Source organism: Pseudomonas putida group bacterium ESBL64, assembly GCF_045277175.1.
GTDB classification, from domain to species: domain Bacteria; phylum Pseudomonadota; class Gammaproteobacteria; order Pseudomonadales; family Pseudomonadaceae; genus Aquipseudomonas; species Aquipseudomonas alloputida.
In genome coordinates this window covers 3,777,501-3,833,528 of the sequence record NZ_CP145799.1, presented here as the reverse complement: position 1 = coordinate 3,833,528, position 56,028 = coordinate 3,777,501, and the positions used below count along the sequence as shown (strand labels likewise).

Here is a 56,028-nt window from a genome sequence, read left to right as displayed (position 1 = left end):
GACCAGAAACACTAGGCCACTGAACAGGCTGGCAATCGTGGCCAACAGCATCAGGACAATCGCGGCCTTGAGCATGGCGTTACTCCGGGGGGATGCGGTGATGTGGATAAGTATAGCGAGGCGCCCGTGAGGCCGTTTCGCCCAGGCTGGGTACCGACGCTGGTGGTGCTTGCATTGCTGCCGGGGCTGATTGCGCTTGGTTGCTGGCAACTCGGCCGTGCCGAGGAAAAGCGCGTGCTGCTGGCCACCTATGCAGAACGGCGGGTTGAAGCGCCGATCGCCACCTCCCAGCTCCTCTCGAAAGAAGACAACGCCTTCCGCCGCGTGCACCTGTATGGCCGCTTCGACGCCGAGCACAGCGTGCTGCTGGACAACCGCATGCGCGACGGCAAAGCCGGTGTCGAGCTGCTGCAGCCCTTCCACGACCAAGCCAGCGGCCTGTGGTTGCTGATCAATCGTGGCTGGCTGCCATGGCTGGACCGCCGGGTGCCGGTGCACTTCGAAACCCCTGCCCAGGCCGTGGCGCTGGATGCCTCTGTGTATGTCGCGCCCGGTAGCACCTTCCAGCTGCACCCGGACCCCATCGGCGGGCAATGGCCGCATCTGTTGACCGCTATCGATGCCGCGCAGCTATGGCAACAGCTTGATCGCGAAGGCTTCGCCCAGGAATTGCGCCTTGAGGCGGGCCCTGCGAGCTATCGCCTGGACTGGCCGGTTGTGGCCATGAGCCCCGAAAAACACGTGGGCTACGCCGTGCAGTGGTTTGCCCTGGCTACCGCTCTGGTTCTGCTCTACCTCTACTTCGGCTGGCACCAAACAAAGGAGAAACGCCATGGCCACCGCCACTCCACTGGACGTGCCTGAACGTAGCAAGCCCAGAGCCCGCGGGCGTTTGCAGCTGTTGCTGATCCTGCTGGTGGTGCTTGGGCCGATGGTTCTGGCCACCAGCATGTACAAACTCAAATTCTGGGTACCGGAAGGCCGCAGCTACCATGGCGCCATGATTGGCAATGGGGAAAGCCGTGCCGATCTCGGCGTGGGGGGGCAGGACGATCGCTGGCAGTTGCTGGTCAGCGCACCCCAGGCCTGCACCGAAGACTGTCAGCGCCTGGTGTACCTGGCTCGGCAGATTCAGGTCGGGCTGGGGCGTGATGCCAGCCGCGCCAGCCATGCGCTGGCCGCCGCCCAGCCGCTGAGCGCCGACTATCAGGCACTGCTTGGCCGCGAGTACCCGCAGTTGCAGCGCTACCCGCTGGATGCGCAACGTTATCAGCAGAAGGTTGTCGAGCCCGGCCCGCAGCTGTGGATCGTCGACCCGCACGGCAACCTGGTGCTGCGCTACGACGGCAAGGTCAACGGCAAGCATGTGCTGGATGACCTGCGCCACCTGCTCAAGCTGTCCAATATCGGCTAGGAGCCTGCCATGGCCAGACCTGGATTTCGCCTTGCTGTGTTCGCCACCCTGCTGGCACTGCTGGTCGTCCTGCTCGGTGCCTATACCCGCCTGACCCACGCCGGCCTCGGTTGCCCCGACTGGCCCGGGTGCTATGGCTTTATCAGCGTGCCCAAGAGTGAAGCGCAGTTGGCCCATGCCGAGCTGCACTTTCCTGAGCACCCGGTGGAAGCTGCCAAGGGCTGGGCCGAGATGGTCCACCGCTACTTTGCCGGTAGCCTGGCCGTGGTGATCGCCCTGCTCGCGTTCCAGGCAATGCGCCGGCATGCACGCGATGGGCAGCCTTATCGCCTGCCGATGCTGCTACTGGGTGTGGTGTTGGCCCAGGCAGCCTTCGGAATGTGGACGGTCACCCTGAAGCTGTGGCCGCAGGTGGTCACGGCGCACTTGCTGGGAGGCTTTACCACGTTGAGCTTGCTGTTCCTGTTGTCTCTGCGTCTGTCCCGGGCTTTTGCGCCCTTGCCGAAACTGCCGCTGAGCCTGCGCCGGATCGCTGCACTGGCGCTGCTGGTGGTAATCGGCCAGATTGCCCTGGGCGGTTGGGTCAGCGCCAACTACGCAGCCGTGGCCTGCATCGACCTGCCGACCTGCCATGGCCAGTGGTGGCCAGCGGCGGATTTCAGCAACGGCTTCCACCTGACCCAGCACGTCGGCCCCAATTACCTTGGCGGGCAGTTGGACAGTGATGCGCGCACGGCCATCCACATCAGCCACAGGCTGGGCGCGCTGCTGGTGACCTGCGTGCTGTTGATGCTCAGCTGGAAGCTGCACCGCTGTGGTCTCCCCGGCCTGGCGCGGCTGGTGCTGCTGGCGCTGGCCTTGCAAGTGGGCCTGGGCATCAGCAACGTGGTGTTCCACCTGCCGCTGGCGGTGGCTGTTGCGCACAATGCCGGCGGGGCGATGCTGCTGCTGAGCATGGTGCTGGTGAACTACCGCATTCGAGTGGTCGACAAGGTTCGTATGGGTGTCGGCCATGGTTGGCGTCTGCGGCCGGTGGTCGGGGTGGGCATTTCCCATCACATGAGGAACGACTCGTGGCGACGCTTCTAAGCGTACGACGGGCCCGCTGGCGCGATTACCTTGAGCTGACCAAGCCCAAGGTGGTGGTGCTGATGCTGATCACTTCGCTGGCGGGCATGTTCCTGGCCACCCGAGCGGGCGTCAGCTGGAGCGTGCTGTTGTTCGGCAACCTGGGCATCGGCCTGTGCGCGGGTGGTGCAGCGGTGGTCAATCATGTGGTGGATCGGCGCATCGATGCGCTGATGGCACGCACCCACAAACGGCCTTTGGCCCAAGGCCGAGTCGAGCCCCTGCCGGCGCTGTTGTTCGCTTTGGCCCTGGCGCTGCTGGGCATGGTCCTGCTGCTGGTGTTCACCAACGCCCTCACCGCCTGGCTGACCCTGGCCTCATTACTCGGTTATGCGGTGCTCTACACCGGCTTTCTCAAGCGCGCCACGCCACAGAACATCGTCATCGGTGGCCTGGCCGGTGCCGCTCCGCCGTTGCTCGGCTGGGTGGCGGTAAGCGGCCATGTCAGCGCCGAACCCTTGCTGCTTGTGCTGATCATTTTCGCCTGGACCCCGCCGCATTTCTGGGCGCTGGCCATCCACCGCAAGGAGGAATACGCCAAGGCCGATATCCCGATGTTGCCGGTGACCCACGGCGAGCGCTACACCAAACTGCATATCCTGCTGTACACCCTGATCCTGCTGGCGGTGAGCCTGCTCCCGTATGCCATCCACATGAGTGGCCCGCTGTACCTGGCCTGTGCCCTGGGCTTGGGCCTGCGCTTCCTGCATTGGGCCTGGGTGTTGTACCGTAGCAGCCGGCCGCACGCGGCGATCGGCACCTTCAAGTACTCTATCGGCTACCTGTTCGCGCTGTTCATCGCGTTGCTCCTTGACCACTACCTGTTGCTGAGCCTATGACCCGAACCCAGAAAACCGTCTTCATCCTCGTTGCCCTGGTCGCGTTGATCCTGGGCCTGACCGTCAACAAGGTGCTTAATGGTCGTGACCAGCCCAACCCTGCCGAGCTGATTGATGCGGGCATCATCCTGCTGCCGCAGAGCCGCGCCGTGGCTGATGTCACCATGACCAATCAGGACGGCCAGCCGGTGCAGATGGATGACCTCAAGGGCAAATGGTCGCTGCTGTTCTTTGGCTACACCTACTGCCCGGACATCTGCCCGACCACCCTGGCCCAGCTGCGCCAGGTGAAGAGCGAGCTGCCCAAGGATGCCGTCGACCGGCTGCAGGTGGTGTTGGTGAGTGTGGACCCTAACCGCGATACGCCGAACCAGCTAAAGCAGTATCTGGGCTATTTCGACAAAGACTTTGTCGGTGTGGCGGGGTCGATCGAGGATACCCAGAAGCTGGCCAATGCCTTGAGCATTCCGTTCATTCCGGCGGATACCAGCAAGCCGGGGTATACCGTGGATCACAGCGGTAACCTGGCGATTGTCGGGCCGGATGGGCGACAGCGTGGGTTCATTCGGGCGCCGTTCAACAACCAGAAGCTGGGGGCGCAGCTGCCGGGGCTGGTCAAGCGGGATTGAGAGTGCTGGGCCTGCTGCGCAGGCCTTTCGCGACACAAGGCCACGGATCGGCGTACGCCTTACTTTGTGGGAGCGGCCTTGCGTCGCGAAAGGGCCGCAAAGCGGCCCCGGGGATGTTGGCTCAGAACGCCGGAACCACAGCGCCTTTGTACTTCTCGATGATGAACTGCTTCACCTCAGGCGAGTGCAGTGCAGCCGCCAGTTTCTTCATGTCGTCCGAGTCCTTGTTGTCCGGGCGGGCAACCAGGATGTTCACGTAAGGCGAGTCGCTGCCCTCGATGGCCAGCGCGTCTTTTTCCGGGTTCAGCTTGGCTTCCAGCGCGTAGTTGGTGTTGATCAGGGCAGCATCTACCTGGGTCAGCACGCGCGGGATGGTGGCGGCTTCCAGCTCGCGGAACTTCACGTTTTTCGGGTTTTCGGCAACATCCTTCACGGTCGACAGGATGTTCTTGTTGTCCTTGAGCTTGATTACGCCAGCCTTGTCCAGCAGCAGCAAGGCGCGGCCGCCGTTGGTGGCGTCGTTGGGGATGACCACGGTGGCGCCGGAGGACAGCTCGTCCAGCTTCTTGATCTTGGACGAATACACGCCCAGTGGCTCGATGTGCACGCCTGCCACGCTCACCAGCTGGGTACCCTTGGCCTTGTTGAACTCATCCAGGTAAGGCTGGTGCTGGAAGAAGTTGGCGTCCAGGCGCTTTTCGGCCACCTGCACGTTCGGCTGGATGTAGTCGGTGAATTCCTTGACCTTCAGCTCTACGCCTTCTTTCGCCAGTTGTGGTTTGACGAAGTTGAGGATCTCGGCGTGCGGCACCGGGGTGGCGGCGACGGTAAGGGTATCGGCCTGGGCCGAGAAGGCCGCGACAGCGGCAGCGACAGCAAGCAGCTTCTTCATTGATCACTCCTTGTGAGGGCCGCGACGGCCCCCGAACGGGTCGGCCTGGCCGACCCCATTGGGGTTATTTACGGGAAAAATGCACGACCAGTTTGTCGCCCACGCTCTGCAGTACTTGAACCAGTATCAGCAGCAGTACCACAGTCACTACCATCACATCGGTCTGGAAACGCTGGTAACCGAAGCGGATAGCCAGGTCACCAAGGCCACCGGCACCCACCACACCGGCCATGGCAGTGTAAGAAACCAGGGTGATGGCGGTTACGGTAATGGCCGCGAAGATGCCCGGACGGGCCTCCGGCAGCAGCGCACTGGTGATGATCTGGCGGGTGGTGGCGCCCATCGACTGGGTGGCTTCGATGATGCCGCGGTCCACTTCACGCAAGGCGGTTTCAACCAGGCGCGCAAAGAACGGCGTGGCACCCACTACCAGCGGCGGGATGGCGCCTGCAACGCCCAGCGAGGTACCGGTGATCAGCACGGTGAACGGGATCATCACGATCAGCAAAATGATGAATGGCAGCGAGCGCAGGATGTTGACCACCAGCGACAGCAGCGCATAGACGCCTTTCTGTTCGAACATCTGCTTTGGCCCGCAGAGGAACAGCAACACGCCCAGTGGCAGGCCCAGCAGCACGGTGAAGAACAGCGAGCCGAACAGCATGATCATGGTATCGACGGTGGCCAGCCAGATTTCGGCCCAGTCGACGTTGGCAAAGAAATTCAGGGCGTCCATCAACGCAGTACCTCCATATGTACGTCAGCTGCCTTGAAGCGGGCGAACGCCGCTTCCATGTCTCCGCCGATCAGGGCGAGAGTGAGCTGGCCATAGGGGACATCCTTGATGCGGTCGATACGCCCGGCGAGGATGCTGTAGTCGACACCGGTTTCGCGGGCCACGGTGCCCAGCAGCGGCGCGTAGGTGGCGTCGCCCTGGAAGGTCAGGCGTACGATGCGGCCTGGCACGTGGGCAAAGTCGTCGCGCTGCTCGCCTTCGTCGACCTGCTCGTCTTCCTGGACGAAGCGCTTGGTGGTGGGGTGCTGCGGGTGCAAAAACACCTCGGCCACCGAGCCTTGCTCGACGATCTGACCGGCGTCCATCACGGCCACGCGGTCGCAGACACGGCGGATCACGTCCATCTCGTGGGTAATCAGCACGATGGTCAGCTTCAGTTCACGGTTGATCTCGGCCAGCAGTTGCAGGACCGAGGCCGTGGTTTGCGGGTCGAGGGCACTGGTGGCCTCGTCGCATAGCAGAATCTTTGGGTTGGTGGACAGGGCGCGGGCGATGCCGACGCGCTGCTTCTGGCCGCCGGACAGCTGCGCCGGGTACTTCTTGGCGTGGTCCGACAGGCCAACGCGAGCCAGTAGCTCGGTGACACGCTTGTCGATTTCGCTGCGCGACAGCTCACCGGCCAGGGCCAGTGGCAGGGCGACGTTGTCGGCGACGGTCTTGGAAGCCAGCAGGTTGAAGTGCTGGAAAATCATCCCGACCTGCTGGCGGAAGCCGCGCAACTGGCTGGCATTGAACGCGGTGACGTCTTCGCCGTCGACGATGATCGTGCCGCCGGAGGGTTCCTCCAGGCGGTTGATCAGGCGCAGCATGGTGCTTTTGCCAGCGCCGGAATGGCCGATCAGGCCGAACACCTGGCCATCTTCGATGGTCAGGCTGGTCGGATTCAGTGCGGGGATTTCCCTACCGGCAACGCGGTAGGTTTTATGTACCTGTTGGAACTCGATCACGTAGCGAACCTTGTGGGGCGCATTGAAATTTGGGTCAGCGGTTAGCTGGGGTCGCGCATTTTAGCCTTTTCCCATAGCTGTTCTTAGCATTTATTTCGTCATGCACCAATCCATCGGGCATATCGCGACAACCGGTAATCCTGATTGAACGCTCGGCAACGCCCTCCAGTCACTACTTGCACAAGCCCTGAACGGGCACGCCTTAAGACTGATGAGGAGAGCCGATCATGCCCAGCAAGAAAACGGATGCGCCCAAGCACAGCGAGGCCGCCGGTACCCAGACCCCCGACAGGGCCAACACCAATGCCAAGCTGCAGAGCCTGGAGGCCGACCGTAGCGATGCGACCGGGCATGCGCTGCGAACCAACCAAGGCGTGCGCATTGCTGACAACCAGAACTCCCTCAAGGCGGGTGATCGCGGGCCTTCGCTGCTTGAAGACTTCATCATGCGCGAGAAAATCACCCACTTCGACCATGAGCGTATCCCCGAGCGCATCGTGCACGCACGCGGTACCGGGGCACACGGGTTCTTCCAGAGCTACGGCAACCACGCTGAGCTGACCAAGGCGGGCTTCCTGCAAGATCCGGAAAAGATCACCCCGGTTTTTGTCCGCTTCTCGACGGTTCAGGGCCCACGCGGGTCTGGTGACACGGTGCGAGATGTACGGGGCTTTGCCGTCAAGTTCTATACAGATGAAGGCAATTTCGACTTGGTCGGCAACAACATGCCGGTGTTTTTCATCCAGGATGCCATCAAGTTCCCCGATTTTGTCCACGCGGTGAAGCCAGAGCCACACAACGAGATACCGACCGGCGGTTCGGCTCATGACACCTTCTGGGATTTCGTCTCGCTGGTGCCGGAGTCGGCCCATATGGTCATGTGGGCCATGTCTGACCGCGCCATCCCGCGCAGCCTTCGAATGATGGAAGGCTTTGGCGTGCATACCTTCCGCCTGATCAATGCCGAGGGCGTGGCCAGCTTCGTCAAGTTTCATTGGAAACCACGCCAGGGCGTGCATTCCCTGCTGTGGGACGAAGCCCAGAAGCTGGCGGGCAAGGACACCGACTTCCAGCGCCGTGACCTATGGGAAGCCATCGAAACCGGTGACTACCCGGAATGGGAACTGGGCGTGCAGATTGTGCCTGAGGCTGACGAACACAAATTCGACTTCGACCTGTTGGACCCGACCAAGATCATCCCGGAGGAACTGGTACCCGTCACGCCGCTGGGCAAGATGGTGCTCAACCGCAACCCGGACAATTTCTTTGCCGAGGTCGAACAGGTGGCGTTCTGCCCAGGCCATATCGTGCCAGGTATCGACTTTACCAACGACCCGCTGCTGCAGGGCCGGCTGTTCTCGTACACCGATACCCAGATCAGCCGCCTGGGTGGGCCGAACTTCCACCAGATCCCGATCAACCGGCCGGTAGCGCCGAACCACAACAACCAGCGTGATGCGTTGCACCAGCACGTCGTGCACAAGGGCCGGGCTTCCTACGAGCCCAACTCGATTGATGGCGGCTGGCCAAAGGAAACCCCGCCTGCGGCGCAAGATGGCGGCTTCGAGAGCTATCAGGAGCGTATCGATGCGCACAAGATTCGCCAGCGCAGTGAGTCGTTCGGCGATCACTTCTCGCAGGCCCGGCTGTTCTTTCAGAGCATGAGCCCGACCGAGCAACAGCACATCATCAAGGCTTACAGCTTCGAGTTGGGCAAAGTGGAGCGTGAACATATCCGCGCCCGGGAAGTGAATGAAATTCTCGCCAACATCGACCTGAAGTTGGCGGCGGCGGTTGCGGCCAACCTGGGCCTCCCTGCGCCGAAAGCGGGTACGGTGAAGGTGAAGGGTAGCCAGCTGGCGCAATCGCCTGCGTTGAGCCAGATGAACCACCCAGGTTCGGTGGGTATCAAGGGGCGCAAGATTGCTGTGCTGGTGGCAGATGGCGTGGACGCTGCCAGCGTGGACAAACTGGTCAAGGCCCTGGAAGCGCACAGTGCCCGGCCGATGCTGCTGGGGCCGACTTCGGCGCCGGTGAAGGCGGCGGATGGCAAACAACTGTCGGTAGCGGCGTCGATGGAGGGGATGCCTTCGATCATGTTCGATGGGATTGTCGTGCCTGCGGGCAAGGCCTCTACGGATGCGCTGGCGGCTAGCGGATTGGCCAAGCACTTCGTGCTGGAGGGCTACAAGCACCTGAAGGCGCTGGTGCTGACCAAGGAATTGGCGAAAGCGTTGGGGCTCAAGGAGGACAAGGGGCTGCTGCTCGGGGATGAGCAGAAGGCAGTGGATGCCTTTGTCAAAGCGGTTGAAAGCCACCGGGTGTGGGAGCGGGAGGCGGCAGCTGAAGCTGTTCCTGCCTGATAAGGCCTTGTCGCGGGTAAACCCGCTCCTGATAGAGGAGCGGGTTTACCCGCGAAGCGTTTACTGCTGATGCGGGACCAGCACCACCTGTGCCGGCAGCGAGCGCTGGATCTGATGCTTCTGCTTCAGCTCAAACCCACTGTCAATCTTGCGCACGCGCTTTTCCAGCAAGGTCTTCAGCCAAGGTGCATCCTCGGTGCGCGGTACCTGGAATACCACTTCGCACTGGTAACTCACCACATCGGCGGCAATGTCGTCCAGTTGGCGGCGCAGCGCGCGGCTGTCAGTGGTCTTCAAGGCCACCACGGTACTGGGCGCTGTCGGGTCGATGATGCGTGCCTTGGGCTTGGCTTCGGCGGCTTTCAGCGCAGCTTCAGCCTTTTCCAGTTCGGCCTTGCGGGCCTGGGTCACGGCATCCCCGCCGGTCACCGCTGGCGCCTGCGGCATCAGTGCCCGGGCACGGGCCAGCGCGGTAGCTGCCGCGTTTACATCGCCCTTCTGCAGAACGATCTGGCTACGTTGCAGGTAAGCTTCGGCCAGTTGGCGCTGGTATTGCTCCAGGCGTGCATCATCCGGCGACTGGGCCTGCAGTGCAGCAAGCTGGTCTTCGGCGGTAGCCAGCTCATTGCTGGCGATGTTCTGTTGCAACTGCTGCCAGGCATCTGCTTGAGCAGGTGCGGTGGCCTGTTCGACCGGCGCATTGGAACAGGCAGCCAGGATCAGGGAAAACGCGGCAACAAGCAGATAACGGGAGGCGAACGGCTTCATTCCTGCGACTCTCTATTTGCGCAAAAAGCGAGCAAGTCTACACCCAGGTGCGCACGCTCGAAAATAGGCCTTACAGACCCTTTACGGGCCGAAGGTTGCAAGGCGTGCCTGCACACGCCTTGCTTTTCAGCGTTTTGGCAGAGCCAGGCTCAGCAAGAATAGCACCGCGGCGCAGACCACGATCGAGGGCCCGGCGGGGGTGTCCTTGAACCAGGACATGGCCAGGCCGCCGCACACTGCGGTGACACCCAGCAGGCTGGCACCCAAGGCCATCTGCTCTGGTGAGCGGGCGTGACGCTGTGCCGCAGCGGCAGGAATGATCAGCAGTGAGGTAATCAGCAACACGCCAACGATTTTCATGGCAACCGCAATCACCACCGCGATCAGCAGCATCAGCGCCATGCGCAAGCCGGCCACGGGCAGGCCTTCAACCATGGCCAGTTCTTCGTGCACGGTAACCGCCAGCAGCGGCCGCCACAGCGCAGCGAGCAGCAGCAGGACCAGTGCACTGCCACCGAGGATCCAGGCCAGGTCGGTGGTGCTGATGGCCAGCAGATCGCCGAACAGGTAAGCCATCAGGTCGATGCGCACATCGTGCATGAAGCTCAGCACCACCAAGCCCAGCGACAAGGTGCTGGGGGCCAGGATACCCAGGAGGGTGTCGGAGGCCAGCGGCTGGCGTTGCTGCAATGTCACCAGCAGGATCGCCAGCAACAGGCAGCCCACGGTTACCGCCAATGCCGGGCTGACATCCAGGGCAAAGCCCAAGGCCACACCGAGCAGCGCGGCGTGAGACAGGGTGTCGCCAAAATAGGCCATGCGCCGCCATACCACAAAGGAGCCCAGTGGGCCTGCAACCAGTGCCAGGGACAAGCCGGCAAGCAAGGCGTAGAGAAGAAAATCAGCCATGCTTGCAGTGCTCTCCGTGAACATGGGTGCCAGGGGCGACCACCGAGCCATGCAGGTCGTGGCTGTGGTCGTGATGGTGGTGGTAGATGGCCAGGCTCGGTGCGGTCTTGCCGAACAGCTCGACGAACGCCGGGTCACCGCTGACTTGCTCTGGGTGGCCCGAGCAGCACACGTGGCGGTTCAGGCACACCACCTGGTCGGTGGCGCTCATGACCAGGTGCAGGTCGTGGGACACCATCAGTACGCCGCAGCCGTGGCGGTCGCGCAGGCGGGTGATGAGGTTGTAAAGCTCGGTCTGGCCGACCACGTCCACACCTTGTACCGGTTCGTCGAGCACCAGCAACTGGGGTTCGCGCAGCAAGGCGCGGGCCAGCAGCACGCGTTGCATTTCGCCGCCGGAAATAGTCTGGATCGGGCTGTCGATGACCTGCTCGGCGCCCACTTCCTGCAGCGCCGACAAGGCTGCCGCGCGGTCTACGCCGGGCACCAGGCGCAGGAAGCGCAGCACCGACAGCGGCAGCGTGGCATCAACCTGAATCTTCTGCGGCATGTAGCCAATGCGCAGCTTGGGTTTGCGCCATACCTTGCCGCGATGTGGCTTGAGCAGGCCAAGTACGGCGCGCACCAGGGTCGTCTTGCCCGCCCCGTTGGGGCCAATCAGGGTGACGATCTGGCCTGGGGCGACCGACAGGTCGATGCTGTCGAGCACTGCCTCACCGCCAAAGGTGACGCCGACCTGCTCCAGGCGAATCAGGGCGTCGCTCATGCCGCGCTCCGGCAGTTACCGCACAGGCCGACCACTTCCACGGTCTGGGTCTCGACCGTGAAACCCACGCCTTTGGCGCTGTTGATGATGGCCTCGCTGATGCTGCTCTGCTCGAGCTCGATGGCCACATGGCAGGCCCGACAGATCAGGAACTGGCCTTGGTGCACGTGCTCGGGGTGGCTGCAGCCGATGAAGGCGTTGAGCGATGCGATGCGATGTACCAGGCCGTTTTCCAGCAGGAAGTCCAGCGCACGGTACACCGTGGGCGGCGCGGCGCGGCGGCCGTCCTGCTCACTGAGCACAGCGAGGATGTCGTAGGCGCCCAGTGGCTTGTGGCTCTGCCACACCAGCTCCAGCACACGGCGGCGCAGGGCTGTCAGGCGCAGGCCCTGGCGGGTGCACAAGGCGTCGGCTTCAGCCAGTGCGCTGTGTACGCAATGGGAGTGGTCGTGAGGACGGTTGGCCAGCGGTGTGATGGACATGGGCAGCGACGGTTCTGGACAGAGACGTTATTATGTTACCTGTTTCTGAAGATTCGAGTATCCACCGTGTCCCGATTCCTGGCTCTGTTTGTCGCTTTCATCGCATTATCCGCGCAGGCCGACGTGCGTGTGCTCACCAGTATCAAGCCCCTGCAGCAGATTGCCGCTGCCGTGCAGGAGGGTGTTGGCAGCCCTGACGTGCTGCTGCCGCCCGGCGCTTCACCCCACCACTATGCGCTGCGCCCCTCGGACGTGCGGCGGGTAGGCGATGCCGACCTGCTTTACTGGATCGGCCCTGACATGGAGAATTTCCTTCCGCGTGTGCTGGGAAGCCGCAGCAAGGCCACAGTGGCTGTGCAGTCGCTGCCGGGCATGAAGCTGCGCCACTTTGGCGAGGACAGCCATTCCCATGAGGAAGCAGACCATGACGATCATGACCACGATCACCGCCCAGGCAGCCTGGATGCGCATTTGTGGCTATCGTCGGTCAATGCGCGAGTAATCGCGGCAAAAATGGCAGCTGACCTGGCCCAGGTCGACCCGGCCAATGCGGCTCGCTATCAGAGCAACCTGAAGGCCTTCGATGAACGCCTGGATGCGTTGGATGGGCGTATCAAGGCGCGCGTGGCCGGTATTGCCGGCAAGCCGTACTTCGTCTTCCACGAAGCCTTCGACTATTTTGAAGCTGAATATGGCTTGAAGCACGCGGGCGTGTTCAGCGTGGCATCCGAGGTGCAGCCTGGGGCGCAACATGTGGCGGCCATGCGCAAGCGTCTTCAGGAAGTGGGCAAGACCTGCGTGTTCAGCGAGCCGCCACTGCGGCCGCGATTGGCCGAGACGCTGACTGCCGGGTTGCCGGTGCGCCTGGCCGAGCTGGATGCCTTGGGTGGCACCGATCCGGTGGATGGCAAAGGGTATGAACGCTTGCTGGAGAAGCTGGGCGGTGACCTGACAGGCTGCCTGGAACAGTTGTAAGCCTGTACCGGCCCCTTCGCGGGTGAATCCGTGCCCACAGGTACTGCGCAGGCCTCAAGGCTGTCGCTATCCCTGTGGGAGCGGGTTCACCCGCGAAGAAGCAGACGTGGTCTACAGAGCGAACGGCAGGTGCAAAGCCACCTGCTGGCGCTGCGCCAGACGTACTTCAAACTCACTCGGATCGTGGATCATCACATCCATCCCGGCAAACGATTCGGCGGCAATCAGGCGCGACAGCCAGAAACGCACGCAGCCTACCCTCAACATTTCCGGCCACAGCTCGGCTTCGGCTGCAGTGAACGGCCGCAGCGCCGCGTAGGCTGCCAGCAGTGCCTGGGCGCGTGGTACATCCACCGCTCCCTGCTCATCCAGGCACCAGTCGTTCACGGTGATGGCAATGTCATACAGCATCGGCCCGGAGCAGGCATTGTAGAAGTCGATCACACCGGTCAGGTGGGTGCCTTCGAACATCACGTTGTCGCGGAACAGGTCGGCATGCAGGTTGGCCCGCGGCAAGGCCAGGATCTGCGCCTTATGTGCGCTGATTTCGTCCAGCGCCGGCTGCAGCAATGCGGCTTGCTCCGCAGTCAGGCGTGGCAGTAGCTCGGCACCCGAGGCCAGCATCCAGTCCAGGCCGCGGTCGGTGCGGCGCTCGATGATGTGCTCTCGGGTGGCCAGGTGAATGTGTGCCAGTAGCTCGCCGACCTGGGCGCAGTGCTGGTTGTTGGGTGCCTTGATGTGTTTGCCCGACAGCCTGGGCTGCAGCAATGCCGGCTTGCCGCACAGCTCGCGCAGGCCGTTGCCGTCGCGATCACGAATGGCATAGGGCACCGGCATGTCGGCACCGTGCAGGGTATCGAGCAGCTCGATGAAGAACGGCATGTCCTCGCTGGGCCCACGCTCTATCAGCGTCAGGACGAACTCCCCCTGTTCGAGGCTGACGAAGAAATTGCTGTTCTCGGTACCGGCGGCAATGCCCTGGAAGTCGAGCAGACGGCCCAGCTCGTACGGCGCCAGAAAGGTTTCCAGCTCAGGCCGGGTCACGGGGGTGAAGACTGACATGATGAAAAATTGCCCATACGGGCACTTCCGCCGGGAAGTGCCGGGTTGATGTGAACGGTGCGCGTCAGCTTACCACTCGAAGATCTTCCAGGACGGAATCAGCATGTCCGGCTGGTCGGATCGAATGAAATTGGCATCAGTGCCATCAGCGCGTACCAGGAAGTAAGGCTTGCCGTTTTTCGGCGTGATCTTGATCGCATACAGGAAGCCGTTTTGCCGGTATTCCTGGATGGTTTTATCGCCTTCCGTGCGAATGGTCACCTCGGGATCGGCCGAGGGGGCGTCGTCCGCCGCCAGGGTGACGACAGGCGTGGTTGCCAACAGGCCGAGCAGTAACAGGCGATTGAGTGTGCGCATGATAACCTAGTCCCTTTGTCGTCAATGATTCTGGCTATTCTAGCGCCGGACCCGTCGAAAAGGTTGATTCTGCTCATGAGCCAAGCGCCCCTCGTCCTGGTGGACGGTTCCTCCTACCTTTATCGCGCCTTCCACGCGCTGCCACCGCTGACCACGTCCAAGGGCATGCCGACCGGTGCGGTGAAGGGTGTGCTGAACATGCTCAAGAGCCTGCGCAAGCAATATCCCGACAGCCTGTTTGCCGTGGTGTTCGACGCCAAGGGCGGCACTTTCCGCGATGCCATGTTCGCCGAGTACAAGGCTAACCGCCCCAGCATGCCGGATGACCTGCGGGTACAGATCGAGCCGCTGCACGCCAGCGTCAAGGCGTTGGGCTACCCGCTGCTGTGCGTGGAGGGTGTCGAGGCTGACGACGTGATCGGCACCTTGGCGCGCAGCAGCGCCGCCCTGGGTCGCCCGGTGATCATCTCGACCGGTGACAAGGACATGGCGCAGCTGGTGGACGGGCACATTACCTTGGTCAACACCATGACCGGAAGCGTGCTGGACGTGGCTGGCGTGCACGAGAAGTTCGGCGTCGGCCCGGAACACATCATCGACTTCTTGGCCCTGATGGGTGACAAGGTCGACAACATCCCGGGTGTGCCGGGCGTGGGCGAAAAAACGGCAGTGGGGCTGCTGACCGGCATCGGCGGCGGTCTCAGCGACCTTTACGCCAACCTGGACAAGGTGCCAACGCTGGCCATTCGCGGCGCCAAGACCTTGCCGGCCAAACTGGAGGAGCACCGCGACGCGGCTTTCCTGTCCTACGAGCTGGCAACCATCAAGGTTGACGTGCCGCTGGATGTGGAGGTCGAGGCGCTGGTGTGCGGTGAACCTGACCGCGAGGCGTTGCTGGCGTTGTATACCGAGATGGAGTTCAAGAGCTGGGTCGCCGAAGTGCAGCGCGATGCGGCCAAGGCTGGTGATGATGTTGCCCCGGCCGTGGAGCCTGCGGCCAAGGTCGAGCCCAAATACGAAACCATTCTCGACCAGGCCCGTTTCGACGCCTGGCTGGAGAAGCTGCGCCAGGCACCGCTGTTTGCCTTCGACACCGAGACCACCGGCCTGGACGCCCAGCAGGCGCAGTTGGTCGGCCTGTCCTTCGCTGTCGAGCCGCATGAAGCGGCCTATGTGCCGCTGGCCCACGATTATGAAGGCGCGCCGGCCCAGCTGGACCGCGAGGCCGTGCTGCTGGCGCTGAAGCCACTGCTGGAGGACCCGGCCAAGGCCAAGGTCGGGCAGAACGCCAAGTACGACATCAACATCCTCGCCAATGGCTCCCCCGCCATCGAGATGCGCGGCGTGGCCTATGACACCATGCTCGAGTCGTACGTGCTGAACTCCACGGCCACCCGTCATGACATGGACAGCCTGGCGCAGAAGTACCTCGACCACACCACGATCGCCTTCGAGGACATCGCCGGCAAGGGTGCCAAGCAGCTTACCTTCAACCAGATCACCCTGGACAAGGCCGGCCCGTACGCCGCCGAAGACGCCGACATCACGCTGCGCCTGCACCATGCATTGCAGGCCCGCCTGGCACAGACGCCGAGCGTGCAACCGGTGCTGATGGATATCGAGATGCCGCTGGTGCCGGTGCTGGCCAGGATCGAGCGCCAGGGTGCGCTGGTCGATGCCGAGCTGTTGAAGGTACAGAGCGGTGAGCTGGGCGTGAAGATGGCTGAGCTGGAGCTGCGTGCCTACGAGCTCGCCGGTGAGACGTTCAACCTCGGCTCGCCCAAGCAGCTGGGCACGATTCTTTACGACAAGCTGGGCATGCCGGTGCTGAGCAAGACCGCCAAGGGCCAGCCATCCACCGCCGAAGCAGTGCTCGACGAACTGGCCGAACAAGGCTACCCGCTGCCAGAGGTGCTGATGCAGTACCGCAGCCTGAGCAAGCTCAAGAGCACCTACACCGACAAGTTACCGGGGCAGATCAACCCGCGCACCGGGCGTATCCACACGTCCTACCAGCAGGCCGTGGCGGCCACCGGCCGGTTGTCGTCGAGCGACCCGAACCTGCAGAACATTCCGATCCGCACCGCTGAAGGGCGGCGTATTCGCCAGGCGTTCGTCGCCAGTCCGGGTTACAAGCTTCTGGCGGCGGACTATTCACAGATCGAGCTGCGCATCATGGCCCACCTGGCCAAGGACGAAGGCTTGCTGCATGCCTTCCGCAATGACCTGGACGTGCACCGCGCCACGGCAGCCGAAGTGTTCGGTGTGGCCCTGGAAGACGTGACCACCGACCAGCGCCGCAGCGCCAAGGCGATCAACTTCGGCCTGATTTACGGCATGAGCGCCTTTGGCCTGGCCAAGCAGATCGGCGTCGACCGCAAGCAGTCACAGGACTACATCGACCGTTATTTTGCCCGCTACCCGGGCGTGCTGGCCTATATGGAGCGCACCCGCGCCCAGGCGGCCGAGCAAGGCTTTGTCGAAACCCTGTTTGGCCGCCGGCTGTACTTGCCAGACATCAATGCCAAGAACCCTGCCCTGCGCAAGGGCGCCGAGCGCACGGCGATCAACGCCCCGATGCAGGGTACTGCGGCCGACATCATCAAGCGGGCCATGGTCAAAGTAGATAACTGGTTGAGCGAGAGCGGGCTGGATGCCCGGGTGATCCTTCAGGTGCACGACGAACTGGTGCTTGAGGTACGCGAGGACCTGGTGGAGCAGGTGAAAGATGAAATTCGCCAGCACATGAGCCAGGCCGCGCAGCTGGATGTGCCGCTGCTTGTCGAAGCAGGCGTTGGTGCGAATTGGGACGAAGCTCACTGATTGAGCAGGTAAAACTGTGTAGGATCTGCGGCGTAGTGACGCGGATCCGAGCACCGCTCAGTGCTGTGGGTGCTTAAGTTTCATGAAACTATCGCAAATAGTTTTGTGGGCTTCGGAACTAAACCGGTGAAGCGGAACTCAGAGTAACTGAATGGCTGGTGAAGCCCTTCGATGCTCCTATGTTGTGTTAAGTGTTGGCAGATATCTGGACCCCGCCCTAGCGGTCCGGACTTGGACCCCGAACTTCCCCCTCCCCATACGAAGTCCGGGGTTTTTTTTGCCCGGAATTTGCCGGATGGCTTGTACTGAGCCTCCGTAGGCGCGGGTTTACCCGCGAATGCGATGTCGAATTCACCGCTGCATTCGCGGGTAAACCCGCGCCTACAAGGGCCTGCGCCCAATCACCAAAGCGTGTCCAACCCCGATCAGGTGTAGGAGCGGGTTTACCCGCGAATACGGTAGTGGCGGCAACGGTGAACGGCGGGTGGAGAGCAGGCCCGGCCCTTTTGCGGGCAAACCCGCTCCTACGGGTCAGGCGCAAAGCATTAAATGACCGGCTTGTCTTCCAGTTCCATCCAGTCTGCCAGCACTCGGTAGGCGTCTTCCACGCCCAGGCGCTTGGGTGCCGAGAACAGCTGGATGGTCACGCCATCCCCCCAGCCCTTGCGGATTTCCGACTGTACTTTCAGCAGTGTGTTCTTGCCCGCGCCGTGGGTCAGCTTGTCGGCCTTGGTCAGCAGGATGTGCATCGGCATGCTGCTGGCCTTGGCCCAGTCGAGCATCATCTTGTCGAAGTCGGTCATCGGGTGACGCACGTCCATCATCAGGATCACGCCACGCAGGCACTCACGGCTGCCCAGGTAGGCTTCCAGGTGTTTCTGCCAGTGCTGCTTGAGCGGAATCGGGACTTTTGCATAACCATAGCCCGGCAGGTCGACCAAACGCCGTTCATCGTCCAGACTGAAGAAATTCAACAGCTGGGTGCGTCCGGGAGTTTTCGAGGTACGCGCCAGGCTGGCATGAGTCAGGGTATTGAGGGCGCTGGATTTGCCGGCGTTGGAACGGCCGGCAAAAGCCACCTCGTAGCCCTGGTCGTCCGGGCATTGTTCGACCTTGGCTGCGCTGAGGGCGAATTTGGCTTTCTGGCAGAGGCCGAGGATGGGGTTCTTGACTTGCATGGGATATCCGATGTGGGTGTTGCCTGACTTTGTAGAGCCAAGCCTGGCAAGCGGTGTCGTTTCCGTTTGGATGGCGGAAGTATATAATGCCCCAGTTTTTGTGTGCTCATTCTCCCAGCGAAGGAGAACGGGCATGGGGTGTCGAACAATAGCTCGCGCAACAGAACGCAGCGCGGCCCCCAACCCTGAAGGTCGTTCCGCATGGCGAAATGGCTGCTTGCTGTCGGTATGTTCCTGCCGTTTTTCAGCGCACAGGCTACACAGGATCCCGAGGTGTTGTACAACCGCACGTGTGCGGCCTGTCACACCGGGCAGTTGCCACAGGCACCCAGACGGGGTGACCGGGCAGCATGGGAGCCAAGGCTGGCGCAAGGCATGGATGTACTGGTGAAGCACGTGACCCAGGGTTTCAAGGCTATGCCGCCGCGTGGATTGTGCATGGACTGCAGTGCCGAGGACTACCGTTTGGTCATCCTTTGGATGAGCGGCAGTCCCGATACATAACATTTCACCCTTAGCCGTGTTGGATTAGCTGATGAACAAACTAGTCGTGAGTCTGCTGTTGACCTTGGGTGTCGCTGGTGCGGCCACTGCTGCGCAACCTATCAAAGGCGATGCCGCCGCTGGCCAGGCCAAGACCGCCGTCTGTGGCGCCTGCCACAATCCTGACGGCAACAGCCTGGCACCGAACTTCCCGAAACTGGCCGGCCAAGGCCAGCGCTATCTCGAAAAACAACTGCACGATATCAAGTCGGGCAAGCGTACCGTGCTGGAAATGACCGGCATGCTGGCCGCATTCAGCGACCAGGATCTGGCCGATATCGCCGCCTACTTCTCCAGCCAGAAAGGCAGCGTGGGTGCCGCCGATCCCAAACTGGTCGAGCGCGGCCGTGCGCTGTTCAATGGTGGCGACCTGGAAAAGGGCATGCCGGCCTGCACTGGCTGCCACTCGCCTAACGGCGCGGGCATCGCCCTGGCCGGCTTCCCGCACCTGGGCGGGCAGCACTCGCAGTACGTGGCCAAGCAGCTCACTGATTTCCGCGAAGGCAACCGCACCAACGATGGCGATGCCATGACCATGCGCACCATCGCTGGCAAGCTGAGCAACCATGACATCGAAGCGTTGGCCAGCTACATCCAGGGCCTGCATTAACTTTCGGTTAATGTTGTAGGTCAATGATGAAAGGGCGGCCGGGCTGCCCTTTTTTCCGTCCGCAGCCGTTACACTACAGAACTCGAGCCCTTCCCGGCCTGTCTCAGTGCAGGTCGCGTCGTGGCGACCCATGACTGCTCAGGAGTAAAGCATGCGTAAACTGATTCTCAGCGCTGCGCTGGTCGCCGCCAGCGTATTCGGTATGACTGCCGTTCAGGCCGCCGAGCCTGTCGCCGGCAAGGAATACATCGAGCTGAGCAACCCTGTTCCGGTTTCCGTGCCTGGCAAGATCGAAGTCGTCGAGCTGTTCTGGTACGGCTGCCCACATTGCTACCACTTCGAGCCGACCATCAACCCTTGGGCTGAAAAGCTGCCCAAGGACGTCAACTTCAAGCGCGTACCGGCCATGTTCGGTGGCCCGTGGGATGCACACGGCCAGATGTTCCTGACCCTCGAAGCCATGGGCGTCGAGCACAAGGTGCACGCGGCGGTGTTCGATGCCATTCAGAACCAGCACAAGCGCCTGACCGACAAGAACGACATGGCCGACTTCCTCGCCACTCAAGGTGTGGACAAGGACAAGTTCCTCGCCACCTTCGACTCGTTCGCCATCAAGGGCCAGGTCAAACAGGCCAAGGAATTGGCGAAGAAGTATGAAATCACCGGCGTACCGAGCATGGTCGTCAACGGCAAGTACCGCTTCGACCTGGGGACTGCCGGCGGACCGGAAGGCGTGCTGAATGTCGCCGACCAGCTGATCGACAAGGAGCGCGCTGCCAAGTAGGCGGCGTCACCCATGCCCCGCTTCAGAGCTACGCGTGGCATTGGCCTGCACGAGCCGCAGGTCAACGAGCATCACCTGCAGGCCCCGGGCCTGCCCGAGGATGGTCGTCTGCGGCTGCTCAGTTTCAACATCCAGGTGGGCATAAGCACCGAGCGCTACCGCCATTACCTGACGCGTAGCTGGCAGCACCTGCTGCCGCATAACGGCCGTGCCGGTAACCTGCAGAAGATCGGCAGGTTGCTGGGTGACTTCGACCTGGTGGCCCTGCAGGAAGCCGATGGTGGCAGCCTGCGCTCGGGCTACGTCAACCAGGTCGAACACCTGGCCCACTTGGGGGCCTTCCCCTATTGGTACCAGCAGCTCAACCGCAACCTTGGGCGTTTTGCCCAGCACAGCAACGGTGTGCTCAGCCGCCTGAAGCCGCAACTGCTCGAAGACCATCCGTTGCCTGGCCCGGCCGGGCGAGGTGCGATTCTGGTGCGGTTTGGCGAAGGCGAAGATGCGCTGATAGTGGTGATGATGCACCTGGCATTGGGGGCCAAGACCCGCGCCCTGCAGCTGGGTTATATCCGCGAGCTGATAGGCGGCTACCGTCACCAGGTGCTGATGGGTGACATGAACACCCATGCCACCGACCTGCTGGAGCATTCGCCACTGCGCGACCTGGGCCTGGTCGCCCCGCAAGTCGAGGCCACCTTCCCCAGTTGGCGACCGCAGCGTTGCCTTGATCATATTTTGCTCAGTTCAAGCCTCACGCTGGAGCGTGTCGAGGTGCTGGCGCAGCCAATTTCGGACCACCTTCCCGTTGCTGTCGAGATTCGATTGCCTGATGCATTGACTGTGGATACGCTGCCGGTTTTGAGCTAATTGCCATCACCGTTTGCGGACCCGGGCATGACTGAAGACGCTGAGCGCTGGAAAGAAAAATACCTTAAAAGCATCGAGCAGCAAGAAAAGCTCGAACGCCGTTGGGATGCCCGTCTTGACCTGCTGCGTCGAGGCCTGGTGCGCAGCACCCTGGCTGCTGAAGGCAGTGACAAGGTGGTAGACGCGTGCATGAAGGAAATGCGCGATGTCATTCGCAGCGACAACATGGACGCCGGCCTCGCCGGCTTGATTCCGCGCCTTGAGAAAGCGGTACTGGATTCCGAACAGCGTCGCGAAACCCGCATGAACCAAGTCAGCGATGCGCTGACCGCACTGGTTGGCCAACTGCAAGGCCTGCCCCTGCCCAGTGATATCTCGCGGCCATTGAAAAAACTGGCGAAGAAGCTCGACGGCGGGGTTGCCCAGTCACGCGAGCTGCCGCCGCTGTTGGGCGAGTTGAGCGGCTTGCAAGGGCGCGCGCTGTCGGCCCTTGGCAAGCCGGGTGAAGAAGCCCGACCCGGGTTTCTGCAGCGGTTGTTCGGAAGCCGCGAGGAAGATGCACAGGCAGGAGCAGAGCTTGCGCCGGTGGCGTTGCCTGCTGCCGAGGTTGTGCCCCAGGCAGCCGGCAGTGCCGAGCCCTCGCGGCCCGATGATGTCGATGCGCTACAACCGTTGTCGGCCCCTGCTGCTCCGACTGCCGAGGTGGCCGAAGCGCCCGAGCTTGAGCTGGAGGCATTTGGCCCAGCGCTGATCGAAACGGCCGAAATGGCGCCAGCCCCGTTGCCAAGGGACAAGGCGCTATTGCCGGAAGCTGCAGTTTCCGCCAGCGAGCCATTGGCTGAGGCAGAACCCTTACAAGCCCTTGAAGAAACCTTTGGTGAAGACGGCCCCTATGCCCTGCCCTACGCAGTGGAGCCGCCTTACAGCCAGGTTGCCGCGCACATCGAGCAGACCCTGATCGGTCTGCTCGATGACCTTAGCCTGCCCGAGCGCCACAAGGCTCAGGCGTTGGAAATGCGCGAGCGGGTTGCTCGCGGCTTGAACTGGTATGAGCTGATCCCGGTGCTGGATGACTTGGCAGTCCTCATGCTGGCGATCACCGACAGCGGCCAGCACGAATTCGAAACCTACCTGCAGCAGCTCAATGAACGCCTGGAAGGTTTCCAGAGCCACCTGCACGAGGCCAGTGCCGGTCACGCGGACAACAGCACCGCTGCCCGCGAGCTGGATAGCCAACTGCGTGAGCACGTCGACGGCCTGCAGAGCAGCGTGCAAGGTGCCGCCGATGTAGACAGCCTCAAGCACATTCTGGAAAACCGCCTGGAAGGCTTGCTGCTGACCATGGACGAGCACAAGCACGAGCGTGATCGCCGCGAGCAGGAACTGGCCGGTCGCCTGCAAGGCTTGTCGGAGCGGGTGGCGAGCATGGAGCATGAGGCGCTTGGCTATCGCGAACACCTGGAAGAACAGCGCCAGAAAGCGCTGCTGGACCCGCTCACCGGCCTGCCCAACCGTGCGGCCTGGAGCGAGCAAGTCGAACGCGAAATGCTTGACTGGCAGGAAAACGGCGGTCATCTGGCGATGGCGATTCTTGACCTGGACCATTTCAAACGCATCAACGACAACTATGGTCATCTGGCTGGGGACAAGGTCCTCAAGATCGTGGCCGACCAGTTGCGCAAGCGTCTGCGGGGCCGGGATTTCATCGCCCGTTTTGGCGGCGAGGAATTCGTCTTGCTGTTGCCGCAGACTACGCCCGCAGTCGCTGCGCAGATGGCCGAGGTGTTGCGCGCCACAGTCGAAGCCTGCCCATTCCACTTCAAGGGTGAGCGGGTAGTGATCACCACCTCCATCGGCCTGGGTGCATTCCGTTCTGGCGAACGCAGCGATCAGGTGCTCAAACGAGCCGATGCAGCGCTGTACCGGGCAAAGGAGCAGGGGCGTAATCGCGTCGAGCAAGGCTAGCCAGCCGCCGTTTCCTCGGCAGGCACAGCGCAGGTGAGCACGTTATACTGTAGCGCTCATACGCTGAGGCCACTGACGTGCTTTCCACGCTTAAAAAAACCTTGATTTCCTTTTTGCTATTGTCTGTCGCCGGTTGCTCGACGGGCCTGCGCATCGACCGCAGTCACCCTTCGGTCAATCAGGACAACCGCATCCAGTTCGTTGTCCTGCATTACACCAATGCTTCGCTGGAGCGCTCCCTGGCGCTGCTTACCCAGGGTGAAGTCAGCAGCCATTACCTGATCGGCGATGGCCCGGCAACGGTGTATCAGCTGGTGGATGAAAACCGTCGTGCCTGGCATGCCGGTGATAGCCAGTGGCAGGGGCGCACCTGGCTGAACTCCTCGTCCATTGGTATCGAGATCGTCAACCCGGGCTTTACCGACACCCCGAACGGCCGGGTCTGGCACCCTTACAGCGAGGCGCAGATCCAGTCGCTGATCGCGCTGCTCAAGGACATTGTCAAACGCAACAACATCGAACCACGCCATATCATCGGCCACAGTGACATCGCCCCGCTGCGCAAGCTGGACCCGGGGCCATTGTTCCCGTGGAAGCGCCTGGCCGATGCCGGGCTGGGTATCTGGCCGGATGCTAACGCCGTGGCACGGCAGCAAGCCTACTTCAGCGTCAACCCGCCAAGCGTTGGCTGGTACCAGCAGGAGCTGGCACGGTTTGGCTATCAGATCGAGCAGACCGGCGTGCTGGATGTCGCCACACGTCATGTGATTGCCGCCTTCCAGATGCGCTTCCGCCCGCAGCGCTTCGACGGCATGCCGGATGCACAGACAGCAGCGATGCTGCAGGTACTTAACCGCATGCGTTGAGTCGTGGCGGGCGAGGTACTTGTTGCAGCAGCCTTGCGCTATGAAGAGGCGGGTTTGGTCGACGCGGTTTATTAACGTTCTCATCGCAGCCACAAGGCTGCCTCTACAAAGAGCGTGGGTGGATTGCAGCGAAGCGCCAAACGGTGAGGGTGATTATTGATTCCGTTGCTATACCTTGGTTATCAACTGGATGCCTTCGATGTCAGCCTTCATTGCCTTGCTGCGCCAAATTTTTTACCGCCCCTGGATGCTGGCCACTTTGGCAGCGCTGGCCAGCGCCGCGGTGTTGCTCTCTGCCAGCATTGGCATTGCCCTGCAACAAATGAAGCAAAGCGAAAGCGAACAGATGAATGCCCAGGGCGAGCGTTTTCTGGACCGGCTCGAACAGGTGTTCGGCCAGTTGCGCGAAGGGGTAGACCTGCTGCAGGCCCAACCCTTGCGCGGCTGCAGCCCGGCGATGCTGGCAGCTCTGCAACAGGTTGGCCTGAGCTCGCGGTTCATCTATGAAGCGGCTTATGTAGATGGCAATGTTGCCTGCTCCAACCGCGGTGATGAGCGAGCGTTCGTTCCCTTGCGGGCGCCAGATATCCAGGGGCCGACGTACAGCTACTGGCTTAACACAACCACCGAGCCGAACGAGAACCTGGCAGCACTGATGCTGGGCCGGGGCAAGTTTCTGGTGTCCACCTCCCGTGGGCATTTGACCGATGTGGTGGACCTGCCCCCGGGCGGCAGCCTGGTCGTGGTGCTGGATAACGGCGCCCGGGCCATTCCGGTGCTTGGCCCGCCACAGGTATGGCCTCCGCCCTCGGCCTGGTCGACCAGCCACAAGTCGCTGCTGGAACTCAGTGATCGGCTGATCTACCGAATGCCGACCAAGTCGCCGGATTACCAGTTGGTGCTGATTGCCCCGAGGGCCAGTCTGCCGCTGAGGATGAACGGCATGCTCTGGTTGCTGTTCCCCGGCAGCGTGCTGGCGGCCTGCTGCATCGGTTGGTTGGTACTGCAGTTGATTCTGCAACGACGGTCGATGAGTTCAGAGTTGCAGAATGCCTTGCGTCGTGGAGAGCTGCAGGTGCTCTACCAACCCATCATCGAGCTCGACAGCCGGCGCTGTGTGGGCGCCGAGGCCTTGGTGCGCTGGCGCCGCCCGGACGGCACCCTGACCAGCCCGGACCTTTTCATTCCGCTGGCGGAGAATACCGGGCAGATTCGCCAGATCACCGACTTTGTCCTGCAGCGTGTGCTTGAACAGCTAGGTCAGCTACTGCGCTCGCACCCCAAGCTATACATATCGATAAACCTGGCGGCCTGCGATGTGATGGTGCCACGTATTGGCCGGGTGGCGGCGCGCTTGTTGGCCTTGCATCGAGTGGCGCCCAGCCAGATTGCCTTCGAGGTGACCGAGCGCGGCCTGATCGACGTGGTGGTCGCCCGTGACAATCTGCAGGCGCTACGCGCCGTGGGGCATCAGGTGCTGATCGACGACTTTGGTACCGGTTATTGCAGCCTGGCCTACCTGCAAACCCTGCCAGTGGACTGCCTGAAGATCGACAAGGCATTCATCGACGCTCTGGGCCACGATGCCGCCAGTAGCGGCGTGGCCCCGCATATCATCCGCATGGCCCATGACTTGCACTTGCGGGTAATTGCCGAAGGTATCGAGTTCGAGGACCAGGCAGTGCTGCTGAACAGCGAGGGGGTCAATTATGGCCAGGGCTGGTTGTTCGCCCGCCCGCTGAACGCCCGGCAGTTTGCCGAGTTGGTGACTCGCGGGCACCTGCCGCGGCGGGTGTAGGCGCGTTTAAGCAATCAGACCGGCAACGCCATGTAGAACTGTGTCCCCTGCCCCGGCCGGGAAAACACGCCCATACGCCCTCCGTGCAGCTGCACAATCTCCTTGCACAGCGCGAGCCCCAGCCCAGCACCGCCTTTCTTGCGACCTACCTGCACGAAAGGCTCGAAGATGCGCGCTTGCTGCCCATAGGAAATGCCCTCTCCATTGTCCTCGACGCTGATGATCACCCGTTCCGCATGCCGTCGGGCATGCAGGCGAATGCGCCCACCGTTGGCGGTATGGCGGATGGCGTTGTGCAGCAGGTTGTCCAGCACTCGATCCAACTGGGCGACGTCGGCCTGGATGCGCGGTAGCGGCGGGTCCAGTTCTTTGATCAACTCGATCTGCTTGTGCGCAGCGTGTTCGGCAAAGCGCAATTGCGCATGCTCCAGCAGGTCGTCGATGGCACAGGGGGCCAGCTCGAGCTTTTGCAAACCGCTCTGATAACGGGAGAAGTTGAGCAGGTCGTTGATCAGTTGGGTCAGACGCTGCATTTCTTCGCCGATGGTTTCCAGCAGGTCGTTCTCGCGGGCTTCGGGCGGGAACTTGACCCGCTCGCGCAGCAGGCCGAAGGCCATGTGCATGCCGGTCACCGGGGTGCGCAGTTCATGGGAGGCGCGCAGCACGAATTCGCTGCGCACTCGCTCGAAGGCCCTTTGCTCGGTTACATCGTGCAGCACCATCACTGCGCCGAGGATTGGCCCCTGCGGGTGGCTGACCGGGGTCAGGCTGTAGGTGAGCAGACGTGATTCGTCATCGACCTCCATGTTCAGGTCGTCCGGTGGGCGGTCGAGGCTGCCCCCGCGCAGAACCTGGCGCAGTTGTTGCTCAAGCTCGGGTCGCTGCAGGGCTTCGACCAGGCTGCTGCCCACGCGGCTATCGTTCCAGCCCAGCTGGCGCTGCGCCACCGGGTTGAGGTGCTCGAGGCGGCCCTGGCGGTCGATGATCAGCAGGCCGTCGTCGATGCTGTCGAGTACGGCCTGTAAACGCTGCTGGCCGGCCAGCAGCTCGTCAACGTTGGTGGCCTGGTGCTTGCGCAAGGCATCAGCCATCAGACCAAAACGGCGGGTCAGCTGGTTAAGCTCGGCGGCCTGGGTAACCGGCAACGTAACGTCGAAATTGCCCTTGCCTAGCTGGTCGGCCGCCTTGGCCAAGGCTTCGATCGGCTGGCCGAAACGCCGGGCGATGTTGTGCGCGGTGATAAAGCCCAGTACCAACACCACCAACCCCATCAGGCCGAGTACACCACTGACCAGCAAGGCGCGGTCACGGGTGCGCTCCTCGCTACGGGTAATCAGGTCCAATGCCTGCTTGTGAGAATCGATGAGGTCGGTGCGCACCTGATTGAACGCGGCCCCAAGCGGCTGATCGGCACCCATGCTGCGAGCGGGTGTGGCGCTGTCGCGATAGGTTTGGAGGAAGGCCTGGTAGTTGCTGCTGGCCTTGCTGAAACCGGTGCGCTCACCGCCTTGCTCCAGCCCTTGGTTGAGCAGGTCCTGGAAGTTTTCCTGCAGCAGCCGCAGGCTTTCCGGGGCGGTATCTTCATCGAGAATCAGCATCAGCTGTTCGCCCAGGTTCTGGCGCAACTTCAGCCCCACTTCCAGGACATGGGTGGTATCGCGCACCAGTTGCTGTTGCACTGTAGCCATCTGCAGCATGCTGACCAGACCCAGCAGCAGCCCCAGCAATGCCACCGTGACGAGCGTCGAGATGCTGAGGAAAAGCCGCGTACGCAGCTTCATGGGCGGCCATTTCATAGGTTGTACTGCTTGCGCTTGCGGTACAGGGTAGAAGCATCGATGCCCAAGGTCTTGGCGGCTTGATCAAGGGTATCGCTGGCGGCCAGTACGGCACCGATATGAGCACGCTCCAGCTCATCCAGGCTAAGCGCGGCACCTACGCGCGGGGCATTGCCGGCGGGTTGTTCACCCATGCCCAGGTGGCTGATTTCCACTCTTTCCTGCGGGCAGATGATGCTGGCCCGTTCCACTACGTTGCGCAGTTCGCGAATGTTGCCAGGCCAGCGGTAGTTGAGCAGGGCGGTGCGCGCCTCGTCACTGAAACCGCGGGCGGGGCGGGAGTATTCCTTGACGAAGCGGGCAAGGAAGCGGTCGGCCAGTATAAGGATGTCTTCACTGCGCTCGCGCAGCGGGGGCAGGTGCAGGGTAATCACGTTCAAGCGATACAGCAGGTCTTCGCGAAAGCGGCTTTCGCGCACCATCTCTTCAAGGTTGAGGTTGGTGGCAGCCAGGATACGTACATCGGCACGCCGGGTAACCGGGTCGCCGACGCGTTCATATTCCTTGTCCTGGATGAAACGCAACAGTTTGGGCTGCAAGGTCAGCGGGAAATCGCCGATCTCGTCGAGGAATAGCGTGCCCCCGTCAGCCTGGCTGACCCGCCCCAGGGTGCTTTCGCTGGCGCCGGTGAAGGCGCCGCGGGTGTGGCCGAATAGCTCGCTTTCCATCAGCTCGGCGTTAAGCGACGGGCAGTTGATGGTCACGCAGGCTTTGCGTGCACGCTTGCTCCAGCCATGGATGGCCCGTGCCAGTTCGCCCTTGCCGGTACCAGATTCGCCAAGGATGAGGATGTTGGCGTCCGTGATGGCGACTTGGCGGGCGGTTTCCAGCACCGCCATCATGGCCGGGCTATGGGAATCGAGGCCGTCCTTGGGTTTGCGTACTTCACCTTCCAGGGCTTCCAGGCGCGCAGAAAGCTGGCGCACCTCCAGTTGCTTGGCAGTGGCCAGGCGCAACTGGTCGGGGCTGCACGGCTTGACCAGGTAGTCGGCAGCGCCGGCCTGGATGGCATCCACTGCGGTGTCGATCGCTGAGTGCGCGGTGACGATCACCACCCGCATCCACGGGGCCTGGATACGCATCTGTGCCAGCACGTCGAGGCCGTTGTCTTCACCCAGGCGCAAATCGAGGAAGCATAGGTCGAACACCTGGCGCTGCAGTAGGGTTTCGGCCTGGGCGGCGCTGTTGGCCGTAGCCACGCTGTAGCCCTCGTCTTCCAGGCAGTAGCGGAACGTGCGCAGGATCGCGGACTCGTCATCCACCAGTAGAATGCGGCCTTGGTTGTCCTGGGCTGATTCCATTTCCTGTGCTCCTTAGGGAAAGATCTTTATTTAGTGTGGGAAAAATCGGGCAAGTTGCATGGTCAATTCTGAAGGATTCTGTCCTTTGCATGCTAGCCAGTGGCCGAACGATGTCTACAAGCCGTGATTCTTCAATGATTTGCTTAGAGACACGCGCTGGCACATTGGTTGCGATGTTTTTCAGATTTTGCCCACGAAGGAGGCACTGCCATGCCCTTTTCCCTGCGTACAGCCGTTTTGGCCGCCACCCTGCTACCCATGTTTACCCCGGCATTCGCCGACCCTGTGCAGGACGCGCGCCTGGAAGGCGCCCTGCAAACCGCTTTGTCACTGAACCGCATGCTTGATTCATTTCGTATCAAGGTTGAAGTGGACGGCAAGCAGGCGCGGCTTTCCGGTGAGGTGGAGAACGAGGTCGAGCGGCAGCTGGCCGAGGACGTGGCCCGCGCTACCCGGGGCATCGAACAGGTGGAGAACCTGCTGCAGGTCAATACCCAACTGGTGGAGCGTCCACTGGAGTTGCGTGCCTACGCCCAGCGCCTGGAGGATGTGACCCTGGCGGCGGTGATCCGTGCTCGGCTGTTGTGGAGCCGTACCACCGAAAAGGCCCCTATAGAAGTACAAAGCAGTGAAGGTGTGGTGACGTTGCGTGGCAAGGTCGACAGTGCCGAAGCCAAGGAGTTGGCGGGCGTGGTAGCGCGTACTACCGACGGCGTGTACCTGGTCAACAACCTGGTCAGCCTCGATACCGCTGCCATGGCCAAAGCGCGGGAAACACCAGCGGGTGCGCCAACCGGGCTGCAGCCAAGCGACAGCTGGATCGTCGACAAGATCCAGAGCAGCTATCGCTTCAGTCGCAACCTCGATGGCCTGAACCTGAAGGTGGCCAGCGAAGCAGGCATGGTGCGGCTCTCGGGCGAAGTGGTTAGCGCGGAGCAGAAAACCATCGCCGTGGAGATCGCCCGGCAGATCATCGGCGTACGGGGCGTGGATGCTGACCTGCTGAAGGTGGCGACCAAGGTTGAAGGCTGATCGTGCAATTCGCACGACCGTACAGGCGCCATCGTGCAGGATACGTCCTCACGATGCATTCGTGTATTGGTTAAGTCATTGATTTATAAAGATTTTATTTAAAACAAAAGGCTGGCATGCAGGCTGCAATTACCTGTTCAGGTTGAACAAAAAATTACAGCAGGAGAGCCAGCATGAACCGCCAATCCGTCAACCGCTCGCAGAGCGCCGCACTGCCTTTGCGCCAGATGCTGACACTCGGCATGGCGATGCTGCTGACCTTGGCCGCTGGCCTCTTCTACTACAGCTTGCAGACGGCGCGTCTGGCTGAGCAGGTGGCGGCTCAGACTGCCCTGTTGACGCAGATTCAGGCCACTCGTGCCAACACCTTGGTCAAGGCCGCCGACTGGCAGCCCGCTGGCCAGGCCATTGCCTCACCGGCCACTGTGGAAAAAGTTGTTCCCCAGGAACGCTGGGTTTTCTGACCAGGCGGCCGGATCGATTCCGCAAAAAGAAAGGAGAACTACCATGCTGAGTTGGGCTATCACTTTCCTCATCATCGCCATTGTCGCCGCCGTATTGGGCTTCGGTGGTATCGCGGGCGCTGCTACAGGTATCGCCAAGATCCTGTTCATTGTCTTCCTGGTGTTGTTTGTAGCCTCCTTCTTCTTTGGACGCGGACGAGGTTGAAGATGAGCAGGAAGCTTCGTTCAGCCGTGGTCGCCGCCCTGTTGCTGGGCGGCAGCGCGGCGGCCATGGCGGCCAATGACGGCCAGGTTCGGATCGACCAGCTGCTCGGCTCGGACCCGGAGTACCGGGAAACCTGGCAGGACACCCTCGAAGGCGAGGAACGCCTGCCCGATTGGGTGGTCAATCTGACCGGCAGTGCCCAGCAGCAGATGTCTGCCGTTACGGAAGACGGCGACAAGTACCTGGTCGGCCCGCTGTGCGAAAAACAGGACAATTGCACCTACAAGCGGCTGATCGTGGCGTTCAGTTGGGACAAGGATGATGCCTACGGGATGCTCGTGGAGGTACCCGAAGGTTTGCCGAGCGACAAGTCGCCCACCCGTCATGCGCAGTACCGTTGGCTGGGCAAACCTGACGACGGCATGAAGGCAATGCTGCAGGAGCAGCTCAAACGTGACCCGAACTGGTACTGAGCATTATTGCCGGCACGGAAGAAAGGTCACTCACTGTCACGTAATAGAAGCTGAAGCTTTCTATAGTTCAGCCTTCTATGATGCGCCGCCCCGAGGAGGGGTAGCACATGACCAAGGGGTCGGGCTGCTCTGATTGTTTCAGGATCGGAGTGGCCTAGGGGTACAGGGAGTGCCTCCAGTAATGGGCCGGGTCAGGAAAGGCGGAATCGGAAGTCTCAGGTCGGCGGCGTCACAGGGATGCCTTGCCAGACCTGACTTCCGAGGAGCCATGTAGGAAACGTCGCTTCCCTTGCGCGTTTTTTCCCCTGGGACACATTTTGTCTCGACCGTACATCAAATTTTTTTCGACCTTCTTGGTGCTGCTACAAGTGGCATTTACGCCATTCGGATTGTCGAACAGGCCATCTTTCATGTCCTACCTGTCCCGCCAAATCTGCCGAAATATGGCGGTTTGGTCTTGTTCGGGATTCCGAATGTTATAAATCAAGCACTTGCGAAGCTGCCGGCTAGGTCGAAAACAGTATGCATAAACGGCATGGGCTATGCGTTTCAGGCATTAGCTTTCGCCCCTTGCCGTCGCAATAGTTGCCGCCTTTTTCGCTGGCCAGAGCGCCCGGTCGCTCGCCTGCGGTGTCCTTACATGACGTCGCCTGACGGAACCCTTACTGCCCGTGACCTTGCCTATGGCGCTGTTACGCGTGTTTCCGCCAGGTGCCATGACCACTAAAACAAAGGGTAAAGACATGAAGAAGGCAAAACTGAGCCTCGCCTGGCAGATCGTCATCGGTCTGGTCCTGGGTGTTGCAATCGGCGCGCTACTGAATCATTTCAGTGCAGAAAAGGCATGGTGGATCAGCAACGTCCTTCAGCCCGCTGGTGACATCTTCATCCGCCTGATCAAGATGATCGTCGTCCCGATCGTGATTTCGTCGCTGATCGTGGGTATCGCCGGTGTTGGCGACGCGAAGAAACTGGGCAGCATCGGCCTGAAGACCATCATCTACTTCGAAGTGGTGACCACGATCGCCATCGTCGTAGGCCTGGTGCTGGCCAACCTGTTCCATCCAGGTGCCGGCATCGACATGAGCACCCTGGGCACGGTGGACATCTCCAAGTACCAGGCGACAGCGGCCGAAGTGCAGCATGAGCACGCGTTCATCGAAACCCTGCTCAACCTGATTCCGTCGAACATCTTCGCAGCGCTGATGCGTGGCGAAATGCTGCCGATCATCTTCTTCTCGGTGATGTTCGGCCTGGGTCTGTCGAGCCTGCAGTCAGAGCTGCGTGACCCGTTGGTTCGTACCTTCCAGGCTGTTTCGGAAACCATGTTCAAGGTCACTCACATGATCATGAACTATGCCCCGATCGGCGTGTTCGCCCTGATTGCCGTGACCGTGGCCAACTTCGGTTTCAGCTCGCTGCTGCCGCTGGCCAAGCTGGTGCTGCTGGTGTACTTCGCCATCGCTTTCTTCGCCTTCATGGTACTGGGCCTGGTTGCCCGCCTGTTCGGCTTCTCGGTGATCAAGATCATGCGCATCATGAAAGATGAGCTGATCCTGGCCTACTCCACCTCCAGCTCGGAAACCGTGCTGCCGCGGGTGATCGAGAAGATGGAGAAGTACGGTGCGCCAAAGTCGATCTGCTCGTTCGTGGTACCGACCGGCTACTCGTTCAACCTCGACGGTTCGACCCTGTACCAGAGCATCGCGGCGATCTTCATTGCCCAGTTGTACGGTATCGACCTGTCGTGGAGCCAGCAGCTGCTGCTGGTACTGACCCTGATGGTCACTTCCAAAGGTATCGCGGGTGTGCCGGGCGTATCGTTCGTGGTACTGCTGGCCACCTTGGGCAGCGTGGGCATTCCGCTGGAAGGCCTGGCCTTCATCGCTGGCGTGGACCGCATCATGGACATGGCCCGAACTGCGCTGAACGTTGTGGGCAACGCCTTGGCTGCATTGGTCATTGCTCGCTGGGAAGGCATGTACGACGCGGTCAAGGGCGAGCAGTACTACGCCTCGCTGCTGGCCGAGAAGCAGGAAGCTGCAGTGGTTGGAGAAACCGCCAAGCGCTGAGCCTGATGGCTGTTTGACCAAGAGCCCCGACTTGTCGGGGCTTTTTGTTATCTGCGAGATCTTGAGCCGCGCCTACAAAGGCTCGCGATCGCCAGTCACAGGCTGCGATACGCTATTATTCGGGCACTTTTCAGGGGGAACATACGGATGCTCAACGGCCTTTGGCTCGGCTTTTTCCTGGTGGCGGCGGTGTCCGCCATGGCCCAATGGCTGGTGGGTGGCAACGCAGGCATCTTCGCGGCAATGGTCGAAAGCATCTTCGCCATGGCCAAGCTGTCGGTCGAGGTGATGGTGCTGCTGTTCGGCACACTGACCCTGTGGCTGGGCTTTCTCAAGATCGCCGAAAAGGCCGGCATCGTCGAATGGTTGGCCAGGGTGCTGGGCCCGTTGTTCGCCCGCCTGATGCCGGAGGTGCCGCCCGGCCACCCGGCCCTGGGCCTGATTACCATGAACTTCGCCGCCAACGGCCTGGGACTCGACAACGCCGCTACGCCGATTGGCCTGAAGGCCATGCGCGCGCTGCAGGAGCTGAACCCTGGCAGCACCACCGCGAGCAACGCGCAGATCCTGTTCCTGGTGCTCAACGCCTCGTCGCTGACCCTGCTGCCGGTAACCGTCTTCATGTACCGGGCGCAGCAAGGCGCACCAGACCCGACCATGGTGTTTCTGCCAATCCTGCTAGCGACCAGCGTCTCGACCCTGGTAGGTCTGCTGTCGGTGGCAGTGATGCAGCGTTTGCGTCTGTGGGACCCGGTGGTGCTTGCCTACTTCATCCCCGGCGCTTTGCTGCTGGGAGGCTTCATGGCTTTTCTTGGCACCCTGTCGGCCGCCGCGCTGGCCAGTCTGTCGTCGCTCATGGGCAACCTCACGCTGTTTGGCGTGATCATGCTGTTCCTGGTGGTGGGCGCCCTGAAACGGGTGAAGGTGTATGAAGCCTTTGTCGAAGGCGCCACGGAAGGCTTCGATGTGGCCAAGAGCCTGCTGCCCTACCTGGTGGCGATGCTGGTGGCGGTGGGTGTGCTGCGCGCCTCTGGTGCCCTGGAGCTGGCCCTGGACGGTATTCGCCATGCGGTGAACTGGATGGGCCTGGACACGCGCTTCGTCGAGGGCTTGCCCACCGCGCTGGTCAAGCCGTTCTCTGGCAGCGCAGCGCGGGCAATGCTGATCGAGACCATGCAGACCCAAGGCGTGGACAGTTTCCCTGCCTTGGTGGCGGCGACGATTCAGGGCAGCACCGAAACCACCTTCTATGTACTGGCCGTGTACTTTGGTGCCGTGGGCATCCAGCGCGTGCGCCATGCGGTCGGTTGCGCACTGCTGGCCGAGTTTTCAGGGGTGGTCGCGGCGATCTTCGTCTGCTACTGGTTCTTCGCCTGAACCTTCAGCTGTGCCTGGTTGGCCTGGGCAATGGTCCAGCTCACCACCTGCCCCACCAGCTGGTCGCTGGCCTGACCAAAGCCGGCGACTACCGCTGACACTTGCTTGTCGGCAAGCGGCTGGCGAATCTCGAAGCGCTTGCTGGCCTGGATGCGCTGGTCGCGCCCCTTAACCAGACGCGCATCGTAGCGGATCACCACCTCCACCGCCCCGCCCGGGCGGTACTCACTCTGAAACGCCTGCAGCTCGCCAGCCAGCTCGTAGTCGGCTTGCAGGTTACTGTCGTCAGCGCTCAGGCGCTGCACCTGGCCGTCACGCTGGAATCCATCAAGCAGGCGGTTGCGCAGCAGCACCGGAGCCGCATCGCTCCAGCGTGCGCCCTTGTAACTGCTTATCACATCGCCTTGGGGAATGACGGCAATGCGCGGCCCGGCCAACACTTCACTGGCCAGCGGCTTGTTCAGGCGCAATGACCACTCCAGCGGCGGGGCTGTGCGGCTGGGCTGGTTTACCGGCAGGCGATAAAGGTCCACAGGTTCGCTCTTCGGCAGGATCGAGCAGGCACTGACCAGGCTCATCGAGGCCGCCAGGGTCAGCAGGCGCAGCGACAGATTCATGGCTGGAACTCCTTGTTGTTGTCGCGGCCAAGCAGGTAGCCGCTCGGGTCGGCCTCCAGTTGCCGGGAAATGCCTTTGAGCGCGTTAAGGGTTTCGCGCAGTTCACGAATGGCCGGGGCGAGCTGGTTCAGGCTCTGGGCGCCGTCACCGATAGCCTCGCTGTTGTTCTTCAGCAGGCTATTGATGGTTGCCGTGCTTTGGGCCAGTGACTGCATGGCCTGTTCGGCGCTACCGATCGCCTGTTTGCCTTCGCTACCCAGCAGGCCGTTGGCATTGCGCATCAGCGCCTGGGTTTCGGCCAGGGTGGCGCTGGCCTGATTACCCACCTTTACCAGCTGTTCGATGGCCTCGGCGATGCTGCCGTGCTGGCCGGCAAAGGCGCCGGTGGTCTTGTCGAGGTTGGCCAGCGTGTTGCTGAGGTGGCCTATGTTGTCCTCAGAGAACATCTGGTTGGCGTTATGGAGCAGCATGTTGATGTTGGTCACCAGGTCGCTGCTGTCGTTGAGCAGGCGCGAGATTGGCGATGGCGAAGCGATGATCACCGGCAGCTTGCCATCCTTGCCTTTAAGCTCGGGGCTTTGCGGCGTGCCGCCACTGAGCTGGATGAATGAGTTGCCGGTGACGCCGGCCAGGGTCAGCTTGGCCTGGGTGTCTTCCTTCACCGGGGTATCGGCGCTCAGGCGCACCCGTGCCAATACCCGGCGCGGGTCTTTCGGGTCCAGACGCAGGGTCGACACGTCGCCCACCTTGATGCCGTTGTACTGCACCGTGCTGCCTCGGGAAAGGCCAGACACGGCTTCGTTGAACACTACTTCGTAATCCTTGAAGGCGTCGTCGACACTGGACTTGGCCAGCCACAGGCCGAACAGCATGGCCCCGGCCACCACCAGAACGGTGACCAGGCCGATGAGGACGTGATGGGCTCGGGTTTCCATTGCTCAGCGCTCCTGCCCGGCACGGGTGGCAGCCTGTTCGGCGGCGCGCCCGCGAGGGCCGTGAAAGTATTCTTGGATCCAGGTGTCGTTGGTCTTCTCGACCTCGGCCAGCGGGCCGGCCACCAGGACTTTCTTTTGCGACAGCACCGCGATGCGGTCGGTGATGGTGTACAGGGTGTCGAGGTCGTGGGTGATCAGGAACACCGACAGCCCCAGAGCATCGCGCAGGGTAAGGATCAACTGGTCAAATGCCGCGGCACCGATCGGGTCCAGGCCAGCCGTGGGTTCGTCGAGGAACAGGATGTCCGGGTCCAGGGCCAGGGCGCGGGCCAGCGCTGCGCGCTTGATCATGCCCCCCGACAACGAGGCCGGGTACTTGTCGGCAGCCGAGATCGGCAACCCGGCAAGGGCCAATTTCACCCCGGCCAAGTGCTCGGCATCATTGCGCGACAGCCCGGCGTGCTCGATCAGCGGCAAGGCCACGTTTTCGGTCACCGTCAGCGAAGAGAACAGCGCCCCCTTCTGGAACAGCACGCCAAAGCGCCGCTCGACCAGTGAACGCTGTTCTTCGCGCAGGCCGGTCAGGTCCTGGCCGAACACCTTGATCTGCCCTTCATTGGGCCGGCGCAGGCCAATGATGCTGCGCAGAAGCACCGACTTGCCGCTGCCTGAGCCGCCTACCACGGCGAGGATTTCGCCGCGGTACAGGTCAAGGTCAAGGTTTTCATGTACCACCTGGCGGCCGAAGCGGTTGCAGATGCCGCGGGCTTCGATTACGCAATCCTGGCCACTCACCAGCCCATCTCCATGAAGAACAGCGCTGCCACCGCATCCAGCACGATGACCACAAAAATCGACTGCACCACTGCCGAGGTGGTGTGTGCCCCCACCGACTCGGCGCTGCCGCTGACCTTGAAGCCTTCCAGGCAGCCGATGGCGGCGATCAGGAAGGCGAAGAACGGTGCCTTGGCCAGGCCTACCAGGAAGTGCTGCACGCCAATGTCGCTTTGCAGCAGCGACAGGAACATGGCCGGCGAAATATCCAGTGTCAGGGCGCATACCACCGCACCGCCAACGATGCCGCAGATCATCGCGACAAAGGTGAGCAACGGCAGCGAAATCAGCAGGGCCAGTACCCGCGGCACCACCAGCAGTTCCATGGGGTTGAGGCCCAGCGTGCGGATGGCGTCAATTTCTTCGTTGGCCTTCATCGAGCCGATCTGCGCGGTGAACGCGCTGGCAGTGCGGCCGGCCATGAGAATGGCTGTCAGCAGCACGGCGAACTCGCGCAGGAACGAGAATGCAACCAGGTCGACGGTGAAAATGGTCGCACCGAAGTCGGCCAACACCGTGGCACCGAGAAATGCGACTACGGCGCCCACCAGAAAGGTCAGCAACGCCACGATGGGCGCGGCGTCCAGCCCGGTCTGCTCAATATGTGCCACCACAGGAGTGAAGCGCCAGCGATGTGGCTGGAAGGCGCGGCGCAGCAAGGTTTCCAGAATCACACCGACGAAACCAAGCAGTTGCATGCTGTCCTGCCACAGCGTGCCGACGGCGCAGCCGATGCGCTCCAGCAGCAACAACAGCACATTGCGCTCGGGCTCCTTGACCGGGATGCAGTAATCCTGGACCGAACAGTAGACATTCTTCAGCAGCGCCTGGCTGGCTTCAGGCAGCGCGTGGGTGCAGCGCGACAGGCGCTCGGAGCCTAGCAGTTCGGCCAGCAGCGAAGCACCGGCGGTGTCCAGGCGGCCCAGCTGGCTGAGGTCGGCGATCGTGTTGGCAGCGCACTGCGTGCGCAGGCGCTCGCTCTCGCGCTTGAGGTTGGCGTAGTGTGCCAGGGTCCAGTCACCGGTAATACGCAGGCAGGCCGGTTGGCAGCTGGTGTCCAGGGTGGCGCTAGGGGTGGTCATAGGCTCCATGCAATTGACTCGGCGCTAAGGCTTAGGGGCTGATCATAGCGCAGGGGGCATGGGCTGTTTGGTGATTATGTGCTGTGTGTGCGCTTGGTAGCAGTGCCTTGGCGCAGGCTTGTGCTGCGAAGAGCTCGTAAGTGCCCACGGAAGTGGTGTGCTGTACCGGCCCTTTCGCAGCACAAGGCTGCTCATGCGCAAGGCAGGGGGTCAACTACCCGCGGGTGCATCATTGACCACCTTGAAGCGCAGCACGCCAATCACTTGCCCATCCTCGGTCAGCACCCTCACCTGCCACTTGCCTACCGGATTGGGTGGGAAGTTCTGCTTGTGGGTCCAGGCCCGATAGCCTTCCTTGCGCCCGCCGTGGATGTCCAGGGCAATGCGGTCGACCTCTTGGCCGTCCTTCTGCCACACGTGGTAGATCCGCTCGTTCAGGCCGCGTGGCGCGTTGATGGCGGTGTAGGCATACAGGCCACTGCTGCGAATGCGGCTGGCGGCAATTTCGTCCAGCGAGTCGCCCGGTTGGCGGTTCATGACTTCGGTACTCACCGCCACCTCGGTCATCCACAGGGTTGCCGGCGGTACCCAGGAGCGCAGCAGCCAGCCACCGGCACCGACCGACAGGGTAACCAGCACCAGAGCCACGGCGCGGCGCCAGTTGTTGATCGGGAAGCTGCTGGCCAGGCTGGGGAATGACAGGGCCATGGCTGCGATCAGGGCCAGCTTGAAGCTTTGTGCGGTGGTCAGGTGCAGGATGATCGGTAGTGCGGTCAGCAGAGCGGCAAACAACGTCAGGGTATGCAGCGCCAGGAACAGCCAGCGCCGTGGTGCCAGCCACTTGTAGTACAGCGGGTCGGTGATCGAAACCAGGCCGGCGGCGCCGAGCAAGCCGGTGAAGACCAGCTGACCGCTGTTCCAGGTGGTGGTGATGAAAAAGAACGGCAGCACGAAGAACAGCGTTTCCTGGTGGATCATCTGCGTTGCATAGCGCAGCAGCGGCTGAGGGATCTCGCGGTTGAACGTGCGCGCGAACAGCCCGGTGAGGGTGTTCTCCAGCATCAGCCAGACCCAGCTGACCAGCATGAGCACGGCGACCCAGCTGGCCAGGCCAGCCTGGCGGTCGACCAGGATGAAGCTGCCGATACCGGAGAGGAAACCGCCGAGCGCAATGATGCCGGGGTAGCGCTTGAGGAGTTCGATGACGCGCTGGACGATATGGGGGATTTGGGGCATTGGGGGCTACAACAGAAAAGTGAGGTGGCTGTGCCAGCCTCTTCGCGGGCAAGCCTGCGAAAGGGTCGGTACTGGCAAAAGGATACCGCCGATTTACCGCTGCCGTGTAGCACCACTGGGCCGTTCAGGCCCATGCCGCCGCCAGCGCAACAGCCCCGCCGCCAGGCACAGCCCCGCAAGCAAGGCCATCAGCCCGTAAAGCTCGTCATAGCCTAGCAACGGCTTTTCGATGCGCACATAGCCATCTTCCTTGAGCAGATCCTTCAGTGCCTCGTTGGCCTGTTCCAGGCTGACCTGGCGCAGCTTGCGCACCGGGCTGGCAAAGCGCCCGTCGGTATAGTCGTTCAGCGCCCCCCAGTAGTAGTCGGCCAAGGCGCTGTTGCCTTGGGTGCTCCAGCTTTCCTTGGCGATGCTGGCTTCCTTGATGCGGGCGAAGGTGTCCGGGTCCAGGCCTTCCTTGCGCAGGTGGTCGAACAGGGCCTGCATCACCTTGACAGCCTTGTCGATGTCATCGCGCTCAAGGTCCGCATTGAGGCTGAGCAGGCCGGTGTCGCCAAAGCTTTCACGCTGCACGGAGGGGCCGTAGGACAGCCCGTTGCGCAGGCGCAGCTGGTCGTACAGCGCCCAGTCCAGGTAGCGCGACAGCAGGTCGAGGGTGGCTTGGTGGTCGTTGTCCAGCACCGGCTCGATGAACAGCCAGTGCAATTTGACGCCATCACCCAGCCAGCCGCGGGTCAGGTTGCGACGCTGTTCGGCCTGTTGGCTGATGCTTTCAAGGTTGCGGCGCTCTTCGGGTTCAGTGGCGGGCAGTTCGCCGAACGACCGCTCCAGATAAGCCGGAAGCAGGCGATCGAGGCCTCCGACCATGATCAGGGTCATGTTGTTGGCCGCGTACCAGCGGTCACGCAACGCCTGAACTTGCTCCAAGGTCATGTCGTCGAGGTTGGAGCGCTCCGGGCATTTCAGACCCAGCTCGGTGGCCAGCTGGTCGTTGGCGGGGTGGCCGATATCCTGGCGGTCGAGCCAGCGCTGCAGGTGGCCATAGTGGCCGCCATCCTCGCGCTCTATGATGCGCTTGGCGGTGGTCAAGGCCTTGGCGTCGATGGTGGTATCGCGGATGACTGCCAACAGCAGGTCGAGGACCTTGCGCTGGTTGCGCGCCGGGGCCTCGATGACAAAGGTGGTGTCGGCACTGCTGGTATAGGCGTTCCACTCGCCGCCGAGCGCTTGCAGGCGCTCTTCCAGCCCGCCTTCGCCTGTTTCGTCGATGCCACTGAACAACAGGTGCTCAAGCAGGTGTGGCAGCTCTTTCTGCTCGCAGTCGAAATCATCCAGGCCCACGCCGACCACTAGACGAATCGCCACATGGTCCCGTTCGTAGCCGTTTTTCAGGATGACCTGCAGACCATTAGGCAACAGGTAGCCTTCAACCCGCGAGCGGTCGAGGGCGAACGAGGGCAGGCTGCAGATCAGCAGGCAAACGAACATCAGGCAACGCATGGGCGAGCGAGGGTCCTCAGCTAGGAGAAATCACGGCTGGCGGGCTTCATCGGGCACACTGTCGAGCATCAGCCCTCCGGTGTCCGAGCCGCCCAGTACCACATAGGCACTGCTACAGAACAAAGAGTTCAACCGCTTCATGTCGGCGATCAGTTCCAAGTGTAGCGAACTGGTCTCGATACTTTGCACGACCTTGCGCTGCAGGCGGCTGACATGGGCGTGTGCGAGGCGCCGCTCCTGGGCACGGAACCGGCGTTTTTCCCGCAGCAGCAAGCGGGCGCTTTCCGGGTCGGCACTGAGGAACACCGACAGGCCCAGGCGCAGATTGGCCAGCAATTGCTCCTGCAGGCCGGTCAGCTCTTCCAGGCCTACCTGGGAAAATTCCCGACGCTGGCTGGTTTTCTGCTGCTGGACCTTGCGCAGCATGCGTTCGATCAGGTCACAGGCGAGTTTGAGGTTAATTGCCAGCTCGATGATTTCGGCCCAGCGGCGGTTGTCCTGTTCGCTGAGGTCTTCCCGTGACATCTGCGCCAGGTACAGCTTGATTGCACTGTACAGGGCTTCGGCGTCTTCGCCCAAGGCGCGAACTTGCTGTGGCAAGGCGGTCTGGGTGCCACGCAGGGCTCCAAGCATGGCTTCGAGCAGGCTGTCGACGATATCCCCCAGGCGCAAAGTCTCGCGGGCGGCGTTGGCCAGGGCCAGGCTGGGCGTTTCCAGGGCCGAGGTGTCAAGGTGACGGGGGCGCACCTGACCATTGCCGATTTCCCGTTCAGGCAGCAGGGCGTTGCACAGCCGCCCCATCGGTTTGACCGTGGGCAGCATGATCAGACAACGCAGCGTGTTGTAGAGCAGGTGAAAGCCGATGACCAGCTCCTGAGGGCTGAAACTCAGCGAGTCCATCCATGCCACCAGCGGGTGCAGCACAGGGATGATCAGCACCAGGCCGATCAGCTTGTACAGCAGGCTGCCCAAGGCCACCCGACGCCCGGCGGCGTTCTGCATGCTGGTACTGATGAAGGCCAGCAGCCCGCTGCCGATGTTGGCGCCGACCACCAGCCCGATGGCTACCGGCAAGCTGATCAGTTCGGCGCCGGCCAGTGTCGCTGTGAGCAGAACGGCGGCCAGGCTGGAATAGGAAATCATGGCGAACATTGCCCCGACCAGAGCGTCGAGCATGATGTCGCCGGTCAGTGAGGCAAACAGCACTTTCACGCCCTGGGCATGGGTGATCGGCGCAGCTGCCTGCACGATAAGCTCAAGTGCCAGGATGATCAGGCCAAGCCCGATGCCTACTCGGCCCAGTTGGCCGGCCCGTGTCTGCTTGCGCGAAAGAAAGAAGATCACGCCAAGGAAGATCAGCAGCGGCGACAGCCAGGACAGGTCGAAGGTCAGTACCCGGGCCATCAGTGCGGTGCCCACGTCGGCACCCAGCATGATCGCCAAGGCCGGGGTCATGGCCATCAGGCCTTGGCCGACGAAAGAGGTGACCAGCATGGCCGTGGCGTTACTGCTTTGAACCATGGCCGTGACCAGAATACCGGCGATGAATGCCAGCGGGCGCTTGTCCATGTTCTGGCTGATGATGCGTCGCAGGTTCGAGCCGAATACCCGAAGGATGCCGGTACGCACAATGTGGGTACCCCAGACCAGAAGCGTCACGGCCGAGAGCAGGTTGAGCAGGGTCAGCATGGCGAAGGCCCCCTGTTGCATAGGCCCATCGGGCCAAGAAAAGAAACGTGAGCGTTTGAAGAATTTTCGGTGCTCACTCAAAGCTTTAGCTGTTTTGCCAAGCTGTCGCCAGCTTCGCATGGCAGTCATTTATTTGAAACAGATCTTGAAACGAATGACGGCCTGTCGGGGCTGCTTCGCGGGCAAGCCTCTACAGTGACAACGCGCAGGAAAAAACGCACAGAAAAAAGGCATGAAAAAGGGCCCTGCGAAGGGCCCTTGTTGTGCAGCACTTCCTTGGCCTTATTGACCCGGAATGTCCTTGCGCAGTTTCACCGGTTCATGATCTTTGCCTTCCTTGCGGGCCATGGCGGTGCGCATGCGTATGTTGATGGCTTCCACCCCCAGCGAGAAGGCCATGGCGAAGTAGACATAGCCCTTCGGTACATGCACATCGAACGCTTCAGCGATCAGTACAGTACCGACCACGATCAGGAACGACAGCGCGAGCATCTTCAGCGACGGGTGCTTGTCGATGAAATTGCTGATGGCGCCGGCGCACAGCATCATCACCAGCACGGCCACGACGATGGCGGCGATCATCACCGGTACGTGGGAAACCATACCCACAGCGGTGATCACCGAGTCCAGCGAGAACACGATGTCGATGATGGCGATCTGGATGATGGTGTAGAAGAACTTGCCACCTGCGCCTTTGGGCTCCTCTGCATTCTCGTCCTCGCCTTCCAGGCCGTGGTAGATCTCTTGCGAGCTCTTCCATAGCAGGAACAGGCCACCGAAGAACAGGATCAGGTCACGCCCGGAGATGCCTTGGCCAAATACTACGAACAGGTCGGCGGTAAGGCGCATCACCCAGGTAATCGACAGCAGCAGCATGATACGGGTGACCATGGCCAGGGCCAGGCCGAAGATCCGGGTGCGTGGCTGCATGTGCTTGGGCATGCGGCTGACCAGAATCGAGATCATGATGATGTTGTCGATACCGAGGACGATCTCAAGCGCGGTAAGGGTGAAAAAGGCAACCCAGATTTCCGGGCTGGTCAGCCATTCCATGTATTTTCCTTCGAGCGGTAATGGCAACGCGCCCCGGTCAGGGCGCGTCGCGTGCGTGATACGGATGTATTAAAGACTACTGAACAGCGGGAAAATCCCCATCAGCAGTGCGCCGAGCATTATGCACAGGCATACCAGCACTGCCCACTTGAGCGTGAAGCGCTGATGATCGCCGAACTCGATACCGGCCAGGGCCACCAGCAGGTAGGTGGAGGGTACCAGCGGGCTGAGCAGGTGTACCGGCTGCCCGACGATCGACGCACGGGCCATTTCCACCGGGGTGATGCCATAGTGGCTGGCGGCCTCGGCCAGCACCGGCAGTACGCCGTAGTAGAACGCGTCGTTGGACATGAAGAAGGTGAACGGCATGCTCACGATCGCGGTGATTACAGCCAAGTATGGGCCCAGCGCCTCGGGGATGACCGCCAGTAGGCTCTTGGACATGGCGTCGACCATGCCGGTGCCGGACAGGATGCCGGTGAAGATGCCGGCGGCGAAGATCAGCCCGGTCACGGCCAGTACGCTGCCGGCGTGGGCGGCGATGCGGTCCTTCTGCTGTTGCAGGCACGGGTAGTTGACGATCATGGCGATACTGAAGGCAATCATGAACAGCACTGGCAGCGGCAGCAGGCCGGCGATCAGCGCGACCATCAGGGCGGCGGTCAGGGCACCGTTGAAGTACAGCAGCTTGGGCCGGCGTGCATCCGGGTACTGCGAGACGGTGATTTCGCTGTGGTCGATGTCGTCGGTAGGCAGATGCAGTTCGCCCAGGCGGGCACGCTCACGCTTGCCATACATGTAGGCAATGGCCAGGATCGCCAGCACACCGAACAGCATGGCCGGGATCATCGGCACGAAGATGTCTGACGGGTCTACGTGCAGGGCGCTGGCAGCACGCGCGGTCGGCCCACCCCAGGGGGTCATGTTCATCACGCCGCCGGCGAGGATGATCAGGCCGGCCATGATCCGCGGGCTCATGCCCAGGCGGCTGTACATCGGCAGCATGGCGGCGCAGCAGATCATGTAGGTGGTGGCTCCGTCACCGTCGAGCGAGACCACCAGGGCCAGTACAGCGGTACCGACCGAGACTTTCAGCGGATCGCCCTTGACCAGCTTTAGGATCTTGCGAACGGCCGGGTCGAACAGGCCGGAATCGATCATCAGGGCGAAATAGAGGATGGCGAACATCAGCATCACGCCGGTAGGTGCGAGCTTGCTGATGCCCTCTAGCATCATGGGGCCGATCTTGGCGGAAAAACCACCGAACAGGGCGAACAGGATCGGTACCAGAATCAGCGCGATCAAGGCCGAAAGGCGCTTGGTCATGATCAGGTACATGAACGTGATGACCATGGCAAAGCCGAGGAAGGTCAGCATGGCAATACTCCAGGCGTGGCGCGGCGAAAGGACAGTCGATTCGGGCGTATCAGCGCGTAGGGCGCTGTGCGGGGAGCATGCGGAGGGGGACTACGAAAAGGCGGGCACAGGAATACATCAGAATCACCATTGTTGTTGTTGATTGGGCCGGGCGCGGTATTGACCGGGTGCCCTGGCTGACCGGTCTTGTGCCGGTAGTGGGCGCTATCCTAAAAGGGCAAGCTTTCAGCCAGCTTTCGCTGAAGCAAAGGTGACGAGAGGTAGGTGATGCCGGATGTAACCGAAGGTGGCTGCCATTGTGGTGCCCTGCGTTATCGGCTGGAGGGCAACCTGACGGACATTGCCCACTGTCATTGTTCGATCTGCAGGCGGGTCAGCGGTGGACTGGTGGTCACCTGGCTTACCCTGCCCCGTTCTGGGTTCCAGTGGTTAACGGGCGAGCCGAACTGCTATGTGGCGCCTGCCAGTTGCAGCCGTTACTTCTGTGGGCAGTGTGGGGCGCATGTGGCGCTGGTGACCACGCATAGCCCGCAGACGATCGATGTGACGGTGGCCACGCTGGATCACCCTGAGTGGGTGCGAGCCAACCGGCATATCTGGGTAGGCAGCCGGTTGCCCTGGTTGCATCTGGATGAGGATTTGCCGTCGGAAGATGAGGAGCGCCTGTAGGCGTGGGCTTGCCCGTGAAAGGGCTAGCCCTTCATCCATCACAACTGCAGGCCACCAGCAGCCTTGTGCAACGCCCGCAAGTGCTCGCCGATCTGCTTCACGTTGGCCTCGACCGCTGCAATTTCCTTGGCTCGCGACGGTTCCAGCAGCGCCCTCACCTCTTTGTCCAGGCTGGTGCTCAAGCGCAACAGCTGTGCCTGCCGCTCTCTGCTCACCTGCTCCAGGTGCTTGCGCTCTTCTGGCTGCGGCAGCCCGTAGCCTTTGGAATCGAGCAACTCTGCCGGGCGGCTGAGAAAGCCGCTGTTGGCAAGCATTTGCTTGAGCGTGGCATCGGCTTTGTTGATGCTGCCATCCTTCAAGGCTGCGGCGTTCAGGTAACGCTGCTTGACCTCGTCCTGGGCCAGCAGAAGCTGCCGGCGCAGGCTGGCCTGCTCAAGCAGAAGCAGTGCCGCGCTGGTGCGCAGGTCAGCCTTGGCGAACCAGCTACGGCGCTGCTCGGCATTGAGGGCCAGCCAGTCTTCAACCAGAGCTTGCTTGATTGGCAACTGTTTTCTCAGCACCTCGAACATGGCCTGGTACCGGTCGCGGTAAGAATCGAAGCGGTAGCCCAGGCGTAACGCTTCGCGCGGGTTATCAAGCACGCTGGTATCTGCCAGCCCCCTGCCCTTGAGCACGGCCAGCAAACCGTTGGGCATGATGCTGTCCAGGTCGTTGAGGCGCGCATTGGCGGTGCCGCTGCGCAGCAGCTTCAATGACTCCACGGCACAGTTGTTGGACAGGAACCAGTAGTTGCCGTCATAGCTCCAGTGCATCTCGGCGGCCTGGCGCACCAGGTTCTCGATTTCGTCGCGGTTGAGCTTCAAGGGCACCGAGGCCAGGCTGCGCAGCTCGGTCTTGGTGTATTCGTCGATCACCTGGCCCAGCGGAAGCACGAATAGCCGCGACGGGTAGTTGCCGACCAGGCCGTCCCAGCTGGAGAGTTGCACGTCGTTGACGAAGGCGCGGTACGAAAGCACCAGGCTTTGATCAAGGTCCAGGCGGCAGTCTGGGCCGCGTGGTCGGCCCGGCTTGCAGATCACCAGGCGCAGCATGCTGTGCCCCCAGCGGCTGACCAGGTTCTGATTGGCTTCAGCCAGCAGATAGTCCACTTCGTAGACCCGCTCTGGGTCGATTTCACCTAGCGGCTGGCGGGCGAAGTCGCTGCCGGCATTGATGAATGGCAGGCCTTTGGCACAGGTGTCCTGTTGGGGTGCCCAGCCGAAGTGTTCGCGGAGGTACTGATACAGCGCCGGGCGACGGCAGCTGTAGCTCGGGTCGAGGAGGAAATACTCCATGTTGACCGCGATGTATTCCTTGGGGCTGCTCAACTCATAGCTGTCGGGGCTGCGCACGAATTGGCCATTGTGCTGTTCGCGCTCGCCTCGTCGGCCCACGTACTGCTGCCACCCGGCCAGGTCGAGCAGACGTGGGTCGTCGCTCAGGGTGAAGCGACGCTCGGCCTGCCCGCGGCATTCTTCCGGCAGGCCGACCTTGCCCAGCGTGCCTTGCTGGCGCTTGCAGCGTGCAATCAGCGAATTCTCGACGCTGGGCCACAAGCGGGCACGGTCGTAGAGATGGGTGAGCTCGTGCAGCACGGTGGCCAGCAGCTCTTCACGCACCGTGCCATGTGGGCGGTCGGTGCGCTCAGTGGCGGCGCTGCCATCGGTGAGGCTGGGCAGCAAGCGGCGGTTGAGCTCGAGAGTGGATATCAGTGAAGCCTGCCCATAGGCGTCGGCAGGCATGTTGTCGCTCCAACTGACCCGCACGCGACGGTCCAGCTGTTGCTTGAAGCGCGGTGGCAGCTTACCCATGGCCTCGTCGAGCAGGGCTTGGGAAGCTTGTGCTTGTTGCGGGTCCAGGCCGGACGACTGCAGCTCAAGCTGCAGGTCGGCCAAGGCGGGCGTGCCGAGCAGCGTCAGGGCGCAGCCGAGCAGCCAGGCGCGCACGCGCGTCACAGTGCGAGTATGGCTTCAGCCAGCACCTGGTCGCTGGCGCCTCGCGCTTCCGGTACGCGCTCGCGCAGGGTATTGAAGGCTGCCTCGAGTTGGACGCCGCGGATGTCACCGTTGCTGGCGACAAAGCTTGCAGCGTCGTCGTGGGCTTCGCGCACCACTTTGGAGTCGCGGATCGATGTGGTGGTGTCTGAGGTGAAGTCGATCGAACGGCCAAAGGCACGCACGATAATGTTGCTGGTGGCCACCAGGGTCTGTGCCTGGGCCAGGTCGGCCAGCAGCAGCATGCCGAGGGAAGCGGCAATCAGCGGTTTACGCATGGAGCATCTCCGAAAAATACAGGGAGTCAAATGTAGTTATTGGACGAGAATTGCCTGCGCCAGTTCCAGATCGCCGACGGCGTGCCGTGCGCAATTGTGGCGTAATGATTCAAGGGCGGCTTCCAGGCGTGCACCACGGATCAGGCCGTCGCTGGCAACGAATGCGGCGGCATCGTCGCGGGCCTGTCTGACCAGTTTGCGGTCGAATGGTGCGGCTGTGACCTGGCTGGTGACATAGCCGGTGATGACCAGGCTTTGTGTGGTCGTATCCATGGCATGGGCGCTGGCCATGCCTGCGGCGGCGAACAGCAACGGCAACAGATAACGCATGAACTTTCTTGAAGGCTGGAAAAATGAACGGCGAAGCCTACCTCAGGTGCGAGGGCCGAAGCCAACGCACCTGTCTCGCATGGCGTGTATCAGAGTGCCAGGATGGCCTGGGCCAGCTGTGCATCGCTGGCTTGCAGGGCCGGCATGTTCGAACGGATGTGTACAAAGGCGCTTTCCAGTCGGGCGCCGCGGATAGCGCCCTGGGTGCCGACGAAGCTGGCTGCGTCATCGCGGGCTGCCTGGACGATCTTGTCGTCGCGGAACGAAGAACTCACGTCGGATGTGGCGTCGGTGGAGGCAGCAACGGCGCCCACTACCGCGTCGGTGGTGACAACGAAACTGGTGGCATTGGCAGTGCCAGCCAGGCCAAGCAGCAGGGCGGCGCCAAGCAGGTGTTTACGGGACATGATCGTGGACTCCTGGGGTAGGGTCAGGTTGGTTCTGCTTTATCGGACGTTTGCAGGGATCGTCACGGTACGTTTCAACAACGGGTTCCAGCAGACGGTTATGCCAAGCGTATCACGCAGTGCTGCGTAGGGATGATAACGAGTGCTACGCCAGGCAACTGTTAAGGCATTTTTTTGTATTTGTAAAACTGTACTGGTCGTGATCTGAAGTGCTCTACAGCGTATCTCTCGGGCAATAAAAAACCCGCTGCAGTTACCTGCAACGGGTTTGGGGAATTCACGGTGCCGGCCGAAGCCGGCAAGCCGGGAGCTTAGCGCCAGAAAGGCTTGCTCAGCTCTTCGTAACGCTGCGACTCGCTGATACCGGCGTCTGCCAGCAGGCGGGAGTCCAGGCGAGCCAGTTGACGACGGCTGGTCATACGGCGCTGCCACAGCAGCAGGGTCGACAATGCGCGCAGCGGCAGCGAGGTGTTGGATTGCTGGGCGTTGCTTTCAAAAACCAGACCGGAACTGAGGGTACGTTCCATGATGCTTCATCCTTCCGCTTATGGCGGCATTAGGTAGTGATTTAACTGATGCCAATGATCCTCCTCTGTCGTCCATAACAGTAGATACAGTTCAGTTGAAAGACGATGGCTCAGTTAACTGTGTAACCCTACTGTTGCACTCGAAATAGGCGTAACTGTACTGGTCTGCACTTCTTTGGTGCACTTTGATTCGAAGAAGGGGATTTTTCAGTCGGGAAGATCTGAAAACACCAGTACAGTAGAACAGATTATTCTGCTGATGGCGGAAAGGTGTATTGATAGAAGGGTTTGACTGTTATGGCCCATTCGCGAGCTTGCCCGCTCCCACAGGGAAAGTGCTGCCCTTGAGGGTTGCACATCACCTGTGGGAGCGGGCAAGCCCGCGAAGAGGCCGGAACAGCGGAGGCAGGGCCGCCGTTCCGTACCACATCTGGATCAGCTAGCCAGCATGCGCCCGGTTTCTTCCAGGTTTTCGTGCCAGCTCAGGGCTTCACGCAGGATGTGCGGGGTATGGCCGCCACGCTGGCAGGCACGGTCGAAGTAGTCGTTCAGCGCAGCGCGATAGTCTGGGTGCACGCAGTTGTCGATAATCGCTCGCGCCCGTTCGCGCGGCGCCAGGCCACGCAGGTCCGCCAGGCCCTGCTCGGTGACCAGGATGTCCACGTCGTGCTCGGTGTGGTCGACATGGCTGACCATTGGCACCACGCTGGAAATCGCCCCGCCTTTGGCAATCGACTTGGTGACGAACACGGCCAGGTGGGCGTTACGGGCGAAGTCGCCGGAGCCACCGATGCCGTTCATCATCCTGGTGCCACAGACGTGAGTGGAGTTGACGTTGCCGTAGATATCGAACTCCAGTGCGGTGTTGATACCGATGATGCCCAGGCGACGTACCACTTCCGGGTGGTTGGAGATTTCCTGCGGGCGTAGCACCAACTTGTCCTTGTAGCGCTCCAGGTTGCCGAACACATCGGCATTGCGGCGCGTTGACAGGGTGATCGAGCTGCCCGATGCGAAGCTAAGCTTGCCGGCGTCGATCAGGTCGAAGGTGGAGTCCTGCAGCACTTCGGAGTACATGGTCAGGTCTTCGAACGGCGACTCGATCAGGCCGCACATCACCGCATTGGCAATGCTGCCAATGCCGGCTTGCAGCGGGCCGAGCTTGTTGGTCATACGGCCTGCATCCACTTCCTTCTTGAGGAAGTTGATCAGGTGGTCGGCGATGCCCTGTGTTTCATCATCTGGCGGCAGCACAGTGGACGGCGAGTCTGGCTGGTCACTGATGACGATACCGACGATCTTGGCCGGGTCGATCGGGATCGCGGTGCTGCCGATACGGTCGTCTACCTTGACCAGCGGGATTGGCGTGCGAGTCGGACGGTAGGTTGGGATATAGATGTCGTGCAGGCCTTCGAGGTTGGTGTTGTGCGAGAGGTTGATCTCCACAATCACCTGCTTGGCGAAGATCGCGAAGCTGGCCGAGTTGCCCACCGACGTGGTTGGCACGATGTGGCCTTGCTCGGTGATGGCCACGGCTTCGATGACCGCGATGTCCGGCAGCTTCAGCTGCTGGTTGCGCAGTTGCTCGACGGTTTCCGACAGGTGCTGGTCAATGAACATCACCTGGCCGTCATTGATGGCTTTGCGCAGGGTGCTGTCGACCTGGAACGGCATGCGGCGGGCCAACACACCGGCCTCGGTCAGTTGTTTGTCCAGGTCATTGCCCAGGCTGGCGCCGGTCATCAGGCTGATTTTCAGTGGCGATTGCTTGGCACGTTCGGCCAGTGCATGCGGTACGGCCTTGGCTTCGCCGGCGCGGGTGAAGCCGCTCATGCCGACAGTCATGCCGTCCTCGATCAGACCAGCGGCATCAGCCGCACTCATTACCTTGCTGTGCAGGGAGGACAAGCGGATACGATCACGGTACATGGATTGTTATCTCGGGCTACTGAAACTACTGCAGCGCAGTCTAGAGATTTCGCCCATTGCCGTCCCACGACCATGGTCGTATGAGAAGCCTTGTATTTGAGCCGTTGATCCGGATCAATAAAAGAAAAGCCCCGGCAGATTCTGACCGGGGCTTCCTTTATATCAGCTGGTTTGCAGCGGCTGGTGTCACTCCACTGCCTTGACCATGTCCTCGATGACCTTCTTGGCGTCACCGAACACCATCATGGTCTTGTCCAGATAGAACAGTTCGTTGTCCAGGCCGGCATAGCCGCTGGCCATCGAGCGTTTGTTGACGATGATGGTCTTGGCTTTGAACGCCTCGAGGATCGGCATGCCGGCGATTGGCGACTTGGGATCGTTCTTCGCCGCCGGGTTGACCACGTCGTTGGCGCCCAGCACCAGCACCACGTCGGCCTGGCCGAACTCGGCGTTGATGTCTTCCATCTCGAATACCTGATCGTACGGCACTTCAGCCTCGGCCAGCAGTACGTTCATGTGCCCGGGCATGCGGCCCGCCACCGGGTGAATCGCATACTTCACGGTCACGCCGTTGTGGGTCAGCTTCTCGGTCAGCTCTTTCAGTGCGTGTTGTGCGCGGGCCACCGCCAGGCCGTAGCCCGGAACGATGATCACGCTGTCGGCATTGCTGAGCAGGAAGGTGGCATCGTCAGCCGAACCGGACTTCACCGGCCGCTGTTCTTGCGAACCTTGCGCCGCGCCAGTGTCGGTATCGCCACCGAAGCCGCCAAGGATGACGTTGAAGAACGAGCGGTTCATCGCCTTGCACATGATGTACGAGAGGATGGCACCGGACGAACCTACCAGGGAACCGGCGATGATCAGCATCGAGTTGTTCAGCGAGAAGCCGATGCCGGCCGCTGCCCACCCCGAGTAGCTGTTGAGCATCGACACCACCACTGGCATGTCGGCGCCGCCGATCGGAATAATGATCAGCACACCCATGATGAAGGCCAGGACCAGCATCAGGGTGAAGGCACTGTAGTGGCCAGTGAAAGTGAACAGCAGGCCAAGGGCGATGGTGGTCAGGCCAAGGATCAGGTTCAGTTTGTGCTGGCCAGCGAACTGTACCGGTGCGCCTTGGAAGAGGCGGAACTTGTACTTGCCCGACAATTTGCCAAAGGCGATCACCGAACCGGAGAAGGTAATGGCACCGATGGCAGCACCGAGGAACAGCTCCAGGCGGTTGCCGGTGGGGATCGGATCGCTGATGGCAGCCACAATGCCCATCGACTGTGGCTCCAGCACGGCGGCGATGGCAATGAACACCGCGGCCAGGCCGATCATGCTGTGCATGAAAGCGACCAGTTCGGGCATCTTGGTCATTTCGACGCGCTTGGCCATGATCGAACCGGCGGTGCCACCGACCAGCAGGCCGACGATGACATAGCCGATACCGGCAGTGGCAAGTTCAGCCCCAAGCTTATAAATGAGGCCGACCGTCGTGAGGATGGCGAGCCCCATGCCGATCATGCCGAACAGATTGCCGCGCCGCGAGGTAGTCGGGTGCGACAGGCCCTTGAGCGCCTGGATGAAGCACACCGAGGCGACGAGGTAGAGGAGCGTTACCAGATTCATGCTCATGCTTACTTCTTCGCCTCGTTCTTGGTTTTCTTCTTGAACATTTCAAGCATGCGGCGGGTGACCAGGAAGCCACCGAACACGTTGACTGCGGCAAGGGCCACGGCCAGGGTGCCCATCAGCTTGCCGGCCGGGGTCACGGTCAGGGCCGCGGCCAGCATGGCGCCGACGATGACGATTGCCGAGATGGCATTGGTGACCGCCATCAGTGGGGTGTGCAGCGCCGGGGTGACGTTCCACACCACGTGGTAGCCCACATAGATGGCCAGCACGAAAATGATCAGGTTGTAGATGCCGTGGGAAATCAGCATGTCTTCCATTGTCGTGCTCCTTAGCCGTTCTTGCGGACGATCTGACCATCACGGCACATCAGGCAGGCCGCGACGATGTCGTCTTCGAGGTTGATGATCAGCGCGCCATCCTTGTCGAACAGCAGCTTCATGAAGTCCAGCAGGTTGCGTGCATACAGTGCCGAGGCATCGGCACTCACCTGGGCCGGCAGGTTGGTCGGGCCGACGATGGTCACGCCGTTCTCCTGCACCACTTGATCTGCGACGGTCAGCGGGCAGTTGCCGCCTTGGGCTGCAGCCAGGTCGATGACCACCGAGCCAGGCTTCATCTGCGCCACGGTTTCGGCGCTTAGCAGGGTCGGCGCCTTGCGCCCGGGGATCAGCGCGGTGGTGATGACGATATCGGCCTGCTTGGCACGCTCGTGCACCGCCTGGGCCTGGCGCTGCATCCAACTGGCCGGCATTGGTCGGGCATAGCCGCCAACGCCTTCGGCGCACTCTCGCTCCTCGTCGGTCTCGTAGGGTACGTCGATGAATTTTGCACCCAATGATTCGATCTGCTCTTTCACCGCCGGGCGAACGTCGGATGCTTCGATCACCGCACCCAGGCGCTTGGCGGTGGCGATAGCCTGCAAGCCGGCAACGCCAGCGCCCAGTACCAGGACGCGTGCGGCCTTAACGGTACCGGCAGCGGTCATCAGCATTGGCATGAAGCGTGGGTAGTGATGGGCTGCCAGCAACACGGCCTTGTAGCCGGCGATGTTGGCCTGCGACGACAGCACGTCCAGGCTCTGCGCCCGCGAGGTTCGCGGCGCGGCTTCCAGGGCGAAGGCGGTAATACCGCGTTCGGCCATCTTGCCGATCAGTTCACCGTTGAAGGGGTTGAGCATGCCCACCAGAAGGCTGCCGCTGTTGATCAGGGCCAGTTCCTGGTCGTTGGGGGCGACCACTTTGAGTACCAATTGGGCGCCGTAGGCATCGGCGGCGCTTCCAAGGGAAGCACCCACGGCTTCATAGGCACTGTCCGGAATGGCGGCGTTGAGCCCTGCCCCCCGTTGAACGGTGACCTGATGGCCCTGGCCAATCAGTTTCTTGATGGTTTCGGGGGTCGCAGCGACCCTTGTCTCACCGGTCTGCGTCTCGAGAGGAACACCAATGTGCACGACTATTTCTCCTGCGGTGACCTTTTGTCTTTGTAGAAGCCAGCACACTTCGGATGGTGTGCTGGGGCGGCTGTGGAGCGCCAACCCGCCGGATCCCGGGCGGGGCGAAGCATTTTGCAGACGAACCCGAAGGCCTTCAACCGGTTCTGAAGCGAAACGAAGTCAAAACTACAAGTCACCCTGTGACCGCTTGTCGCAGCAATAGGGTTGCAGCCCCTCAAACATGCGCCATTGGCAGATTAGGAGAAAAAATCAAAAAAAAAGCGGCCAATTCGCTTACGACTAGTTGGATGTCGCAAAATAACCCGCAAAGCCGCGTACTGAGCACGGTTAAAGGGTGTTTTTATGCTTGCGTTACAGTTTGCGAATATGCGACATATACATATATCTGTAGGTGTTTAAAATAATTGACTACATGGTCAATTTGTCGCGCTTGCCCCTGATCTATTCAGGTAGGCCTGAGCCTGGCTTACCAGCCAGTCGCGAAAGGCGCGTAGCGACGCCGACTCCACCTTGCGCTCTGGAATCATCAGATAGTAGGCCTTGTCGCTACTCAGGGCATGCCTGTTAGCGACCACCAGCCTTCCCTCCTCCAACTCCCGCTGGATCAGGAACGGTGGTATCAGGGCAATGCCCATGTCGTGCATGGCCGCCTGGGCGAGCATCGAGAATAGTTCATAGCGCGGGCCTGTCATGTCGCGCTCCACATTCATGCCCACACTGCCGAACCATTGCCGCCAGGCATACGGGCGCGTGCTCTGCTGCAGCAGTGGTAGCTGCGCGATGTGGCGTGCCTCGAGCATGCCCTGGCCGTTCAGCAGTGCCGGGCTGCACACGGGTACTGGGTTTTCACCCATCAGTTGGTGCGACTGGGTGCCTGACCAGTCCGCATCACCAAAATAGATGGCGGCATCGAAGGTAGTGTCGGCGAACAGGAATGGCCGGGTGCGGTTGGTGAGGTTGACTGTGACCTCCGGGTGGCGCTGCTGGAAGTCCTTGAGCCGTGGTAGCAGCCATTGAGTGCCAAACGTCGGCACTACCGCCAGCTCGATCACATTGGCGCCTTGCTGGCGCATGACCGACAAGGTATCGCGCTCCACGGCGTCCAGTTGGGCCGCCACCTGGCGACTGTAGGACAGGCCGGCTTCGGTCAGCCTTACGCCGCGGCGCGAGCGACGGAACAGTTCCACATTAAGGAAGGCTTCCAGGCCACCGATCTGCCGACAGACGGCACCCTGGGTCAGCGCGAGTTCCTGGGCAGCCTTGGTAAAGCTCTCGTTACGGGCTGCCGCCTCGAAGCAAATCAGGGCGGCGGTACTGGGGATCTTACGGCGCATGTACGTCAACCTCACTTGTAAGGCTGTCAATAAGGCGTTTTGCCGATTTACGGAGTGACAAAATATCACTAATTGGTGCGCAATCCTCGTTTGTCCCGGCGGCCGATCAGGCCTAGGCTCAAAGGCACAAGAAACTGACCCCTATTTCGAGGATTCGCTCATGGCCGGTAAAGCAAGCTTCAACTGGATCGACCCGTTGCTGCTGGATCAGCAGCTCACTGAAGAAGAGCGCATGGTGCGTGACAGCGCTTATCAGTTCGCCCAGGACAAGCTGGCCCCGCGTGTGCTCGAGGCCTTCCGTCACGAGCAGACCGACCCCGCGATCTTCCGCGAGATGGGTGAAGTCGGCCTGTTGGGTGCAACCATCCCCGAGCAATTCGGTGGCAGCGGCCTGAACTATGTGTGCTACGGCCTTATTGCTCGCGAAGTGGAACGTATCGACTCGGGTTACCGCTCGATGATGAGTGTGCAGTCGTCGCTGGTGATGGTGCCGATCAACGAATTTGGCACCGAAGCTCAAAAGCAGAAGTACCTCCCCAGGCTGGCCAGTGGCGAGTGGATCGGTTGCTTCGGTTTGACCGAGCCTAACCATGGCTCCG

The 56,028-nt window shown here is 61.6% G+C and carries 55 protein-coding genes (2 of these 55 running past the window's edge); 23 read left to right on the top strand and 32 right to left on the bottom strand.

The features are described from left to right. Positions 1–75: the 5' end (the start) of a twin transmembrane helix small protein gene (locus tag V6093_RS17435; RefSeq protein ID WP_003253030.1), read on the bottom strand. 129 nt of this gene lie to the left of the window's left edge; only the first 75 of its 204 coding nucleotides appear in the window; its start codon is at positions 73–75; its stop codon lies off the left edge, out of view. Between the two features lie 51 nt (positions 76–126). Here V6093_RS17435 and V6093_RS17430 point away from each other — a divergent pair, with 51 nt between their 5' ends. Genes V6093_RS17430 through V6093_RS17410 form a run of 5 tightly spaced genes read left to right on the top strand, consistent with a single transcriptional unit; the run spans position 127 to position 4,010 of the window. After that, the gene (locus tag V6093_RS17430) at positions 127–864 is read left to right on the top strand and encodes an SURF1 family protein (RefSeq protein WP_108078496.1); all 738 of its coding nucleotides are present in this window, start codon (positions 127–129) and stop codon (positions 862–864) included. Next, positions 833–1,414 carry a hypothetical protein gene (locus V6093_RS17425; RefSeq protein ID WP_108078497.1) on the top strand — a complete coding sequence of 194 codons (582 nt, stop codon included), beginning with the start codon at positions 833–835 and terminating at the stop codon, positions 1,412–1,414. The genes V6093_RS17430 and V6093_RS17425 overlap by 32 nt, the downstream gene beginning before the upstream one ends. 9 nt (positions 1,415–1,423) lie before the next feature. Further along, positions 1,424–2,503: a heme A synthase gene (locus V6093_RS17420; RefSeq protein ID WP_011953144.1), complete on the top strand. Its 1,080-nt coding sequence runs from the start codon at positions 1,424–1,426 to the stop codon at positions 2,501–2,503. Further along, on the top strand, positions 2,488–3,381 hold the full coding sequence (gene cyoE, locus V6093_RS17415; RefSeq protein ID WP_004575259.1) for a heme o synthase: 894 nt from the start codon (positions 2,488–2,490) through the stop codon (positions 3,379–3,381). The genes V6093_RS17420 and cyoE overlap by 16 nt, the downstream gene beginning before the upstream one ends. Then, positions 3,378–4,010: an SCO family protein gene (locus V6093_RS17410; protein WP_003253019.1), complete on the top strand. Its 633-nt coding sequence runs from the start codon at positions 3,378–3,380 to the stop codon at positions 4,008–4,010. The genes cyoE and V6093_RS17410 overlap by 4 nt, the downstream gene beginning before the upstream one ends. Before the next feature lie 121 nt (positions 4,011–4,131). Here the strand turns inward: V6093_RS17410 and V6093_RS17405 are convergent, their stop codons facing one another. The 3 genes from V6093_RS17405 to V6093_RS17395 form a co-directional block, all read right to left on the bottom strand. Beyond that, positions 4,132–4,902: a MetQ/NlpA family ABC transporter substrate-binding protein gene (locus V6093_RS17405; RefSeq protein WP_003253017.1), complete on the bottom strand. Its 771-nt coding sequence runs from the start codon at positions 4,900–4,902 to the stop codon at positions 4,132–4,134. A 64-nt stretch (positions 4,903–4,966) separates the two neighbouring features. After that, positions 4,967–5,638 carry a methionine ABC transporter permease gene (locus V6093_RS17400; RefSeq protein WP_003253016.1) on the bottom strand — a complete coding sequence of 224 codons (672 nt, stop codon included), beginning with the start codon at positions 5,636–5,638 and terminating at the stop codon, positions 4,967–4,969. Next, complete coding sequence (locus V6093_RS17395) at positions 5,638–6,645, bottom strand: methionine ABC transporter ATP-binding protein (RefSeq protein WP_003253013.1); 1,008 nt, start codon at positions 6,643–6,645, stop codon at positions 5,638–5,640. The genes V6093_RS17400 and V6093_RS17395 overlap by 1 nt, the downstream gene beginning before the upstream one ends. Before the next feature lie 227 nt (positions 6,646–6,872). Here V6093_RS17395 and katE point away from each other — a divergent pair, with 227 nt between their 5' ends. Beyond that, entirely contained in the window at positions 6,873–9,008 is a 2,136-nt protein-coding gene (gene katE / locus V6093_RS17390; protein ID WP_047603782.1) for a catalase HPII, read from the top strand. A 60-nt stretch (positions 9,009–9,068) separates the two neighbouring features. Here katE and V6093_RS17385 read toward each other — a convergent pair whose 3' ends face one another. The 4 genes from V6093_RS17385 to zur all read right to left on the bottom strand — a co-directional run bounded on the left by V6093_RS17385 (position 9,069) and on the right by zur (position 11,933). Continuing rightward, a complete protein-coding gene (locus V6093_RS17385) occupies positions 9,069–9,776 on the bottom strand; it encodes a PA5502 family lipoprotein (protein ID WP_011953148.1) in 708 nt (235 codons plus the stop codon). Positions 9,777–9,902: 126 nt separating this feature from the next. After that, complete coding sequence (gene znuB, locus V6093_RS17380; protein ID WP_003253007.1) at positions 9,903–10,685, bottom strand: zinc ABC transporter permease subunit ZnuB; 783 nt, start codon at positions 10,683–10,685, stop codon at positions 9,903–9,905. Further along, the gene (gene znuC, locus V6093_RS17375; RefSeq protein WP_003253004.1) at positions 10,678–11,451 is read right to left on the bottom strand and encodes a zinc ABC transporter ATP-binding protein ZnuC; all 774 of its coding nucleotides are present in this window, start codon (positions 11,449–11,451) and stop codon (positions 10,678–10,680) included. The genes znuB and znuC overlap by 8 nt, the downstream gene beginning before the upstream one ends. After that, positions 11,448–11,933, bottom strand: a complete 486-nt coding sequence (zur, locus tag V6093_RS17370) for a zinc uptake transcriptional repressor Zur (RefSeq protein WP_003253002.1) — start codon at positions 11,931–11,933, stop codon at positions 11,448–11,450. The genes znuC and zur overlap by 4 nt, the downstream gene beginning before the upstream one ends. A 66-nt stretch (positions 11,934–11,999) precedes the next feature. On the opposite strand from zur, the gene V6093_RS17365 reads away from it, so the two are divergent. Further along, positions 12,000–12,908 carry a zinc ABC transporter substrate-binding protein gene (locus V6093_RS17365; protein ID WP_047603783.1) on the top strand — a complete coding sequence of 303 codons (909 nt, stop codon included), beginning with the start codon at positions 12,000–12,002 and terminating at the stop codon, positions 12,906–12,908. Between the two features lie 111 nt (positions 12,909–13,019). On the opposite strand, the gene V6093_RS17360 is transcribed toward V6093_RS17365, so the two are convergent. Both V6093_RS17360 and V6093_RS17355 read right to left on the bottom strand, forming a co-directional pair. Next, entirely contained in the window at positions 13,020–13,970 is a 951-nt protein-coding gene (locus tag V6093_RS17360) for a homoserine kinase (protein WP_003252998.1), read from the bottom strand. Between the two features lie 69 nt (positions 13,971–14,039). Then, positions 14,040–14,327: a DUF2782 domain-containing protein gene (locus tag V6093_RS17355; RefSeq protein ID WP_003252997.1), complete on the bottom strand. Its 288-nt coding sequence runs from the start codon at positions 14,325–14,327 to the stop codon at positions 14,040–14,042. A gap of 75 nt (positions 14,328–14,402) precedes the next feature. On the opposite strand from V6093_RS17355, the gene polA reads away from it, so the two are divergent. Next, entirely contained in the window at positions 14,403–17,150 is a 2,748-nt protein-coding gene (gene polA, locus V6093_RS17350; RefSeq protein WP_047603784.1) for a DNA polymerase I, read from the top strand. A gap of 545 nt (positions 17,151–17,695) precedes the next feature. Here the strand turns inward: polA and yihA are convergent. Next, the gene (gene yihA / locus V6093_RS17345; RefSeq protein WP_003252993.1) at positions 17,696–18,328 is read right to left on the bottom strand and encodes a ribosome biogenesis GTP-binding protein YihA/YsxC; all 633 of its coding nucleotides are present in this window, start codon (positions 18,326–18,328) and stop codon (positions 17,696–17,698) included. A gap of 201 nt (positions 18,329–18,529) precedes the next feature. Here yihA and V6093_RS17340 point away from each other — a divergent pair, with 201 nt between their 5' ends. From V6093_RS17340 to V6093_RS17310, 7 genes are all read left to right on the top strand, one after another. Continuing rightward, positions 18,530–18,832: a cytochrome c5 family protein gene (locus tag V6093_RS17340; RefSeq protein WP_003252992.1), complete on the top strand. Its 303-nt coding sequence runs from the start codon at positions 18,530–18,532 to the stop codon at positions 18,830–18,832. A 31-nt stretch (positions 18,833–18,863) separates the two neighbouring features. Further along, a complete protein-coding gene (locus V6093_RS17335) occupies positions 18,864–19,481 on the top strand; it encodes a cytochrome c (protein ID WP_003252989.1) in 618 nt (205 codons plus the stop codon). Positions 19,482–19,632: 151 nt separating this feature from the next. Beyond that, positions 19,633–20,265: a thiol:disulfide interchange protein DsbA gene (dsbA, locus tag V6093_RS17330; protein WP_003252987.1), complete on the top strand. Its 633-nt coding sequence runs from the start codon at positions 19,633–19,635 to the stop codon at positions 20,263–20,265. 12 nt (positions 20,266–20,277) lie between these two features. After that, the gene (locus V6093_RS17325) at positions 20,278–21,132 is read left to right on the top strand and encodes an endonuclease/exonuclease/phosphatase family protein (protein WP_003252985.1); all 855 of its coding nucleotides are present in this window, start codon (positions 20,278–20,280) and stop codon (positions 21,130–21,132) included. Between the two features lie 27 nt (positions 21,133–21,159). Next, positions 21,160–23,097 (top strand): diguanylate cyclase, encoded by a 1,938-nt coding sequence (locus V6093_RS17320; protein WP_406669567.1) that lies wholly within the window; start codon positions 21,160–21,162, stop codon positions 23,095–23,097. Between the two features lie 77 nt (positions 23,098–23,174). Beyond that, positions 23,175–23,963, top strand: a complete 789-nt coding sequence (locus tag V6093_RS17315) for an N-acetylmuramoyl-L-alanine amidase (RefSeq protein WP_014861523.1) — start codon at positions 23,175–23,177, stop codon at positions 23,961–23,963. Between the two features lie 199 nt (positions 23,964–24,162). After that, positions 24,163–25,761: an EAL domain-containing protein gene (locus V6093_RS17310; RefSeq protein WP_014861522.1), complete on the top strand. Its 1,599-nt coding sequence runs from the start codon at positions 24,163–24,165 to the stop codon at positions 25,759–25,761. 14 nt (positions 25,762–25,775) lie between these two features. Here the strand turns inward: V6093_RS17310 and V6093_RS17305 are convergent, their stop codons facing one another. Together V6093_RS17305 and algB are read right to left on the bottom strand one after the other, a co-directional pair. Next, positions 25,776–27,557 carry a KinB sensor domain-containing domain gene (locus V6093_RS17305; protein ID WP_011953156.1) on the bottom strand — a complete coding sequence of 594 codons (1,782 nt, stop codon included), beginning with the start codon at positions 27,555–27,557 and terminating at the stop codon, positions 25,776–25,778. Continuing rightward, a complete protein-coding gene (gene algB / locus V6093_RS17300) occupies positions 27,554–28,900 on the bottom strand; it encodes a sigma-54-dependent response regulator transcription factor AlgB (protein WP_003252973.1) in 1,347 nt (448 codons plus the stop codon). The genes V6093_RS17305 and algB overlap by 4 nt, the downstream gene beginning before the upstream one ends. A gap of 210 nt (positions 28,901–29,110) precedes the next feature. On the opposite strand from algB, the gene V6093_RS17295 reads away from it, so the two are divergent. The 6 genes from V6093_RS17295 to V6093_RS17270 all read left to right on the top strand — a co-directional run bounded on the left by V6093_RS17295 (position 29,111) and on the right by V6093_RS17270 (position 34,523). Beyond that, the gene (locus V6093_RS17295; protein WP_406669566.1) at positions 29,111–29,932 is read left to right on the top strand and encodes a BON domain-containing protein; all 822 of its coding nucleotides are present in this window, start codon (positions 29,111–29,113) and stop codon (positions 29,930–29,932) included. Between the two features lie 173 nt (positions 29,933–30,105). Continuing rightward, complete coding sequence (locus tag V6093_RS17290; RefSeq protein WP_003252968.1) at positions 30,106–30,396, top strand: hypothetical protein; 291 nt, start codon at positions 30,106–30,108, stop codon at positions 30,394–30,396. A 43-nt stretch (positions 30,397–30,439) separates the two neighbouring features. After that, positions 30,440–30,601 carry a DUF1328 domain-containing protein gene (locus V6093_RS17285; protein WP_003252966.1) on the top strand — a complete coding sequence of 54 codons (162 nt, stop codon included), beginning with the start codon at positions 30,440–30,442 and terminating at the stop codon, positions 30,599–30,601. A gap of 2 nt (positions 30,602–30,603) precedes the next feature. Further along, on the top strand, positions 30,604–31,074 hold the full coding sequence (locus V6093_RS17280) for an inhibitor of vertebrate lysozyme family protein (protein WP_179053176.1): 471 nt from the start codon (positions 30,604–30,606) through the stop codon (positions 31,072–31,074). Between the two features lie 743 nt (positions 31,075–31,817). After that, complete coding sequence (gene gltP / locus V6093_RS17275) at positions 31,818–33,146, top strand: glutamate/aspartate:proton symporter GltP (protein ID WP_003252957.1); 1,329 nt, start codon at positions 31,818–31,820, stop codon at positions 33,144–33,146. Positions 33,147–33,293: 147 nt separating this feature from the next. Beyond that, positions 33,294–34,523: a nucleoside recognition domain-containing protein gene (locus V6093_RS17270; RefSeq protein ID WP_003252955.1), complete on the top strand. Its 1,230-nt coding sequence runs from the start codon at positions 33,294–33,296 to the stop codon at positions 34,521–34,523. Here the strand turns inward: V6093_RS17270 and V6093_RS17265 are convergent. The 9 genes from V6093_RS17265 to V6093_RS17225 all read right to left on the bottom strand — a co-directional run bounded on the left by V6093_RS17265 (position 34,505) and on the right by V6093_RS17225 (position 44,846). Further along, positions 34,505–35,140, bottom strand: coding sequence for an ABC-type transport auxiliary lipoprotein family protein (locus tag V6093_RS17265; protein ID WP_014754975.1), 636 nt, complete (start codon positions 35,138–35,140; stop codon positions 34,505–34,507). The two genes, V6093_RS17270 and V6093_RS17265, sit on opposite strands and share 19 nt — an antisense overlap. Next, positions 35,137–36,075, bottom strand: a complete 939-nt coding sequence (locus V6093_RS17260; RefSeq protein WP_014754976.1) for an MlaD family protein — start codon at positions 36,073–36,075, stop codon at positions 35,137–35,139. The genes V6093_RS17265 and V6093_RS17260 overlap by 4 nt, the downstream gene beginning before the upstream one ends. 3 nt (positions 36,076–36,078) lie before the next feature. Further along, positions 36,079–36,870, bottom strand: coding sequence for an ABC transporter ATP-binding protein (locus V6093_RS17255; RefSeq protein ID WP_003252949.1), 792 nt, complete (start codon positions 36,868–36,870; stop codon positions 36,079–36,081). Next, positions 36,867–38,000 carry an ABC transporter permease gene (locus tag V6093_RS17250; protein ID WP_011953163.1) on the bottom strand — a complete coding sequence of 378 codons (1,134 nt, stop codon included), beginning with the start codon at positions 37,998–38,000 and terminating at the stop codon, positions 36,867–36,869. The genes V6093_RS17255 and V6093_RS17250 overlap by 4 nt, the downstream gene beginning before the upstream one ends. A 201-nt stretch (positions 38,001–38,201) precedes the next feature. Then, positions 38,202–39,227, bottom strand: coding sequence for a DUF5924 family protein (locus V6093_RS17245; RefSeq protein ID WP_003252945.1), 1,026 nt, complete (start codon positions 39,225–39,227; stop codon positions 38,202–38,204). 93 nt (positions 39,228–39,320) lie between these two features. Beyond that, on the bottom strand, positions 39,321–40,727 hold the full coding sequence (locus V6093_RS17240) for a pitrilysin family protein (protein WP_265977871.1): 1,407 nt from the start codon (positions 40,725–40,727) through the stop codon (positions 39,321–39,323). A gap of 30 nt (positions 40,728–40,757) precedes the next feature. Beyond that, the gene (locus V6093_RS17235; RefSeq protein WP_003252941.1) at positions 40,758–42,416 is read right to left on the bottom strand and encodes a Na/Pi cotransporter family protein; all 1,659 of its coding nucleotides are present in this window, start codon (positions 42,414–42,416) and stop codon (positions 40,758–40,760) included. Between the two features lie 282 nt (positions 42,417–42,698). Continuing rightward, a complete protein-coding gene (locus tag V6093_RS17230) occupies positions 42,699–43,469 on the bottom strand; it encodes a TerC family protein (protein WP_003252940.1) in 771 nt (256 codons plus the stop codon). A gap of 69 nt (positions 43,470–43,538) precedes the next feature. Then, positions 43,539–44,846 carry a CitMHS family transporter gene (locus V6093_RS17225; RefSeq protein ID WP_010951541.1) on the bottom strand — a complete coding sequence of 436 codons (1,308 nt, stop codon included), beginning with the start codon at positions 44,844–44,846 and terminating at the stop codon, positions 43,539–43,541. A gap of 267 nt (positions 44,847–45,113) precedes the next feature. On the opposite strand from V6093_RS17225, the gene V6093_RS17220 reads away from it, so the two are divergent. After that, positions 45,114–45,515, top strand: coding sequence for a GFA family protein (locus V6093_RS17220; protein WP_047603793.1), 402 nt, complete (start codon positions 45,114–45,116; stop codon positions 45,513–45,515). A gap of 38 nt (positions 45,516–45,553) precedes the next feature. Here V6093_RS17220 and V6093_RS17215 read toward each other — a convergent pair whose 3' ends face one another. The 10 genes from V6093_RS17215 to V6093_RS17170 all read right to left on the bottom strand — a co-directional run bounded on the left by V6093_RS17215 (position 45,554) and on the right by V6093_RS17170 (position 55,429). Next, positions 45,554–47,509 (bottom strand): DUF4105 domain-containing protein, encoded by a 1,956-nt coding sequence (locus V6093_RS17215; RefSeq protein WP_047603794.1) that lies wholly within the window; start codon positions 47,507–47,509, stop codon positions 45,554–45,556. Continuing rightward, positions 47,506–47,826 (bottom strand): DUF2388 domain-containing protein, encoded by a 321-nt coding sequence (locus tag V6093_RS17210; RefSeq protein WP_003252932.1) that lies wholly within the window; start codon positions 47,824–47,826, stop codon positions 47,506–47,508. The genes V6093_RS17215 and V6093_RS17210 overlap by 4 nt, the downstream gene beginning before the upstream one ends. Before the next feature lie 36 nt (positions 47,827–47,862). After that, entirely contained in the window at positions 47,863–48,156 is a 294-nt protein-coding gene (locus V6093_RS17205; protein ID WP_011953168.1) for a DUF2388 domain-containing protein, read from the bottom strand. 89 nt (positions 48,157–48,245) lie between these two features. Continuing rightward, complete coding sequence (locus V6093_RS17200) at positions 48,246–48,563, bottom strand: DUF2388 domain-containing protein (protein ID WP_011953169.1); 318 nt, start codon at positions 48,561–48,563, stop codon at positions 48,246–48,248. Between the two features lie 311 nt (positions 48,564–48,874). Next, positions 48,875–49,090 carry a DUF1127 domain-containing protein gene (locus V6093_RS17195; protein WP_003252924.1) on the bottom strand — a complete coding sequence of 72 codons (216 nt, stop codon included), beginning with the start codon at positions 49,088–49,090 and terminating at the stop codon, positions 48,875–48,877. Between the two features lie 435 nt (positions 49,091–49,525). Continuing rightward, on the bottom strand, positions 49,526–51,019 hold the full coding sequence (locus V6093_RS17190) for an acetyl-CoA hydrolase/transferase family protein (RefSeq protein ID WP_003252922.1): 1,494 nt from the start codon (positions 51,017–51,019) through the stop codon (positions 49,526–49,528). Positions 51,020–51,205: 186 nt separating this feature from the next. Then, positions 51,206–52,642, bottom strand: a complete 1,437-nt coding sequence (locus V6093_RS17185) for an NAD(P)(+) transhydrogenase (Re/Si-specific) subunit beta (RefSeq protein WP_003252919.1) — start codon at positions 52,640–52,642, stop codon at positions 51,206–51,208. 2 nt (positions 52,643–52,644) lie between these two features. Beyond that, the gene (locus tag V6093_RS17180; protein WP_003252914.1) at positions 52,645–52,959 is read right to left on the bottom strand and encodes an NAD(P) transhydrogenase subunit alpha; all 315 of its coding nucleotides are present in this window, start codon (positions 52,957–52,959) and stop codon (positions 52,645–52,647) included. A gap of 11 nt (positions 52,960–52,970) precedes the next feature. Beyond that, positions 52,971–54,092 (bottom strand): Re/Si-specific NAD(P)(+) transhydrogenase subunit alpha, encoded by a 1,122-nt coding sequence (locus V6093_RS17175; protein WP_003252911.1) that lies wholly within the window; start codon positions 54,090–54,092, stop codon positions 52,971–52,973. A gap of 419 nt (positions 54,093–54,511) precedes the next feature. After that, complete coding sequence (locus V6093_RS17170) at positions 54,512–55,429, bottom strand: LysR family transcriptional regulator (protein ID WP_004575245.1); 918 nt, start codon at positions 55,427–55,429, stop codon at positions 54,512–54,514. 160 nt (positions 55,430–55,589) lie between these two features. Between V6093_RS17170 and V6093_RS17165 the strand changes: the two genes are divergently transcribed. Next, positions 55,590–56,028, top strand: partial view of an acyl-CoA dehydrogenase gene (locus V6093_RS17165; protein WP_265977873.1) — the 5' portion only. Its footprint extends 743 nt past the window's final position; 439 of the gene's 1,182 nt are visible here — the first part of the coding sequence; the start codon lies at positions 55,590–55,592; the stop codon falls past the right edge of the window.

Excerpts from the sequence above, each read along its gene's own strand:
- V6093_RS17335 (WP_003252989.1), top strand. The coding sequence starts at position 18,864 with ATGAACAAACTAGTCGTGAGTCTGCTGTTGACCTTGGGTGTCGCTGGT.
- V6093_RS17230 (WP_003252940.1), bottom strand. The coding sequence starts at position 43,469 with ATGGAATGGCTGACCAGCCCGGAAATCTGGGTTGCCTTTTTCACCCTT.
- V6093_RS17200 (WP_011953169.1), bottom strand. The coding sequence starts at position 48,563 with ATGTCCCGTAAACACCTGCTTGGCGCCGCCCTGCTGCTTGGCCTGGCT.
- znuC (WP_003253004.1), bottom strand. The coding sequence starts at position 11,451 with ATGAGCGACGCCCTGATTCGCCTGGAGCAGGTCGGCGTCACCTTTGGC.
- algB (WP_003252973.1), bottom strand. The coding sequence starts at position 28,900 with ATGGAATCAGCCCAGGACAACCAAGGCCGCATTCTACTGGTGGATGAC.
- zur (WP_003253002.1), bottom strand. The coding sequence starts at position 11,933 with ATGTCCATCACACCGCTGGCCAACCGTCCTCACGACCACTCCCATTGC.
- V6093_RS17240 (WP_265977871.1), bottom strand. The coding sequence starts at position 40,727 with ATGCGTTGCCTGATGTTCGTTTGCCTGCTGATCTGCAGCCTGCCCTCG.
- V6093_RS17400 (WP_003253016.1), bottom strand. The coding sequence starts at position 5,638 with ATGGACGCCCTGAATTTCTTTGCCAACGTCGACTGGGCCGAAATCTGG.
- V6093_RS17425 (WP_108078497.1), top strand. The coding sequence starts at position 833 with ATGGCCACCGCCACTCCACTGGACGTGCCTGAACGTAGCAAGCCCAGA.
- V6093_RS17310 (WP_014861522.1), top strand. The coding sequence starts at position 24,163 with ATGTCAGCCTTCATTGCCTTGCTGCGCCAAATTTTTTACCGCCCCTGG.
- V6093_RS17205 (WP_011953168.1), bottom strand. The coding sequence starts at position 48,156 with ATGCGTTATCTGTTGCCGTTGCTGTTCGCCGCCGCAGGCATGGCCAGC.
- V6093_RS17170 (WP_004575245.1), bottom strand. The coding sequence starts at position 55,429 with ATGCGCCGTAAGATCCCCAGTACCGCCGCCCTGATTTGCTTCGAGGCG.
- V6093_RS17235 (WP_003252941.1), bottom strand. The coding sequence starts at position 42,416 with ATGCTGACCCTGCTCAACCTGCTCTCGGCCGTGACGCTTCTGGTCTGG.
- V6093_RS17305 (WP_011953156.1), bottom strand. The coding sequence starts at position 27,557 with ATGAAATGGCCGCCCATGAAGCTGCGTACGCGGCTTTTCCTCAGCATC.
- V6093_RS17285 (WP_003252966.1), top strand. The coding sequence starts at position 30,440 with ATGCTGAGTTGGGCTATCACTTTCCTCATCATCGCCATTGTCGCCGCC.
- V6093_RS17355 (WP_003252997.1), bottom strand. The coding sequence starts at position 14,327 with ATGCGCACACTCAATCGCCTGTTACTGCTCGGCCTGTTGGCAACCACG.
- V6093_RS17385 (WP_011953148.1), bottom strand. The coding sequence starts at position 9,776 with ATGAAGCCGTTCGCCTCCCGTTATCTGCTTGTTGCCGCGTTTTCCCTG.
- V6093_RS17290 (WP_003252968.1), top strand. The coding sequence starts at position 30,106 with ATGAACCGCCAATCCGTCAACCGCTCGCAGAGCGCCGCACTGCCTTTG.
- katE (WP_047603782.1), top strand. The coding sequence starts at position 6,873 with ATGCCCAGCAAGAAAACGGATGCGCCCAAGCACAGCGAGGCCGCCGGT.
- V6093_RS17190 (WP_003252922.1), bottom strand. The coding sequence starts at position 51,019 with ATGTACCGTGATCGTATCCGCTTGTCCTCCCTGCACAGCAAGGTAATG.
- V6093_RS17245 (WP_003252945.1), bottom strand. The coding sequence starts at position 39,227 with ATGCCCCAAATCCCCCATATCGTCCAGCGCGTCATCGAACTCCTCAAG.
- V6093_RS17210 (WP_003252932.1), bottom strand. The coding sequence starts at position 47,826 with ATGCGTAAACCGCTGATTGCCGCTTCCCTCGGCATGCTGCTGCTGGCC.
- gltP (WP_003252957.1), top strand. The coding sequence starts at position 31,818 with ATGAAGAAGGCAAAACTGAGCCTCGCCTGGCAGATCGTCATCGGTCTG.
- V6093_RS17325 (WP_003252985.1), top strand. The coding sequence starts at position 20,278 with ATGCCCCGCTTCAGAGCTACGCGTGGCATTGGCCTGCACGAGCCGCAG.
- V6093_RS17180 (WP_003252914.1), bottom strand. The coding sequence starts at position 52,959 with ATGGAAGACATGCTGATTTCCCACGGCATCTACAACCTGATCATTTTC.
- V6093_RS17225 (WP_010951541.1), bottom strand. The coding sequence starts at position 44,846 with ATGCTGACCTTCCTCGGCTTTGCCATGGTCATCACGTTCATGTACCTG.
- V6093_RS17185 (WP_003252919.1), bottom strand. The coding sequence starts at position 52,642 with ATGAGCATGAATCTGGTAACGCTCCTCTACCTCGTCGCCTCGGTGTGC.
- V6093_RS17250 (WP_011953163.1), bottom strand. The coding sequence starts at position 38,000 with ATGGAGCCTATGACCACCCCTAGCGCCACCCTGGACACCAGCTGCCAA.
- dsbA (WP_003252987.1), top strand. The coding sequence starts at position 19,633 with ATGCGTAAACTGATTCTCAGCGCTGCGCTGGTCGCCGCCAGCGTATTC.
- V6093_RS17420 (WP_011953144.1), top strand. The coding sequence starts at position 1,424 with ATGGCCAGACCTGGATTTCGCCTTGCTGTGTTCGCCACCCTGCTGGCA.
- V6093_RS17195 (WP_003252924.1), bottom strand. The coding sequence starts at position 49,090 with ATGGAACGTACCCTCAGTTCCGGTCTGGTTTTTGAAAGCAACGCCCAG.
- V6093_RS17340 (WP_003252992.1), top strand. The coding sequence starts at position 18,530 with ATGGCGAAATGGCTGCTTGCTGTCGGTATGTTCCTGCCGTTTTTCAGC.
- V6093_RS17320 (WP_406669567.1), top strand. The coding sequence starts at position 21,160 with ATGACTGAAGACGCTGAGCGCTGGAAAGAAAAATACCTTAAAAGCATC.
- V6093_RS17270 (WP_003252955.1), top strand. The coding sequence starts at position 33,294 with ATGCTCAACGGCCTTTGGCTCGGCTTTTTCCTGGTGGCGGCGGTGTCC.
- V6093_RS17295 (WP_406669566.1), top strand. The coding sequence starts at position 29,111 with ATGCCCTTTTCCCTGCGTACAGCCGTTTTGGCCGCCACCCTGCTACCC.
- yihA (WP_003252993.1), bottom strand. The coding sequence starts at position 18,328 with ATGCAAGTCAAGAACCCCATCCTCGGCCTCTGCCAGAAAGCCAAATTC.
- polA (WP_047603784.1), top strand. The coding sequence starts at position 14,403 with ATGAGCCAAGCGCCCCTCGTCCTGGTGGACGGTTCCTCCTACCTTTAT.
- V6093_RS17260 (WP_014754976.1), bottom strand. The coding sequence starts at position 36,075 with ATGGAAACCCGAGCCCATCACGTCCTCATCGGCCTGGTCACCGTTCTG.
- V6093_RS17410 (WP_003253019.1), top strand. The coding sequence starts at position 3,378 with ATGACCCGAACCCAGAAAACCGTCTTCATCCTCGTTGCCCTGGTCGCG.
- V6093_RS17265 (WP_014754975.1), bottom strand. The coding sequence starts at position 35,140 with ATGAATCTGTCGCTGCGCCTGCTGACCCTGGCGGCCTCGATGAGCCTG.
- V6093_RS17280 (WP_179053176.1), top strand. The coding sequence starts at position 30,604 with ATGAGCAGGAAGCTTCGTTCAGCCGTGGTCGCCGCCCTGTTGCTGGGC.
- V6093_RS17360 (WP_003252998.1), bottom strand. The coding sequence starts at position 13,970 with ATGTCAGTCTTCACCCCCGTGACCCGGCCTGAGCTGGAAACCTTTCTG.
- V6093_RS17220 (WP_047603793.1), top strand. The coding sequence starts at position 45,114 with ATGCCGGATGTAACCGAAGGTGGCTGCCATTGTGGTGCCCTGCGTTAT.
- znuB (WP_003253007.1), bottom strand. The coding sequence starts at position 10,685 with ATGGCTGATTTTCTTCTCTACGCCTTGCTTGCCGGCTTGTCCCTGGCA.
- V6093_RS17405 (WP_003253017.1), bottom strand. The coding sequence starts at position 4,902 with ATGAAGAAGCTGCTTGCTGTCGCTGCCGCTGTCGCGGCCTTCTCGGCC.